Source organism: Galbibacter sp. L-19, assembly GCF_056857615.1.
In genome coordinates this window covers 60,172-117,842 of sequence record NZ_JBSXNL010000067.1, presented here as the reverse complement: position 1 = coordinate 117,842, position 57,671 = coordinate 60,172, and the positions used below count along the sequence as shown (strand labels likewise).

The window sequence follows — 57,671 nt, the reverse complement described above, 5'->3', positions numbered from 1 at the left end:
GGTGTTACTGAAAAAGGATTAAAAGCCGCTATTGAAGAATTGAGAAAAGGAGATAGAGTAACTTCTGCAAGTGCCGAGGATACATATAATTCTTTAAATAAATTTGCAAAAAACCTCAACCAACTTGCCAACGATGGTAAATTGGATCCTGTTATTGGAAGAGACGAGGAAATTCGTCGTGTTTTACAAATTCTTTCACGTAGAACAAAAAATAACCCGATGCTAGTTGGAGAACCTGGAGTTGGTAAAACAGCTATTGCTGAAGGTTTAGCACACAGAATTATTCAAGGCGATGTTCCTGAAAACTTAAAAGACAAGCAAATTTTTTCCTTAGATATGGGAGCGCTTATTGCAGGAGCAAAATACAAGGGGGAGTTTGAAGAACGCTTAAAAGCTGTTATTAAAGAAGTAACTACCTCCGATGGAGATATTGTGCTCTTTATTGATGAAATCCACACTTTAGTAGGCGCTGGTGGCGGACAAGGAGCTATGGATGCGGCAAACATTTTAAAGCCAGCATTAGCAAGAGGAGAGCTCCGAGCTATTGGAGCAACAACATTGGACGAATATCAAAAGTACTTTGAAAAAGACAAAGCCTTGGAGCGTAGATTCCAAAAAGTTATTGTAGACGAGCCAGATACCGAAAGTGCTATTTCTATTTTACGAGGCATTAAGGAAAAGTATGAAACGCATCATAAAGTTAGAATAAAAGACGAAGCTATTATTGCGGCTGTAGAACTTTCTCAACGCTACATTACCAATCGTTTTTTACCAGATAAGGCAATTGACTTAATGGATGAAGCTGCTTCTAAAATTAGGATGGAAATAAATTCAAAACCTGAAGAGCTTGATGTTTTGGATAGAAAAATAATGCAATTAGAAATTGAAATTGCAGCAATTAAGAGAGAAAACGATGAAACTAAATTAAAGTCGCTTAATTCGGATATTGCAAATCTTAAGGAAGAGCGACATGATATTTATGCGAAATGGAAAGGCGAAAAAGATATTGTAGACGCCATTCAGACAACAAAAGAAAACATCGAACAGTTTAAAATAGAAGCTGAGCGTGCCGAACGTGATGGCGATTATGGTAAAGTTGCTGAAATTAGATATGGAAAAATTAAAGAAGCACAAGAGAAACTAGAAACGCTTCAAAAACAATTAGAAGAGCAACAAGCTGGAGGAAGTAATTTAATAAAAGAAGAAGTTACTAATGACGATATTGCTGAAGTAGTTGCAAAATGGACTGGCATTCCTGTTACTAAAATGCTCCAAAGCGAGCGTGAAAAGCTTCTTAATCTTGAAGACGAATTACACCGAAGAGTGGTAGGACAAGAAGAAGCTATAGAATCTGTATCGGATGCTATCAGAAGAAGTCGCGCTGGCTTGCAAGATGCCAACCGCCCAATTGGTTCTTTTCTTTTTCTAGGAACTACTGGGGTTGGTAAAACAGAGCTAGCAAAAGCATTAGCTGATTATCTTTTTGATGATGAAAGCGCTATGACTCGTATTGATATGAGCGAATACCAAGAGCGTCATTCTGTGAGTAGATTAGTTGGAGCGCCTCCAGGATATGTTGGTTACGATGAAGGTGGACAACTTACTGAAGCTGTAAGACGCAGACCCTATTCTGTAGTATTACTAGATGAGATTGAAAAAGCACATCCAGATACCTTTAATATCTTATTACAAGTGTTAGATGAAGGAAGGTTAACAGACAATAAAGGACGTCTTGCGGATTTTAAAAACACTATTATTATAATGACTAGTAATATTGGAAACCATATTATTCAAGAAAAATTTGAAGCTACCGAAGATATAGACAGCGCAACACAAGCTGCTAAAGTTGAAGTACTAGGTTTATTAAAACAAAGTGTAAGACCAGAATTTATAAATCGTATTGACGACATTGTTATGTTTACGCCACTTACAGAAGCAAACATAAAAGATATTGTTAAGTTACAACTTAAAGGAATTACAAAAATGGTAGCTAAACAAAACATCACTATAGATGCAACTGAACAAGCTATAACACATTTAGCAAAAATAGGCTACGATCCACAATATGGAGCTAGACCCGTTAAAAGAGTACTCCAGAAGGAGGTTTTAAACAAACTTTCTAAAGAGATTCTTAGTGGAAAAGTCAATGCCGATAGTATTATTTTGATTGATGAATTTGACGGCGAATTAGTTTTTAGGAATCAATCAGATTTAATAGAAAATTAACAGATAAAAATGTAAGTCTAAAACACTATAACCGACTGAATGTATGTTAGTTGATGTATTATAATATTTAAAGCTAAGTTAAATAGTTCGCAAGAATTATTTAGTTTTAAGTTGGTTGGTTAGTTAAGGCACCCATGATTAAAAATCATGGGTGTTTTTTTTAAAATATCTTTTCTTAACTCATTAACTTTCTACTTTAAAAACTTTTCAACTTTCAACTTTTTATCTTCTGACTCCCAACTGCGGACTTCTTCAATTTCCCTTAGTGAGTAAAACTATAATATAGCCAATAAAACAAAAGATACCTTTCAGTATTATTTTATATATTTGAGTATATCTATAAACTCATGACAACCAAAGCTGAAAAAACGAGTCAATTTATTATAAAAACAGTAGCTCCTATTTTTAACAAGAAAGGCTATACTGCCACAAGTTTAAATGATATTACAAAAGCTACAGGTCTTACAAAAGGAGCTATCTATGGAAACTTTGAGAACAAAGAAACATTAGCACTCCATGCATTTGATTATAATACCGATATGATTCTCTCTAAAATCGAAGCTTATATGGATAAAGGGGAAACTCCTTTAGAACGACTTATATATTTTGTGAGGTTTTATAAAAACTATATTGATTTTACCAACAATTTTGGAGGTTGCCCTATTATAAATACGGGAGTTGACGCAAAAAATATGCATCCTGAACTTTCAGAAAAGGTTCAGGAAACTATCAAAAAAATAGAAGGATATATTAGTACCGAAATTGAAGATGGTAAAAGAATTGGCGAAATTAGAAAAACTATTATTGGAGATGTTTATGGGAAACGCTTTTTCAGTTTAATCCAAGGCGCCGTTTTTATGAGTCAGACTACAGATGATAAATCATACACAACAGATTGCATGAATGTAATATTAGACACCATCAATCAGCGATTTAAGTAGGTAATAGGCTATAGGCTGTAGGCTGAAGGCAAAAAAACTTTTCTAAAAACATCATAACAACATAACTCGATAACTTTTTTACTTTCAACTAAAAACTGCCTCTGCTTACTGAACACTTCCTTTTTTATTGAAAGATTAGGTTGTAACAAAGTTCTAGACAAAAACTGCTTACTTACCTTGGGACTCCCGACTTTGGACTCCTGACTTTTCTACTTTCAGCAATAAAACTACTCCAATTAAAAATATCAATCCTAAAAGGACAATAGAAGTTCTCATACTTCCAGTTATCTGCGCCATAAATCCGTATAAAAACATCCCGATAACAATTCCTATTTTTTCAGCTACATCATAAAAACTAAAGAAAGAAGCTGTGTCTTTTGTTTCTGGTAAAAATTTAGAATAGGTGGAACGAGATAAAGCCTGAATTCCTCCCATTACCAAACCAACAAAAGCAGCAGTTACATAAAATTGCTCTGGAGTAATTACAAAATAAGCGTAGCAACATATAATTACCCATATAATATTAATAGCTATTAATGTTTTTATATTTCCAATTTTTTCAGAAATTCGAGAGGTTAGTAATGCTCCAGCTACAGCAACTAATTGTATTAAAAGAATACTTATAATTAAACCTGTTGTACGCTGACTATCGCTTTCCCACGCCAATTCTTCTTCTGCAAAATAGGAAGCTACTAGCATTACTGTTTGTACCGCCATGCTATATACAAAAAATGCCACTAAATATCTTTTTAATCGGAGGTTATCTCCTAACCTATTCCATACTTTTTTGAGCTCACGAAAGCCATTCAGCAAGACTTTTTTACTAATTTTTCCAGTATTATCATTTCCTTTAGGTAAATAATAAAATGAATACTGACTGAATAAAGCCCACCAAATCCCAACTAATATAAATGATATTTTTGTAGGCTCCCCAGCCCCTTCAAATCCAAACCATTCATATTTCATAATCATGGCTAAATTAAGCAATAACAAAAATACACTACCAATATATCCTAATGAATATCCTTTGGCACTTATTCTATCTTGTTGTTCTGGGAATGCCACATCTGGCAAATAAGAATTATAAAAAACTAAACTCCCCCAAAAACCTATCAACCCAAAAAAATATATAGTTAAGCTTAAATAAATTGCATCAAGGCTAAACCAATACAATCCTATACTTGAAATGGAACCTAAATAGCAGAAAAATTTTAAAAAAACTTTTTTATTACCTACATAATCTGCAATTCCAGACAATAGCGGAGTTAAAAAGGAAACCACCAAAAAGGCAAAAGAAGTGACATACGTTATTAAAGGACCACGAGCAATTTCTCCACCAAAAATTTCAATTTTTTCAATTCCAGCTTCTCTAAAAAGCGCCCCATAAAAGAGCGGAAAAATGGCAGAAGCTATAGTTAAACTATATACTGAATTTGCCCAATCATAAAATGCCCATGCATTTAATAATTTTTTACTTCCTTTTTGTAATGATTTCATTTGTTAATATGTATAGTTTTTCAATAGTCAGATGTAATGCCCTTTAGAATCATATCGGTTGGTTTCCAAATTTGTTAATGGGCATTTCATAGATGGTTTATGAACTAGTTGGTTTAGTAATAGATTAAATAAAAAAGCAAGACATAAAATTGATGTCTTGCTTTCAAATATACTTAATTAATAAACTTGCTACATTAAAAAAAGATTACTTAAACGAAGTAACACCAAATTTAGCCGCTTCTTGCTTCGCTGCAGGCGCTAATTGTTTAAGATTTTGAATTCTACTTTGATTTGATGGGTGCGTGCTCATAATCTCTGATGGCTGCTCCCCTCCTTGAGCACTCATTCGCTCCCAAAGTTTAGCAGCTTCATCTGGATTATAACCAGCAATTGCCATTAAACGCAATCCAATAGCATCGGCTTCTGTTTCGTGACTTCTACTAAAAGGTAGCATAACTCCTACTTGAGACCCAACACCATATGCTTGATTAAATAAATCTATTGTTTGTGCACTGCTACCTCCCATTCCAAGCGCTAAATTTCCTGCAAGCGCTCCATATTGTTGTAATGTAGATGCACTCATACGCTGCGCTCCATGGTTTACTAAGGCGTGTGCCACCTCATGCCCCATTACAACTGCAATACCAGTATCTGTTTGAGTAATCGGAAGAATTCCTGTATAAAAAACTATTTTCCCTCCAGGCATACACCAAGCGTTTACAGTTTCGTCTTGCACTAAATTGTATTCCCAACGGTAATCTTTTAAATAGCCCTCATACCCATTAGCATTAAACCAACGCTCCGCAGCATTTGCAATGCGCTGCCCTACTCGTTTTATAGCTTCGGCATCTGCAGTTCCCGTTACTACTTTATTTTGCTGTAAAAATTGGTCGTATTCCGCAAAAGCTGTCGGGAAAATTTGATCATTTGACTGAAAATTCAAAGTGCTTTTTCCTGTAAAAGGATTTGTTGAACAAGATATTATCAACAAAATAAATACTCCTATTGAAACATATTTTTTCATATTATAATCTATTATTTTTAAAATCAGTTATTATACCTACAAATTGATGTGTATATACAATACGAAAATAATTAAAATATTACAATCCTATTATATGTAGTTCTGTAAATTCTTTTTTAATCGTCATATTAGTATCACCATTTAGAATAATTTCATGGATTGGAATCTCTACATTATCTAGCTGAATAGATTGTACTTTAAATGGCAATCCTATTAAATTTACTTTAAAAGTTTCATAAGATGTTTCATATTTACCTTCTTTAAATTGCTGAATAATAAGTTCATTTTCTTTTCCTGTAAGTCTAAATGTTCTTAGGCTGTATCTTCCTTTCTTATAATCATAACCATCTCCTGCATCTTCAAAAACTTGAGATTCTTCTTTTCCATTTTTATAATACACCTCTAATGTAAGTTCCGTAATTTCTTTTTCGCCTACATATTGCTGAATAGGATATTTTGGAATAATAGCTCCCTCTTTTATAAAAATAGGAATCTTATCGATATCGGCTTCTACCCAACATTCTTTTCCTCCTTTGGTAATTTCTCCTCCCCAGTAATTATACCAATTTCCTCTTGGAATATACATCCGTCTCCCTTTGGAGTTTGGTTCTAAAATAGGGCAAACTAGGATATGGTTTCCGAAGATAAATTCATCATTTCTATAATGCGTATGTAAATCGTCTTGATCATAATACATTAAGGATTTCAACATTGGAATTCCATTTTCTGTATATTCATAAAACATGGTATACAGATATGGAAGTAATTGATATCTAATTTCTATAAACTTTCTAGTAATATTGGTTACTTCCTCATCAAACGACCAAGGTTCTTGATGCCCATGATCTCCGCTAGAATGCACTCTACAAAATGGATGAAACACCCCTAATTGAATCCATCTAGCAAAAAGTTCTCCAGAAGGTTGCTCTGCAAACCCACCAATATCGCTTCCAGTAAAAGACATTCCGCTCATTGCCATTCTTTGCACTTGAACATTTGCTACCCAAAGATGCTCCCAAGTAGCTACATTATCTCCTGTCCATGAAGAAGTATAACGTTGCGCCCCAGAATATGCCGATCTAGTTATTACAAATGGACGTTTAGGAAATGAAAACCTTTTTACTCCTTCATAAGTAGCTCGTACCATTTGCATTCCATAGATATTATGCGCTTTTCTATGACTGCAATGGTGGCCATCGTAATTATGTCGAACATCATCTGGAAAAGTTTTTCCGGGCACTTCCATTACGGCTGGCTCATTCATATCATTCCACACCCCTTTTACTCCAATATCTGCAATTAATTCTTTAAAAAGCCCTGCCCACCATTCTCTTACTTTCGGATTTGTATAATCTGGAAAATTACATTCTCCAGGCCAAACTTTACCTTTCATAAAAGGACCATCTGCTCTTTTGCAGAAATAATCGTTTTCTACAGCTTCATTGTAAACCCAATATTTTTTATCAATTTTAATCCCTGGATCTATAATTACAACAGTTTTAAAACCATCTTCAGCAAGCTCCTCTACCATTCTTTTGGGCTCTGGAAAATACTCTTTATTCCATGTAAAACACCTAAAGCCATCCATATAATCGATGTCTAAATAAATGGCATCACATGGAATACTTAATTCTCTAAATTTGTTTGCTATTTCTTTTACTTTACTCTCTGGATAATAGCTCCATTTACATTGATGAAAACCTAAAACCCACAATGGCGGCAGTTCTGGTTTTCCTGTAAGATCTGTATATCCAACTACCACTTGAGAAATGGAAGGCCCATAGATAAAATAATAATTCATTTCTCCTCCATCTGCCCAAAAACTAGTTATATTTCTTCGTTCGTTACAAAAATCAAAATGAGTTTTAAAGGTATTATCAAAGAAGATTCCATAGGCGGTTTTATGATGCATGCCAATATAGAATGGAACACTTTTGTACAATGGATTTCTATCCTTGCCAAATGCATATTGGTCGGTTGCCCAATTATGAATACGTTTTCCCCGAAGATTTAATTGTGAGGGTTTATCTCCCATTCCATAAAAACTTTCAGACTCCTGTGAAAACTTACTCATTTTTACTATGTTCCCTCCATGTTCATAACTCTCTTCCCAATGGAAGCCAAGTTCATCTTCATTTAAAATATTACCATCTAAATCTAAAATTGCTAGTCTTAAGTCTGATTTAGAAACACGCACCTCTAATTTTGAAGTATACATACTAAAATGCCCATCTAGTTCTTTTATTTCAAGATGATTATACCCATAAGTAGCATCCTCGGAAATAGCATACGAAAAATCGGGCTCAAAATCTTGTTCTACGGCATATCTAAACCGTAATACACTATCTCTTAAAAAAGAAATTTGTAATGCCACATTATTACGTGCATAAAAAGTTATTTTATCAACTTCCTTTTTATGAGATATAATTTGATTGGGAAATAAATTTCCTTTGTATTCTAATTCAGTATTAGTTATCATATCAAAATATGAGCTTTAACTTATAAATTATACTATTTTAAACACTATCACCGCTAGAGGCGACAATGTAATGGCCACAGAAAAATCTTTCCCGTTGTATGGAATTGCTTCTACAGAAATTTCCTCTTTATTTCTAACATCACTTCCATAATACTTTTTTTCATCACTATTAAAAACTTGCTTAAGCGTTCCATCTCTTGGAATACCAATTCGGTAATCCTCTCTAACTACTGGAATAAAATTACAAATCACCACCAAATCGTTTTCTATATAATGACCTTTTCTTACATATGATAAAACAGAATTATCTGCATCTCCATAATTTATCCATTCAAAACCTTCGTTACTAAATTGTTTTTCATGAAGAGCTGGTTCTTCCTTATAAAGTCTATTTAAATCTGCTATAAAAGTTTTTATTCCTTTATGACCTTCATATTGCAACAAATGCCAATCTAAACTTGTTTGAAAATTCCACTCATCAGATTGCGCAAATTCATTTCCCATAAACATTAAATTCGCTCCCGGATGCGTAAACATATATCCATATAGCAACCTAAGGTTTGCAAATCGCTGCCATTCATCGCCAGGCATTCTACCAAAAATAGAGCTTTTCCCGTGTACTACTTCATCATGACTTAAAGGAAGCATAAAGTTTTCTGAAAAAGCATAGGTCATACTAAAAGTAAGATCGTTTTGATGATGCTTTCTATGAACAGGCCCTTTTTTAAAATACTCTAAAGTATCGTGCATCCATCCCATCATCCATTTCATTCCAAAGCCTAAACCACCAAGATATACAGGTTTTGAAACCATTGAAAATGAAGTCGACTCTTCGGCTATGGTCTGTATCCCTTCAAAATTAGCATATACAGCTTCGTTCATTTCTTTAATAAATGAAATTGCTTCCAAATTCTCTCTCCCTCCATATATATTAGGATCCCATTCTCCCTCTTCTCGAGAATAATCTAAATACAACATCGAAGCAACAGCGTCTACCCTAAGTCCGTCAATATGGTATTTATCTAACCAAAAAATAGCATTACTAATTAAGAAAGCACGGACTTCATTTCTACCATAATTAAAAATAAGACTCTTCCAATCTGGATGATATCCTTTTTTTCTATCGGGATGTTCATATAAATGTGATCCATCAAAAAATCCTAATCCATGCGCATCATCTGGAAAATGAGAAGGCACCCAATCTAAAATAACTCCAATTCCTGCTTGATGCAATTTATCTATTAACACCATTAATTCTTCTGGCTCCCCAAAACGAGATGTTGGTGCATAGTAGCCTGTAATTTGATATCCCCAAGAAGGATCATACGGAAACTCCATAACAGGCATAAACTCTACGTGTGTAAAGTGCATTTCTTTAACATAAGAAACAAGTTCTTCTGCCAATTCTAAATAATTAAGAGACCTCCCTGCGTCTTCCAATTTCCTTCTCCAAGACCCCATATGAACTTCATATACCGAAAAAGGTTTATCTAAACTATTAATTTCTTTTCGAATTTCCATCCACTTGGTATCCTTCCATTTATAAGAAGCATCCCAAACAATAGAAGCTGTATTTGGAGATTTCTCACTATAAAAAGCAAATGGATCGGCTTTTTCAGTTTGAATATCTTGATTATTGGATACTATTTTATACTTATACCTTGTACCATGGGTAATGTTTGGTATAAATCCTTCCCAAATCCCCGATTCATCCCAGCGAACAAAAAGCGGATGTTCCTCTTTTTGCCAATAATTAAAATCGCCAATTACAGAAACCGATTTTGCCGTTGGTGCCCATACTGCAAAATAACAGCCCTTTACACCGTCCTTTTCAATAATATGCGCTCCCAACTTTTCATAAAGCCTATAATGATTTCCTGCTTTAAATAAATCGATATCAAAATCTGTGAACAAACTATGTGGAATAACATTCATCATATTTTCCCATAGTTATTAAAAATACAATTTGAATCATTAAAATAAGCTTTTCTCATCTGATAGGATTTAGAATTATTATGCTTCTTAAATGTATAAAAAAAGGATTTAAAATTAATACATTGCAACTTCTAATTCATATTAAATAATGGCTTCTAAGAAAGAAAACTATCAACAATCGGTAAAAATCCCTAAACCAATTACTTTTTCTGCTAAGACATTACAGTTTATTTCTCCTAAGTTGGCTAGTAAATATGTTGCCAAACTTTTTGCAACTCCAATAAAACATCCCACTCCAAAAAGAGAGCATAAAATGGAGCATGAAGCAAAGAAAGAGCGACTTTTAATTCCATCCATAAAAAAAGAAGTAGTTATTTATGAGTATGGAGAAAGTAAAAAGAAAATTCTACTTGTACATGGATGGAGCGGTAGAGGCACACAACTTTCAAAAATAGCCGATGCTTTGCTAAAAATAGGATACAGTACTATAAGTTTTGATGGCCCTGCACATGGGCGCTCTACTGGAAAGACTACCAATATGCTTGAATTTATTGATACCGTTTTTGAAGTAAATAAAAAATATGGTCCATTTGAAGCTGCAATAGGGCATTCTTTAGGGAGTATGACTCTTGTAAACGCTGCTAGTAGAGGCTTTAAAACCAATGCTATGGTTTTAATAGGAAGTGGCGATAAGATAGATGATATAATTTACGATTTTACAAATAAGCTAGGTTTAAAGGAAAAAATTGGAGACTCTATAAAAATTGGGTTTGATAAAATTGCCATGGAAGATGTTAATAATTATTCTGCAAGTATTGCTGCGGAAGATGTTAAAATTCCTGCTTTATTATTTCATGATAAAAATGATTTAGACTCGCCTCTTTCTTCTTCTGAAAATATTCATAAAAAATTAAAAAATTCAGAATTAATAATAACCGAAGGACTCGGACACCGAAAAATACTAGGTGATGATAAAGTTATTTTAAAGCTTATAGATTTTATAAAAGAATATTCATGAAATATAGTAAAGTTAGAGGAAAGATAAAAGACCGCTCCACTACAAGAAAAAAGATTAAGGCTAAACATTAACTATCAAAAAATAAGTAATTTATAAAAATATTGTTATTAAAGCCCATTTTCTGTTTATCCTCTTTAAGAGCAAGAGACTATTTTGAAAACTTCTTGAAAGCTTGATATAACTAAAGCTTAATAAATTCTATCTACTTTTATAGGGCAACAATGTAAAAAAGTAGTAATTTTAAATTTAAAAACTAACAGTAAAAAATATTGGCATAGCATTTGCGTTATTTTAAAAAAACAAAACTATTATGAAAAAAATAATCACACTTTTATTTGTAGCAACATTTGTATTTACTTCTTGCGAAGGACCGGAAGGACCTCCGGGACCTCCAGGATATGATGGAGCTGTTGCGGAATTTTTTGAAACTACAGTAAATTTTAATAGTGCAAACGAATTTTCCCAACTAATTCCTATTCCTGATAATATAGAAATTTCAGATTTTGATGTTCTTCAGGTATATTTATTATGGGGACAAGATAATAATGGAAATGATATTTGGAGAGCACTCCCTCAAACGAGACAATTAGATCAAGGAGATTTAATATATAATTTTGATTATACGATTGCTAATGTAAATTTATTTCTTAGGGCAGACTTCGATTTAAACACATTACTACCTGGAGATACTCAGAATCAGGTTTTTAGAATTGCTATTATTCCATCTTATCAAGCAAAAAATATGGATTTAAGTAATATGGATCAAGTTATGAAAGCTGCCAATATTAAATCCATTCAAAAATTAAACTAAAGTATTTTTAAATACATATATTATTTTAAATAGCCCGATGATAATTTAATCGGGCTATTTTTTATCTCTAATTTTTTCATTCTCAATTATTACATCCATAAAATTATAGAGCGCCTGCATTTCTTCCTTACTTGAATATTTACCAATGCTTCCTATAAAATATAAAGCAACCCAAATAAGTACTAGCACTCCCATAATTAATAATTGCACTTTATAAGGATTGTCTATACTCCAATTACTATATGCCCATACCCCAATTGCTAAAAATAGAGTCCCAACCATAAAATGTAAAAACATAAACATGCTCCAAACTGTAGGATTAGGTCCAAATAATCCATAAAGCAAACAGGAATCCTTTTCTGGTTGCTCATTAATTTCTAGATGTAATTGTGGAGACCAAAAATGTTGTTTGGCTTTTGGGTATTTAATAAACACATGGTCGTCTATACGAGTAACTACAAAATCTATGTTGTCTTTATTAGAATTCTCAAAATCTTTTAAAATTATTTCATTATGAACTGGTAAATTCTTTTTAAACCGAGGTCGTAATACTACCGTATTTGTTGTGGACATAATAATGCAAGGAATTAAAAACTAATCCGACTAAAATTTCGTAATTAACTTAAAAATATACATTCTTTCTTATGAAAAATATAATCTTATCATTTTTTTGTATACTACTCTTTAGTTGTAATACCAAAGCACAAAATAATCAAAAAGAAACTACAGACTCCAAAAAATCTAAATTTCCCATTTCCAAAACGGATGCTGAGTGGAAAAGTGAGTTATCTGAAAGTGAATATTATGTGTTAAGAAAAGCTGGTACAGAACGCCCATTTTCTAGTGATCTTTTAGAAATTAAAGAAGCAGGGACTTATGTTTGTGCTGCCTGTGCTACCCCCTTATTTAGAAGTGAACATAAATTTAAATCGGGAACAGGATGGCCGAGTTTTGATAGAGCTATAGAAGGAAATGTTGGATATGGTGTTGATAATAAAATTGGAGTTCCTAGAGATGAAGAGCATTGTGCAAAATGCGGCGGGCATTTAGGTCATGTTTTTGATGATGGTCCAAGTAACACAACTGGAAAAAGACATTGTGTAAATGGAATCGCTTTAAATTTTATCCCAGATGAGAATTAAGCATATTAATTCAAAATCAAGACTGGTTTAGCGGAAACTGATAATAGTCACAGTCATGTCGACCAACGGGAGGCATCTCATCACTCGAAAAACTTATGAGTTAAATAACCGAGATGTGATTTCTCCTTTCAGTCGAAATGACTAAATTATTTGATTGAAAACTTTGTTTTTGAATTAATATGATACTCTTAGTATTAAATAATAGTTTTGTTTTATATACTGAAACGCTTCAATATAAATCTAAAAAGCTTTGAGAAAAAGAATCCCAAAATTATTCCAATAGACATCCCCGTAATTACATCTAAAGGATAATGTACCCCAATATAAATTCTACTATAAGCTACCGTTATTCCCCAAATAACTAAAAGAAATGGAAGCCATTTATAATTTTTAGAAAGCAGTATAGAAAAGAAAGTAACTACCGCTAAAGAATTTGATGCATGGGCTGAAAAATAGCCAAACTGTCCACCGCAATAGGATTTTACTAAGCGCATATATGGAATAATATTCTCTTCATGACACGGACGTAGTCGCTCAAAACCGTATTTAAAGGCATTTGCCAATTGGTCGGTTACCCCAATCATTAGTGCTACAATAACAAGTAGCACAAGTGTTTTTTTCCATTTTAAAGTACGAATACACAGTATTAGTAAAAAGACATATAACGGAATTGAAGCCCATTTATTTGTCATAAACATCCAAAAAGCATCGTATGATTGGCTTCCTAATCCGTTTAAATATAAAAATAACTGCTGATCGTAATCTATTAAAGTATCCATATATTAAGCTTCATCATATCTACTTACCTCCCGGTCGTAAAATTCATTTGCAGCTTGGATAAGGTTTTCTGCTTCTGTTGCAAGTTCTTTTTCATCTTCAGCAGAAAAATCTTCTAGCCATTCAACTTCATCATTTTCTAAATTAATAATGAATTGAGGATATTCTGTATGAATAATAAAAATTGCATTCGGATAATCTGTGTTATCGCCTAATATAAACTTTGGTAATTCCATTTTATTCTTCGTTGTTAGTTAATAGTTAAAGTTATTCTTAACTGTAATAACTTTTAATTTACTTTTGACACAATTAATTTTTTTGTCAGATAATTAAATCTAAAATACAAAAATATAGCGGCTATAGTAAGTCCAGAAAGTAATCCAATCCAGATTCCCATATTTCCTAAACTTGTTTTAAGTCCCAAAAAATAAGAGATAGGAAAACCAATAATCCAATAGGCTACAAATGTTATAAGTGTTGGAATTTTAACATCCTGCAAACCCCGTAAAGCTCCTAAAAATGTAACTTGAAGTCCGTCGGAAATTTGAAAAAATGCAGCAATTAGTAATAATTGCGACGCTACTAAGATTACCTCGGTGTTATCGGTTAAATTTATCATATCGTTTTGATCTAAATAAATAGTAGGTAACCAATGTCTAAATAAAATGAAGAAAAGTGCAAAAATTACTTCAATTAAAAAAGTCAAGAAAAATACAGATATTGCTATTCTTCGAAGCTCTTTAAAATTCTTTAATCCCTTCTGATTTCCAACTCTTACCATTGCAGCAACACTCAAGCCTACTCCAACCATATACGTCATACTCGAAAGATTGAGCGCTATTTGGTTTGCTGCTTGCGGATTTTTACCTAAAACTCCACTTAGCCATACCGCAGAAGTAAAAATGGCAACTTCAAAAAACATTTGCAAAGCCGATGGAAGTCCTAAGTTTATGATTTTCTTAATCATTTTCTGCTCTATAACCTTCCATTTAAAATTAGTTACATATTGCTTTATTCTACTATTCTTTTTAAAAAGCCACCACAAGAAAATAACCATCATGAATCTTGATACCAAAGTACCAATTGCAGCTCCTATAATTCCAAGCTCTGGAAATCCAAACTTTCCGAAGATAAAAAGGTAATTTAAAACAATATTTACCACATTGGCTACAATGGTTGCATACATTGGATATTTTGTTTCCGACAAACCATCTGAAAATTGTTTCAATGCCTGAAACATAATAAGTGGCACTAATGAAAAAGCCACTAAATCTAAGTAAGGAAGCGCTATTTCAACCACCTCTCTCGGCTGTTCCATTAAGTACATCAAGGGTTTTGCAAATAATAATACTACAAATAAAGCCAATCCAATAATGGTACTTAAAAAGAGTCCGTGTTTTAAAGAAGATCTTCCACTTTCTATATCTCCAGCCCCATCGGCTTCGGCCACTAAAGGAGTAATTGCTGTAGAAAAACCTATTCCTAAAGACATTGCTATAAAAATAAAACTATTCCCTAAGGATACTGCCGCCAATTCTGCGGTTCCTAATTGCCCAACCATTACATTATCTGCAAAAGCCACAAAAGTATGTCCTAACATACCTAAAATAACGGGAAAAGATAATTTTAAATTATATGCAAATTCTTTAGTGTACTGTTCTAAAACCATGAAGTATTTTTGAAAGCGCAAAGATACATTTTACCCTTTTGTTCTCCTAGCCTAAACTTTGGTTTTTGAATGAAGGTCAATCCTGCTCTAAATATTTTAGGACGCTATAAGCGAAGATAAAGTTTTAAGAAGAAAATTATTAAACTGCAAACTCCACACCTCCATTACCTATTGCTTTTTAGCCTCTTCCCAAAAAACATCCATTTCTGCTAAAGTCATATCTCCTAAAGATTTCCCCATGTTTTTAGCTTTAGATTCTAGGTATTGAAAGCGACTAATAAATTTTTTATTGGTTCTTTCTAGCGCATCTTCAGGGTTTATTTTTAAAAAACGAGCATAATTAATCATAGAAAAAAGTACATCTCCAAATTCTGCTTCCATTTTATCTTGGTCGCGTTTATTAACTTCCTCCTGAAATTCTCCTAACTCTTCCTGTAGTTTTTCAAATACCTGCTGTGGTTCTTCCCAATCAAAGCCTACGCCAGCTACTTTATCTTGAATTCTACTAGCTTTAACCAACGCGGGAAGACTTTTAGGAACTCCTTCCAAAACACTTTTTTTCCCTTCTTTAAGCTTTAGTTTTTCCCAATTCTGCTTAACTTCTTCTTCATTAGAAACGTCTACATCTCCATAAATATGTGGATGACGATGAATTAACTTTTCCGAAATTCCATTTGCAACATCCGCAATATCAAAATCGTTGGTTTCACTCCCTATTTTAGAATAAAAAACTATATGAAGTAATAAATCTCCCAACTCTTTTTTCACTTCCTCTAAATTATTATCTAAAATAGCATCTCCAAGTTCATAAGTTTCTTCTATGGTTAAATGTCGGAGTGTTTGTAGGGTTTGCTTTTTATCCCACGGACATTTTTCTCGGAGCTCGTCCATAATAGTTAGGAGTCTATCTATTGCTTCTAATTGTGAAGTTCTACTATTCATAAAAGAATTTTAAATGTAGTGAATAGCATCTAATTAATGAGTTAATGCTATTTTTTTATAATTTTTATAGTGCAAATAACGCTTTTTTGCATCAGAAAAAACAGGAAACTCCTCCCCTTTTTTCTTATTCTCAAGAGCTATTTTATAGGTTACTTTCCACAAAAAAAGCAACTCCTTCCATGCATCAATAAGTTTATAATTAGGATCGTAAATATGTGTTGGCTCCGCTCCTACGCCATTTACTTCAAGAATTTTGAAGTTTTTACCCTGTTTTAAATCTTCAATAGATTTTGTTTTAATGTCAAATCTTCCGTAGTAAAAACCTTCCATTTTTGTATTTAACTCATCAAATGTTTTGAGAAGCGATTCATCTAAAATAGCATTTGCATTAATAAATTTGGTCCCCCTATTATGGTTTCCTATTACTTCTAGAACAATTTCTTCTCCATCTGGAAATATTACATCCCACTGTTTAGAGAACTTTTCTTTTAACTTTTTATAATGAAGAAAAGCACGAGGTTTCTCTTTAATAAGTTCCGATAGTGTATGAGTTCCATCTGATTTAATTGAAAGAAATTCTTTTAAAGTGATGGAAGGGATTACCCCTCTTTCTTCATTCGGATATCGATAATAAAAGATTCCTACCTCTACAGGATAATCAATATACTCTTGAACAAGATACGTAGCCTTTTCAAAATCAATTTTAGAGAGTTCCTCTTCATTTTCACAACGATGAACGGAAAGTCCTCTAAAACCTACATTAGGTTTTACAATGATAGGAAATAGAATTGAGTGTTTGTCTAACAACGTTTTTATAGCACTCAAAGAGCTGTTTTTACTTATTATAAACCCTTTTGGTTTTAAACTCTCAGGAACTAACTTTAGAGTAGTATGTTTTTCGTCACTTAAAATAAAGCCTTCAGTTATTGCAGGATTAACTTTCAAAAAAAAGAATAAACTTCTGGCACGAATTGACAAATAAAAATGCTGAATAAACACAGGTACATATAAAATCCACATGGGCCAATATTCCCATGAACTTAATTTTATATACCATTGTTTTAACTTCATCTTTTAGCTATAAAAGGAATTTTTGTATCCTTAACTATTAAAACGGTTACACAGCAAATTAAAATAATGCAGGCTAAAGAAAATAAAGTTCCGCCATCATTATTAAAATTAATTCCAACAACGGCAAGATGAGAAATAATAGCACCTATCATTAATCCAACACCAATTAATGCTCCAAGGTGTGACGTTTTTCTATAAATCAGAAGAATACCCGTAACCAACTCAATAAAGCCTAGTCCGATTCTACCAACTGGCTCTGCACCAAGCTCCGTAAAAAGTTTAATACTATCTGGATGCGCTGTAAATTTAAAGTACAAACTCTGTAGTAATAGTATGGCAGCAATTAAAGCAGCAACCCTTTCAATATAAAACTTTTTGTTTTTCATTATTTCACTTTTTTAGTAAAAATTAATTTTTCATTTTAAAAACTAACAAATATTTGTAACCTTATATTCATCCTTATCTACATTCTTTTTTTGATAATAAGTCATCTCAGTATTTTCTCCTTTTTTAAGTATTTGTGTAGTGCTTACAGTTTTAACTTCTAGAAAATTCAACACAAATTCAGTATCACTTTTAACTCCATGAAGCGTTAAAATAGCCTCCGAAGAAATAGTATTATTTTTCAAAAAAACATTAAATACAGCTATTTTTTTGTTATGTGTATCTTCATCATATAAAGTGGCAGACGACCATAGATGCGGGATTGTTTTACTTAGAAATTGAATATGTTTTTTATTGCCATCCCAAACTAAAACCTGCAAAAAATCATCAATTAAAATTAAGGTAAAGGGCTCTATATTTTCAAGATTAACGTCTTCTATAAAGGTTTGAAAATTAGTATATTTAAACGCATCAAAAACCATATATCCCCTACTTTTTGCATAGGGAAGTTTTCGTTTATGCTTTTCAAAACCTCCATTTAACAAACAAGCGGCTCTAGATATAGAATCTGTTGCAATCCAACTTCCTCCTTTTTCTTTATCAATTGGTGCTATTAAAGTAACTCCAGTATTAATATCAACACTTTTTGGCGGTAATGTTTCCCTCAATGGGTCTTCATCACGATTTGAAGTTAGGTAAAACCCGTCTTTTGTAGGAATATAACTTACTGTGCACATATATTTTTATTTCTGATGGTTGAAGAAGCTATTCCTACAGAATCATTTAAAGTAATTGAGCTGTCAATTGCATTAATTCCTATTCTTATAATAGCTAAATGATGAACAGTATGTTCTATATTATAGATTAACTCTCTATCTAAACTTGTTTTGACTTCTATTTGTATTGTTTCTTCTGTATGGCAGTAACAACCTTTTAAGCACAACTCTATATTCTCTTGATTCTTTTTTAAATATGTCAGAATCTCATTAATAACTTCAATGCAATACGTTGGCTGGGTTTCCAATTTTACATTACGCTTACGCATATCGTAATTAACAATTCCAGTTTCGATTCCATCAAGTAAACATTGATAAAATTCTAAAATATGCCTTACATGCATTCCTACGGAAGAATTATTTAAGATAATTAAAGGAGTAGAAAATTGTTCGGAAGAAAGAACTTTTATAATCTCTTTAAGCTGATTTAAAGTAGTGTTTGTGGTGTTTTGAATCATAAGTAAATCTATATCAAAATATAAGTAGCTTAAATAATAACTTCCTTACATTATAAATTTACTAAAAAAAGGAAGCCTGCTACAATGAGCAGGCTTCCTTTTTATTAACATTTTATAAAAAATATTCTATTTCTCTTCCTTTTCAGAAGTAACTTCTTCCTCTTTCGTTTCCGTATTCTCTTCTGCTTCAAAAGTAGTAATTCCCTTATCATGAAGTAAGTTATACCATTGTATTACTTTCTTAATATCACTAGGATATACTTTATCTTCATCATAATCTGGAAGTACTTCAAAAAAGTATTCTTCTAGTTTAATTTTAGAATCTTTATGACTAATGCTTGTTTTTCCTCCATTTTCCTTCTCCTTAATTTTATTTAAAACCTCTCGGAGCGGAACTTCTTCTGTAAGTGTATAAATGGCTATTTCAGAAAGTAGGCTAACATTATTTCTTAAACCTACGCTTATTTTTTTTCCATCTAATAAGGATTCAGCAACAAAACCAGATCTAGTTTGTGCTTTTAATTCATAAAGTCCAGGTTTTCCCGAAATAGCTAATATTTTATCTAAGCCCATAAATTTTATTTTTTTGAGATCGCAAATATCTATGCTTTGATTATATTTTCAAAACGTTTAACGTGCTTTTTTAGCATCTGGAAAACGCATTTTGTAATCTATTTTTATTTTCCCTTTGGAGATACTGGTAAGTTTTCCTTTTAAGAGTCTCTTTTTTAATGAGGACAACTTATCTGTAAACAAAACCCCTTCAATATGGTCGTATTCATGCTGAATTACACGAGCTGCTAATCCATCAAATTCTTCAATGTGTTTATTAAAATCGGCATCGTAATATTCAATTTTAATAATAGCATTTCTAGTAACATCTTCTCGAATATCTGGTATGCTTAAACAACCCTCATTAAAGGTCCATTCTTCACCTGTTTCTTCTATAATTGTAGGGTTAATAAATACCTTTTTAAAACCTGTTAATTGTTCCTTTTCTTTTTCCGAAAGCTCATCATCATCTGCAAAAGCGGTGGCATCTATAACAAAAAGACGTATTGGTAATCCTATTTGTGGCGCTGCTAAACCAACTCCATATGCATTGTACATAGTTTCAAACATATTCTCAATAAGAATATCCAGTTTTGGATAATCTTTAGGAATATCTTTTGCTACCTTCCTCAGAACGGGATCACCATATGCTACAATTGGTAATATCATAATAATTATTAAAATTAAGGTTGCAAAAATACAAAGTAATTCTAATAATGCTATGGAAAGTAGCAAAAGATACTTAAATAAGTAAGGAAATAAAGTAAATTCTTACTTTACAATTACCTTTTTTGTTGTTTGAAAATTTACTGATGATACATTCAATATGTACACGCCAGTTCCAATATCTGAAATACTAAAAGCAAAAGATTTACGTTCTGTTTCTATAACTTTTACCATTTTTCCAGTAATATCATAAAAAGTTAATCGTTTCTTCCCTGCCTCTACCATTGAGATATTCAACATATCTTTCTGATTAATAGGGTTGGGATACACTTTTAAAGAATCGTTTTGAACTGAATGATCAGGGTAAAAAGATAACATACTTTCCAAAGACCAAAGAGGGGCTTTTGGAGGAGTGAGAGGGTTCGTGGTTAATGATTTAGTGTGGGGCACAATCATTGTTTCATTGTTTACCGAAAACGGAAAAACAAATTGAATAAATAAGCATAAAAGTAGGGTAATTCTCATTTCATTCACTATATTTTTTAATAATTTATAAATAGCACTATACTATTTAACAAACTAGTTATCAAATACAAAGTTAAAAAAAATCCCATACAAAAATAGGGTGTTCCTACATATAAGTAACTTTTTTTCAATAAAACTGAAAATAATCAACTACCTCGAGGCAAGCCTACGAGGTATTCAAAGGAAAATATTTTAATCCATTTCGACGTAGTACACTTCGATATACTCAGAACAGGCTCTGGGAAATTAAACCCTCAATGAGGGATTCAAAGTATTAAGAAAGAAATAATTATTTGTTATATAAATAAGATTGTAAAATTACTGTAGCGCTTACTTCATCTAACAGCTCTTTACTACGGCGTTGTTTTTTCTTAACCCCGCTATCTATCATGCTTTGAAAAGCTATTTTCGAAGTAAATCGTTCATCAACACGTTCTATAGGGAGTTCCGGAAATGCAGCTTTTAGTTTTTCAATGTAGGTAAGAATTACTTGCTCTACGTCCGAAAAATCGTTATTTAAACGCTTTGGCTGTCCTACAACAATTAATTCTACATTTTCCTTAGCTATGTATTCTTTTAAAAAAGACAAAAGCGTTGTAGTAGCTACTGTAGTAAGCCCAGACGCTATAATTTGGAGCTCATCTGTAACTGCTATTCCTGTTCTTTTCTCTCCAAAATCTATTGCTAATATTCTTCCCATTTTATATACTTTTTCATTAATGTCCGAGTAAAACACAAGACCGCTTCGCTATAAGAAAAAAATAAGCCTTAACTACCACAAAATAAGCAGCTTAAAAAGACTACATTTCAAAAATTCTCTTTTTTATTCATTTTTACTAATAGCAAGGGGTCTATTTTTAAAACTCCAATCAACTACCTCGGGGCAAGTCCGCGAGGTATTCAAAGGAAACAAATTTAACTCATTTCGACGCAGAGTACTTCGGCAAACTCAGTACAAGCTCTGGGGAATTAAACCCTCTATGAGAGATTTAAACCTTGATGTAAGTGGAGTTCAATAAATTCCGTTAACTTTTATCGGACAACAATAATACTTTTTACAAAAGTAAACTTTTTAAAACGTTTATAAGAAATTAACCAACTTCTAAATTATTGTATTATTTTAAACAAAATGTTATAAAATGTTATAGTTGTAAAATAGTAGGTTAAATAAGTTGAACAGTTTTATATTTGTAAAAATTTTAATTTAGATGAACGAGATACGTACAATCATAGAGAATGCCTGGGAGAACAGGGAATTACTTAAAGACGAAAATACTGTAAATACTATTAGAGAAGTTGTTTCTTTATTAGATGAAGGTAAACTTCGGGTAGCTGAGCCTACAGAAAACGGCTGGCAAGTAAACGAATGGGTTAAAAAAGCAGTTGTTTTATACTTCCCAATCCAGAAAATGGAAACTTTAGAAGTTGGACCACTTGAATTTCATGACAAAATTCCATTAAAAAGAAATTATGCTGAAAAAGGAATCCGCGTTGTTCCTGCTGCGGTTGCCAGACATGGAGCTTATATTTCGGCAGGTACTATTTTAATGCCTAGTTATGTAAATATAGGTGCGTATGTTGATGAAGGAACTATGGTAGACACATGGGCTACTGTAGGAAGTTGCGCTCAAATAGGTAAGAATGTTCACCTTAGCGGGGGTGTTGGAATTGGAGGGGTTTTAGAGCCATTACAAGCTGCTCCCGTAATTATAGAAGACAATGCATTTATTGGTTCAAGATGTATTGTTGTTGAAGGAATTCGCGTTGAAAAAGAAGCTGTTTTAGGTGCTAATGTAGTACTAACAGGTTCTACCAAAATAATTGATGTTACCGGAGACGAACCTGTAGAAATCAAAGGATATGTGCCAGCCAGATCGGTGGTTATTCCTGGAAGTTATACCAAAAAATTTCCTGCAGGAGAATTTAATGTTCCTTGTGCTTTAATTATAGGGAAACGTAAGGAAAGTACTAATAAGAAAACATCTTTAAACGATGCACTTCGTGAATATGATGTTGCTGTATAATCCTAAAAAAAAATTATAGTTAATGCTTTCTTGGTATAACCTACCAAAGTATTAGAAGGAAAAACAAATAGTATTTCTATACAAGCATCAAAATACTCAAAACTCGATTATCGAGTAAAATCCGATGGACACTAGTGTCTTTCGGATTTTTTTATTTTGACGGAAGGCAATACCTTTACAAAAAATAGAAATTTGAGCACAAAAGCAAAGTTATCCGCAGTAATTATTACATATAATGAGGTGGATTATATTAAAGATTGTATTGAAAGTATTCTTTTTGCTGATGAAATTATTGTAGTCGATTCCTTTAGTACTGATGGTACTTGGGAATATCTTCAAAATCATCCTAAAATTACTGCCATACAACATCCTTTTGAGAATTTTACCAAGCAGAAATCCTATGCTTTAAGTTGTGCTCAATATAACTGGGTCTATTTTTTTGATGCTGATGAACGTGTAACTCCAAAACTCGAAAAGGAAATAATTCTCACCATAAATAATCCAACTGCTAAAGATGCTTATTGGAATTACAGAACCTTTATGTTTAAAAATAAGCGACTCTATTTTAGTGGTTGGCAAACCGATAAAGTCTACCGCTTATTTAAAAAGAATTCATGCGAATTTATAAATGAAAGGATTGTTCATGAGACCTTAAAAGTTAATGGAACTGAAGGGTTTCTAAAAGAAAAATTAATTCATTACTCTTATAAAAACTATGAAGACTATAAAGGTAAAATGCTCAAATACGGGCAATTAAAAGCCAAAGAGTCTTTTTTAAAAGGAAAAAAATGGAATGTCCTTCAGCAATATTTACGTCCTACTTGGAAATTTTTTAATCATTATATTATTAGACTTGGCATTCTAGATGGTGCTAAAGGAGTTACTATTTGTTATTTAAATGCATTAGGAGTTTATGAACGTTTTAGAGAACTTAAAAAATTGCAAAGCGAATAATATTTTATAAAAATTTCTCCCTATACCAATCTACTTGTTTTTCCAGTCCAACTTCAAAAGAAGTTTCTGGCTCATAACTTAATAATTTTCTGGCTTTATCAATTAGAGCCGTCGTACGTAATTGGTCGCCAGGTCGTGGCGGAGTAATTTTTATTTTTGCTTTAAGTCCTATAATTTTTTCTATCAATTCGATTCCCTGTTGTGTAGTATATTCCACATCCGAGCCTATATTAATTATTTCTCCATTAATTTTACGCTCCTTACCTATTACTGCCGCCATTCCTTTCACAATATCGCCTACATACGTAAAGCTCCGAGAATGCTTTTCGCTCCCCTCAAATAGTGGAAATTCGGTTTGATCGTATATCGATTTTATCAACTTTGTATACAACTTCTCTGGACGTTCTCTAGGTCCATAAACCGAATATAAGCGTAAAGAACAGGCATTTAATTTCCCTGCTCTTTGCTCTCCTAAAGCCAATTGTTCTGCTGCTAATTTGGTAGTTCCATAAAAAGAAACTGGCTTAGGTAAGGCTGTTTCTGGTAGCGTTGCCTCTTTTCCGTAAATAGAAGAAGTTGCTATGTTTACAAACAGTTTGAGATTAGGAGAAGTTTCTTTCACCCAATCTAATAAATTTTGTGTCGCGAAAATATTATTCTGAACATACTCCTCCAAACTTGTTGTAGCAGAAATACCAGGCTGTGCAGCAAAATGAAAAACATAGTCGAAGTCTGTAGGCAGCTTTTCTTTTAAATTGCTGATTATATCAGCTTCAATAAAAGTAACTCCAGCTTTCTCTACATCTGCTAAATTTAATTTCTTCAATGCTGGATTGTAATACGAAGAAAAATTATCGATTCCATATACTTGGTGTCCTTCATTTGCAAAAAATTCTGCTGTGTGAGAACCAATAAACCCAGCTGCTCCAGTTACTAATATTTTCATTCTTTCTTTTTATCTTCTTAGAATTACCATCGCAAAGGTAAAACTTTATTAAAAAGTTATATTCTTCAATGGCAACCAAATTATTTTTTTTCTATCCCAAAATCAGTCCAAATACAATTATGCATCCTAGTATTCTTTCTAATAGCGTCATTTTTAGCTATGCTTTCTTCATTTTTATAACCTCTAGAATGATCCAAATGAATACATGTAGTGCTATAACGTATTTGCTTAGATTTTATACCATTATTACTCATTCTTTCTCCAAGCTCACAATCTTGTCCCCCATATTGCATACGCTCGTCCATTCCATTCACAGCGGTGATGTCTTTTTTCCATCCAGAAGAATTATTTCCATTCCAAGTGGCTTTGGTAGGAGTTATAAAATTTAAAAAGCTGGCTTTAAAATTACTTTGTGTAAGTTTATTCAATTTAAAAGAACTGGGTACTCCATTTTTTTTTAACCACTTCATATCAAAACATCTTCCCGATATAATATCCTCTTTAGTTATAAGTTTTGATGTTGACATTGGTAGTTTAAAATATCCACCAGATAAAAAATAACCTTCTTCTTTTAAAGTATTATGAACTTCTAAAAAGTCTGGTCTTGGAATACAATCACCATCACTCATTACAATATAGGGTGTATTACAAGCTAGAATAGCTTTGTTTAGTATTTTAGACTTCTGAAATCCATTATCTTCTTGCCAAATATGGTTTATTGGATAAAATACTTCTACTTGCATTTTTTGGATGAGTACCTCTGTTTTCGGCCCCGAGCCATCGTCCGCAATAATCATTTCAAAATCTTTAAACTTTTGATTTTGATAACCCCACAATACTTTCTCGAGCCAAGTCTCAGAATTATAGGTACTAATAATTATGGAGATTGATTTGGTATTCATTTTGTTTAATTAAAATACTATGACAAAAAAACTTAAATTTGACCTTTATAGTAAAGCAAAAGTACATAATCTTTTATTTTACTTTATATATAAAATATAAATAACTTTATGTTTAATCACTTTATAATAACGCGTTTTAATCTTAGAAAAGATGATTGGAAAATCTCAAAAAATAACAGTCCTGTTCTTACCAAAAAATGGTTAGAAAACAGATTTGTCCTTTTTGAAAACTTCTGCATTCCTTCTGTAAAATCTCAAACCAATAAAAATTTTAAATGGTTAGTTTTTTTTGATAAAAACACTCCCAATAATTTCAAGAAAAAAATTGAAAGTTATAAATTTGATTTTGAGAATTTCACTCCTGTTTATGTAGATGGAATGTCTAAATTTCTACCTACCATCCAAAAAATTCTTAATGAAAATACGTCAGATTATATTATTACTTCTCGTATTGATAATGATGATAGTATAAGTAAAAATTATATTGAAGAAGTTCAGAAAACATTTAATAAGCAAACTTATACTGGGGTTGATTTCCTGGATGGTTACACACTTCAAATAAGCCCGAATATAAAATTAGGGAAAAGAAAACAAGCTTTTAATCCCTTTATTTCTCTAATCGAAAAAAATGAAAACCCTAAGAGTGTTTGGCATAAAACGCATTCAGGGTGGAAAAAAGAGAAACAAGTAATTAGAGTCCCAAACAAAAGGGTTTGGATGTCTATAATACATTTTGAAAATAAAGTCAATGAATTTGTAGGCTATGGAAAAGTAAACCTTCAAAGATTATTCGATGAATTTCATTTAGACAAAACCATACAAAATCAAATTTTAGAAAATATCATTGATGTTTCAGACTGGAAATTTCAAAGTAAAAAGAATGAAATTTCTTCCCAATGGAGAACATCATATAAAGATATAAAACGAAAGTTAAGCTTATACAAATAATGAATCAAGAAATCCAAAACACCCTTGAAATCCTTAATAAAGGTGGGCTTATACTCTACCCTACCGATACCGTTTGGGGGATTGGTTGCGATGCTACCAATGAAGAGGCTATCAAAAAAGTGTATGAATTAAAAAAAAGAGACGATAGTAAGGCATTAATTTCACTAGTTTCTGATATTAGAATGCTTCAAAAATATGTTTATGAAATCCCTGATGCTGCTTTTGATATTGTTGAATTAGCAGATAGACCCACCACTATTATATATGATAGACCAATTAATGTTGCTAAAAATCTAATTCCTGAAGACAACACACTTGCCATTCGTGTAGCATCAGATGAGTTTTGCCAGAAATTAATTAGGCAATTCAAGCGACCTATTATTTCTACTTCTGCCAACATAAGTGGTATGCCTACACCAAAAAGCTTTTCAGAAATAGCTAAGGAAATTTTAAAAGGTGTTGACTATGTGGTAAATTTGCACCGCGAAAAGACTAACAGTCGCCCTTCTTCTATTATAAAAATAGGAAATGATGCTACTGTTAAGATTATTCGGAAGTAATATAGTAGGCAGTATCAGTTCTAATCTGGTAATTCATAAATTGAAAAGCCACTAATACACAAATTTATAATGAGCACATTAATTTATAAAGATGAAAGTTATAGTATTGTAGGGGTGCTTTTTGAAATTTATAATCAGTTAGGAAGTGGTTTTTCTGAAATTGTATATAAAGATGCATTAGAGTATGAGTTTAAGTCTTTAAATATTCCTTTCGAAAGAGAAAAAGAGTTTAAAGTTTCATATAAAAATATTACTTTACCTCATAAATTCTATGCAGATTTTGTTGTTTTTGATAAAATTATCTTAGAAGTTAAATCATGTGATAATTTGCATGATAAACATTTTGCTCAATGTATAAATTACTTAAAAGTTTCAAAATTAAAATTAGCATTATTGGCTAATTTCCATAAAGATTTATTAGACCACAGGAGAATTATTTACTAATTATAAAATATTAGTGAATTTGTGGCAAAAAAAGAAATGAATGTCAAATAAAAAGATCATTACTGCGATTCAAAATCCAATTTTTGAAATTATCGAAAAAGCATCTGCTTCTTTAAACCTGAAAAGCTATGTTATTGGTGGTTTTGTACGCGATTTTCTACTAGAAAGAGGAATTCCAAAAGATATTGATGTTGTAGCGCTTGGTAGCGGAATTGATTTAGCAAAAGAAGTGGCTTCAAATATAGAAAAGAAGACTAAGATTTCTGTTTTTAAAAACTTCGGAACGGCCATGATTCGTTTTGAAGATTTAGAAGTAGAATTTGTAGGAGCTCGGAAGGAAAGCTACCACTTTGATAGTAGGAAACCAGTTGTTGAAAACGGTACTTTAGAAGACGACCAAAATAGAAGAGATTTCACAATTAATGCGCTGGCTATTTCTTTAAACAAAGAGAGCTATGGAGAACTTCTAGATCCCTTTAATGGGATTTCTGACCTTGAAAATAAAATTATTAGAACCCCATTGGATCCAGATATTACGTATTCTGATGATCCGTTAAGAATGATGCGTGCTATAAGATTTGCCTCACAGCTTGATTTCATTATTGAAAATAAATCGCTTCAAGCAATTAAAAAAAATAGAGAACGAATAAAAATTATCTCAAACGAGCGTATTGTAGATGAACTAAATAAAATATTACTTAGTGAAAAACCTTCTATTGGCTTTTCTCTATTATTCAAAACAGGATTATTACCTATTATTATGCCCGAATTAACAAACCTTCAAGGCATTGAAGAGAAGGAAGGACAAAAGCATAAAGATAATTTCTGGCATACGCTTGAGGTAGTAGATAATATTGCTAAAAACACAGATGACCTTTGGTTGCGATGGGCTGCTTTATTACACGATATCGGAAAAGCACCTACTAAGCGTTTTGATGAAAAAATTGGCTGGACCTTTCACGGACACGAATTTGTAGGCTCTAAAATGGTTTATAAACTATTTAAACGCCTGCATATGCCTCTAAATGATAAAATGAAACTGGTACAAAAGCTCGTTTTAATGAGTTCTCGACCAATTGTATTGGCTCAGGATATAGTAACCGATTCGGCTGTAAGACGATTAATTTTTGATGCTGGAAACCACGTAGAAGATTTAATGACTCTTTGTGAGGCTGATATTACTACTAAAAATCCTAAACGTTTTAAAAAATACAACAACAACTTTAAAATTGTTCGTCAGAAAATAGCTGAAGTTGAAGAAAGAGATCATGTACGAAATTTCCAACCTCCAGTTGATGGTGCAGAAATAATGGAAACTTTTAATATCAAACCTTCAAAAGAAATTGGAATTATAAAAGAGGCTATTAAAGAAGCAATTTTAGAAGGCGAAATTCCGAATGAACATGATGCTGCTTTCGAATTCATGTTAAAAAGAGGAAAAAAACTTGGATTAACACCTGTTGAGAAATAGCAAAGTGGCAAAGTAAATGTATTTAGTTTGTGTAGAAATAAAAACAAAAAACCTTTGAATATTTTTAATCTTTTGAGTCTCTGAACCTCTGAACCTCTGAACCTTTGAACCTCTGAACCTTTTGAAACCTTTGAACCTTTGAACCTTTGAACCTTAAAAAGTGAAAAACAATTTTAGAAAAATAGCAAAAATCACACTTGTATTAGTGTATCTAGTAATTATAGCTGGAGCTGTGGTGCGTATGACAGGTAGTGGTATGGGGTGTCCAGATTGGCCAAAGTGTTTTGGGTATTACATTCCTCCTACTGAAATTTCTCAACTTGAATGGCAGCCTAAAAGAGAATTCAAAAAAGGACAAGTTATTATTATAGATAAAACGTTAAAAGTAGCTAAAGAAGACTTCACTACTGGAAACACCTATACAGAATCTCATTGGGAGACCTATACAAAACATGATTACGCTGTTTTCAATCCGTCGCATACTTGGGTGGAATATATAAACCGATTGTTTGGTGCCTTAGCTGGTTTTGCTACACTTATTTTAGCATTTGCATCGTTTTCATATCGGAAAAAAAATAAATGGATTCCTATTCTAGCATGGCTTACAGTTTTTGGAATGGGCTTCCAAGCTTGGCTTGGTGCTACAGTTGTATATTCAGTTTTAGCGCCAATTAGGATTACATTACATATGGTTATGGCTCTTGTAATTGTTGCTTTTATTCTTATTATTATCTATCAGACTAAAGAAAAAAATAAAACTCTTAAATCAAATAGTCTGTTTTCAAGTATCCTAGTAGCAGCTTTAATCCTTACACTCATACAAATAGTTTTAGGAACACAGGTTCGACAATTTATAGATGAACAAACTGATGTTTATGGAACAATGGCAAAGAATCAATGGTTAGCAAATCCTGAAATCGATTTTTACATCCACCGGTCTTTATCCGTATTAATCTTTTTAGTAAACGTATTTTTATTCCTCAGAAATAAAAAGTTAAACCTTGGATTTTCAAAAGTAAATTGGGTTTTAGCATTTATTATTATAGAAATATTAACAGGAATTGGGATGTTCTACTTCCATTTTCCTTTTGGTAGTCAGGCATTACATTTAGTCATTGCTTCTATTTTATTTGGGATTCAATTTTATTTACTTCTTGAGGCAAAAACAAATAAAAACCAAGTCCCTCAAAGCAAGAACATAAGCTAATTGAACGGTATAAAACAATATATTTTCAACAATAATTGTCTACGGAAATCATGAAGACTTAGTGGAATTCAACACAAAACTTTGTAACTTGCACCACGCTGAAAAAACTAGAATTAATGATTTATAAATTTAGAATTATACTCGACTTAGAGGAAGATGTTTTTCGAGATATTGAAGTTGAAGGAAATAGCACACTTGAAGATTTTCATAATGCAGTTTCTCAAGCTTTTGGTTTTGATGGAACTGAAATGGCGTCATTTTATGTAAGTGATGAAGAATGGAATCAAGGAGAAGAAATCGCCCTTTTTGATATGAGCGACTCTGGAAGTGAGGTAAGACTGATGTCTGAAACTATTATTGAGGATATTTTAAATGAAAACAACAGAAATCTAATATATGTGTACGACTTTTTTAGTATGTGGACATTTTTTGTTGAATTAGCCGAGATAGCCGAGAAAGAAGATGGAGCAATTTATCCTAATCTCCTATATGTACATGGGCAATTACCAGATGCGCCTCCAGTAAAAAAGTTCGAAGCAGAAGACTTATCAGAAGATGAGGACAATATGGACGACGATTACGACTTGGATAATTTAGATGATTTCAATTTTGACGAACATTGGAATTAGTCCTTTTAGAAGGGATTTAAAATAAAAAATACAAAAAGAATACATTAAAAATTTTCTTTTTTCTCAGACTTTTAATCTAACAATTTAACTTTTAACTTATTAAATGATCAATTTATATCTTACACAAATTGAAAGTCTTTCCATTCATAGAATTGGAAATAAAAGTAAAAATGAAGGTACTTTCTTTTCAGAAGAACCTTACCGCTTAAATGACGAAATTACTGGTTTATTAAAAGAATATTTTTTTAAGCCTTTTCGTGAAAAAGAAGAAAATTATTACCGTTTTGACCATGAGGTTGATTTAGAATACAATGAATTATACACTATGGCTACCGAGGTTTTTGAAGATCCAGCCAGTATTCATAAAGTATCAAAAAGTATAGCAACACATTTATACGATCAATCCAACCATCCGCATATAAAAAGCGGAGAAGTATATGTAACGTACCTCTCGGATGTTGTAATTGATAATGAAAAGATTGATGCTATTGGTGTTTTTAAATCAGAGTTAAAACATGATTTTCTAGAGTTTGAAGAAAAAGGAACTAACCTTGAAATATTAATCCGCCATGGTATTAATATTAACAAACTTGACAAAGGGTGTCTTATTATCAATAAAAATAAAGAAGAAGGCTTTAAAATTTTATCTGTAGACAGTAACCGTTACGATACTAAATATTGGCTAGAAAACTTTTTAAATGTTGATGCGCTTACAGATGAAACTTTTTTTACCAAAAAATATCTTAAGTTTTGTCAAGACTTTGCCAAAGATGTTGTTTTACCAGCAGAAGACAAAAAAGAAGAAGTAATGTTTATGAATCGTGCTGTGAATCATTTTGCAAAAAACGATGATTTTGAAGAAACTAGTTTCTTAAACGAAGTAATGGATAATCCAGATTTGATTCCTGAATTTAAAAATTACAAAACAGAAAAAGGTCCAAAATATAGTATTGAAGATGTATCTTCATTTCCTATTGCAAACAAAGCCGTTTCTGATGCTCGTAAAAAAATTAAGAATGTAATTAATTTAGACACTAACATTCAAATAAAAATGGACTTTATCAATCCAGAATCTGCTGAGAAATTTGTAGAAAAAGGATGGGACGAAGAAAAACAAATGTATTACTACCTTGTTTACTTCAATAAAGAACAGAAAAGTTAATATTACAATAGATTACTAAAAAAAACGTTCCTCAATGAGGAACGTTTTTTTTATATTCTTCTTTTTACTTGTATTAGCTATTGGCAAATTCCTTTAAACAAGCAACAACGTAATCTAATTCTTCCTTTGTATTGTATTTAGAAAATGAAAATCTTACAGAAGGTCTTTGAGAATCTTCTTCATTTAAAATTTCAGTAAGCACATGAGAACCTGCAGCGCTTCCACTTTGACAAGCGCTTCCTTTAGAGCATGCAATACCTTTAATATCTAGTTGAAATAAAAGTAAAGCTCCTTTATCGGCACTTAATGGCAAACATGCATTTACTAAAGTATAAGTACTTTTTTCATTATCTGCACAATTTCCATTATACTTAACACCAGGCATTGCATTAGAGAGTTCTTTCATAAAATACTCTTTTAGCTCGGTAACATAAGTACGTTCTTCATCTAAATGATCATAGGCCTGTATAAAAGCTTCCTCTAAACCAACAATATTATGAAAAGGCTCTGTTCCTGCTCTAAATCCTCGTTCCTGAGATCCTCCGTGAATTAATTGTTTTAAGGGTATATTTTTTCTGATAAATGCAAAACCTATTCCTTTGGGTCCATGAAATTTATGAGCCGCTGCCGTTAAAAAGTCGACTTTAGTTTTTTGCACATCCCACTCCCAATGCCCAATAGATTGGACACTATCTGAATGAAATAAAGCATTATACTCTTTACACTTATCTGCAAATACATCAATATCGATCATGTTTCCAATTTCGTTATTTACATGCATTAAACTCACTAATGTCTTTTCAGAATTTTCTTTAAGTAAAGTCTCTAAATCCTCTAAACTTGGCGTTCCACATTCGTTCAATTTTACATACGAAATTTTCACTCCATATTCCTCTTCAAGTTGTTCTACGGTATGTAAAACCGCATGGTGCTCTATTTTAGAGGTTATAATATGTTTTATTTCTAAATCTCGAACAGCACAACGTAAAATCATATTATCAGCTTCCGTACCTCCAGAAGTGAATATAATTTCAGACGGACTCGCATTAAGTCGTTTTGCTATTGTTTTACGTGCTTTTTCTATTTGAGTTTTAGCGGATCTACCAAAACTATGAGTAGAAGACGGATTTCCGTAGAATGTTGCCAATGCTTCCTGCATTTTCTCAATCACTTCCGCTCTCACCTGCGTTGTAGCAGCACTGTCTAAATACACTTTTTGCATGGCGCAAAAGTACTTTTAATTAAAATTATTCGCAATAAATTTCGTTATAACTTTGTATGTTTTACATTTGTTTAAGTTTTAAAATTTTAAGTATGAAAAGAGTCTTCTTTTTTGTTTTTATATCAATAATGCTAAGTAGTTGTGATGATGGGGATTTTATAATCGAACGTCTCGAATTTGACGACACAGAAATTAATAATCCTTGTAGCAATACTACATTATTTAAAATCTCTGAAAACGGAACTGAAGCCCTTATCGTAAAAATAACTTCCAGTACTGTTAATTTCAAAGAAGTAGACACTCTAGAATTCCCAATTAACAATACGTCAAACCAAGTTTTATACAGAATTTTTGATGCTGAAGTTAAAAGTTCATACTTCTGCCAAACTGTACCGCCAACAACACCTCTTGTTACAGAAGAATGGTATGCGCCTAGCGGAACTATAAGAATTGTTACTACCCTTGAAGATGATGATCAAGATGGTGTACCAACCGCTCAAGAAGGAGTAGTTTATAATGAAGATGGCACTGTAAATAAAGAAGCTTCTAGAGATAGTGATGGCGATGGTATCCCAGATTATATAGACCGAGATGATGATAATGATAACGTGTTTACAAAAGACGAAATAGATTTTGACGACTTAAATCAAGTAATATTTACAGATACTGATGGAGATGGTATTCCTAATTATTTAGATAACGATGATGATGATGATGGAATTCTTACAATTGATGAAGATTTAAATGGAGACGGAAATCCAGCAAACGATACTACTGAAATTGAAGGTCAGAAAGTTCCTAATTATCTTACCACAACTGCAGCTACTGCTACTACAGATGTATTTGGATTAAAGAAAAATGAATACCAATCTATTTACAGTAGTGAAATTATGATTATTGATGGTTTCAAATTACAAAATGGAGATGAAGAAATTAAATTTGATGTAGAAGAATATTTATACGGTATCATTGAAACTAAAGTTACCCAAACCGAAAAATAAACCACTCTACACATAAAGTATTATGGTTTGTAACAATCTGAAAAATCTGTTTGCCACGAATTTGTGGTTAGAATTTATAAGCTAGCTTACAAAATAATTATATTTTTTTAACCAATATTAGGCTTAATAAATTTATTTATTTTGATAAATATAAACTTCGGTGGCTCCTAAACCATAGGTTCTATAATCGGCATCGTAATAGGTTATATTGCTATAACGTCCAAATAAATATTCTAACTCTGTACGAAGTACACCTTCTCCTATACCGTGAATAAAAACTATTTTCTGAATTCTATTCTGAATAGCAAATTCCAACTTGTGCTTTGCAGTATCCACTTGAAGGTTTAGCATGTCAAAATTAGTCATTCCCCTTGTGGACTCGGTAAGTTTATGAATATGCAAATCAACTTCCATAGGAGGCATTACCCTTTCCACTTTAACCGATTTCTTAAACTTTTTCTCTCCTTTTTTCTTTTCTTTAACTGCTCGGTAGACGTCAATATTACTAACCTTCAATTCGTTGGAAGCACTAATTTTTACCAACTCATTTTCTTGAAATTCCATCGGGAAACCATCTTCTGTATCAATAAACACAGAGGTTCCTACTAGTTTAGTTACCTTTCCCTTAATAGCATCATCTAAAACCTCAACAGTATCTCCTACTTGAAATTTCATTTTAATTATCTTTTAAATGATCTTCTAAGCTTTTTTCATCTTCCTTTTTATCTTCTTTAGGATTGTCTTTCACCCATAGTTTAGTTGATTGATACAATCCAAACATTAATAGAATAAAGCCTAGTATTTTCAGGTATTTATCATATTCCGATTGATCGTTAAACATAAAAACTAATATGGCGCCAGCCACAATACATAATAGAGAAACTAACTTCATTTCATAATCATTTAATACATTAAGCTACAAAAATAATATATTGAAACAAGTTAGGTTTAATAAGTTTTTAATAAGTTTACAATAGTTTTTAGTATAACACACAATGACCTTTTTATTATTTACCAAAGCAGAAGACTTTATGCTGCCATGCCTGAATAAAAAACTTTTTGGGATGGAATGTTTAGGATGCGGTTTACAACGCTCTGTGGCATTATTGTTTCAAGGAGAGTTTGTAGCAGCTTTTAAAATGTACCCCGCTATATATCCTTTAATAATGTTTATTGGGTTTATAATTGCTTCTACTTTTACAAATATCAAGCTTATAGAAAGGTTAAAATATGGATTTGCAATTATTACTATTTCTACTATAATAATTAGCTATATTATAAAAATAATCAATTAACATTAATTAAATTTTATGGAAAAACAAAGACTAAATCCAACCTTACATTATGTTTTATCAATTTTAGGTTTTTTATGCTGCTGCTTTGCAGGATTAGGGTTTATCCCTGCAGGTATTGCTTTTTTTATGGCAAACAGTAAAATTAAGCAAGCACAATTAAATCCTGAAAATTACGACAATGTAAAAGCTATGCAAACAGCAAAAACTGTGGCTCTTGTTGTTCTTATAATAAACCTTCTATATTTAGCTGTTACTATCTATCGAATAGCTACTATAGGTTGGGATGAAATACAGTTACAACAACAAGAAATATTGGAACAATGGGGAATTGAGCAATAAAATCCTTATTTAATTCCTTATAGAGTATCTAATTCCCCAGAGCCTGTTCTGAGTATATCAAAGGCTCTGCGTTGAAATAAGTTAAAGATGCTTCGTGGACTTGCCCCCGAGGTAATTAATTAGAACTAAAAAATCCCCGCTATCGCGGGGATTTTTTTATACCTTGTTTACACACAACTTTATTTTTCGAACTCTTTCAAAGTTTTTGTAATAATAGAAATACAATCGTGTAATTGCTCTTCTGTCATTACCAAAGGTGGTGCAAAACGAATAATATTACCATGCGTTGGTTTTGCTAAAAGGCCATTTTCTTTTAAGGACATACAAATATCCCATGCGGTAGAACTATCTTCACTATCGTTAATTACAATAGCGTTTAATAATCCTTTTCCTCTAACTAACTTAACAATAGTGCTATTATCAATATATTTTTGAAGTTCACTTCTGAATAACGTTCCTAATGTCTCAGCATTTTTAGCTAGTCCTTCATCTTTCACTACTTCCAGAGCTTCCATAGCTACAACTGCAGCCACAGGATTTCCTCCAAATGTACTTCCGTGCTGACCCGGTTTTATAACACCCATTACGTCATCGTTTGCCAATACAGCACTCACAGGATATACGCCACCACTAATTGCTTTTCCTAGAATAAGCATGTCTGGTTTTACATTTTCATGATCTACCGCCAACAATTTCCCAGTTCTTGCAATTCCAGTCTGAATTTCATCAGCAATAAATAAAACCCCATGCTCTTTACAAAGTGCTTTTGCTTTTGTTAGATACCCTTCAGAAGGAACGTAAACTCCAGCTTCTCCTTGAATTGGTTCTACTAAAAAACCTGCGATGTTAGTATTTTCTTTTAAAGCTTTTTCTAACGCCTCTGTATTATCATAAGGAATTTTAATAAATCCTGGAGTATAAGGCCCAAAATTCTTACGTGCATCTTCATCATTTGAAAAAGATATAATTGTGGTTGTTCTCCCATGAAAATTATTTTCACAAACAATAATCTGAGCCTTCTCTTCCGCTATTCCTTTTTTCTCATATGCCCATTTTCTACATATTTTTATAGCAGTCTCTACAGCTTCCGCACCTGTATTCATAGGTAAAAGCTTATCAAAACCAAAATATGACGTTGCATACTTTTCAAAAACACCCAAAACATCATTATAAAAAGCACGAGAAGTAAGCGTAAGTGTTTTTGCTTGCTCCATCATAGCATTTATAATTCGTGGATGACAATGACCTTGATTTACGGCAGAGTAAGCCGATAGAAAGTCGTAATATTTTTTGTCCTCGGCATCCCACATAAATACCCCTTCTCCTCTGCTTAATACCACAGGAAGCGGATGATAATTGTGTGCGCCATACTTGTTCTCTAATGCAATTGCATCTTGCGAAGTTAATTTTTCCAAAACTGCCATTCTGAAATCGAAATTTAAAAATGTGAAACTATACAATTCCTTCTTACGGAGAGAAATCATCCATGCAGTGGCTGCAAATTACAAAATATTTAAAGGATTCTCAAAAGAGCGCCTCTATTTTACTAGATAATCGATAATCAACTACTTCGAGGCAAGCCTACGAGGTATTCAAAGGAAAAATATTTTAATCCATTTCGACGTAGAACCCTTCGGTAAACTCTGGACAGGCTTTGGGGAATAAAACCCTCAATGAGGGATTTAACTCCATTATAAAGGGCTTAATTTTCAAAATCCTTCTTCGAAATAGTGGAATAATCGAACGTTATTTTTTTAATCTAAATTGTACAGTTAGTAACTAAAATCTATTATCGCCATCTAAAATATCTCCAAGACCTCCAAGTATACTCCCTTCGCCTCTATCTTTCCCGCCTTGTCGGGGCGCTGCAGCAAACACACGACTAGCTAACCTGCTAAAAGGTAAGGATTGAATATACACAACTCCTGGACCTCTAAGACTTGCAAAAAATAAACCTTCTCCTCCAAAAACGGTATTTTTAATTCCTCCTATAAACTCGATATCATAATCTATATCTTTAGTAAAACCTACAATACAACCCGTATCTACTTTCAGAACTTCTCCAGCAGCCAATTCTCTTCTGGCTAGTGTTCCTCCAGCGTGTACAAATGCCATTCCATCTCCTTCTAGCTTTTGCATAATAAAACCTTCTCCTCCAAAGAATCCACGCCCTAGTTTTCGAGAGAATTCAATTCCCACAGAAACACCTTTCGCTGCACATAAAAAAGCATCTTTTTGACAAATAAACTTTCCTCTATATTTAGTTAAATCAATAGGAATTATTTTTCCAGGATAAGGAGAAGCAAAGCTTACTTTTCTTTTTCCTAAATCTGTATTTAAAAAAGCCGTCATAAACAAACTTTCCCCTGTTAACAATCGTTTTCCAGCAGAAAATAACTTTCCTAGAACGCCTCTATCTTGGTTAGAACCGTCTCCAAAAATAGTATCCATTTGGAGTCCGCTGTCCATCATCATAAAACTACCTGCCTCGGCAACTACTGCTTCTTGTGGATCTAGTTCTATTTCCACATATTGCATTTCTTCTCCGTAAATCTGATAATCTATTTCGTGTGCTGTCATAATAAATAAGTTTTTGGTTTATTAATAGGTAGTTCTAAAAGCAATTTTGTTACATCTTAAAAACTATAAATACACTCATAAAAGTTAACTTCTTCACTTTTTACTTTTACTTTTTAACTTTTTAACTCTTAACTCTAACCGTCCATTCAAAATCAAAAGTAGAAACAATATCTCCAGCCTCATCTTTTCCTACAGATTGCATCCAAAAAGTTTGCCCTTCTCCAGTAGCTAAGGTATTTTTTATTGCTTCATCTATTAAATGACCATCATTACATACAAAAGTTATTCTTCCTTTTGCTTTTTTTGAAAAATTAGCTTTGTTATTGGCTACTAGCATTGAAATTTTAGCTTGCTCTTCTTTAATCTTCCCAATTACAATTGCTCCAGTAGCTAATTCTGCTGCCATTCCTTGTACTGCCCAAAACATAGAATTAAAAGGATTCTGATTAATCCATCTGTGTTTTACTGTAGTTGTACATGAGGTATCGTTAATTGCTACTACCCTAACCCCGCAAAACCAAGCAGACGGTAGCTTTACCATTGAAAATTTATTTAATTGTGATGGTGTTAACTTCATTTAAATCTAATTTAGAGTTGTAATTTATTCATTAAAAATCAATTTCCACATAATTTAACATTCTTAAATTTTTGTTAAATATTAGTACTATGTTTTGCATAATACCTTTTTTTAGACATATATTTGTAATAGAAATTAGTAGGTTATATATTTCTTACTAAAATTCATCATCAATCAATCAATCAAAAAAAAACGAACATGGATACATCCATAAGCAAACATCAAAAGAACGTATCGGCAGTTATTCATCTGTCTACCTTCTCAAAGTATTTTATTCCTTTTGGAAATTTTATTATTCCCCTACTTATTTGGACTTCTAATAAAGACAAATGGGAGTTTATAGATGAGAATGGAAAAGAAGCTATAAACTTTCAAATAAGTATTTTGCTTTACAGTATTATATTAGGAATAGTAATGATCCCGATTGCATTATTTACTGCATGGGAGTTTATTGGCTTTACAAATATTTTAGAGCACAATAGTCATAATGTAGATTTTAATTTTGATCATATTTCTAGTTTCGGATGGAACGCTGGGCTCATAAGTATTATTGCAATGCTTGGAATAGGACTCTTACTTATGGATGTGTTTTGTACAATTATTGCAACCATAAGAGCTAATGACGGCTTAGTATATAATTACCCATTAACTATAAAATTTATAAAGTAAGTTTTTTTGTAGACAAGAGACAGGAGATAAGAGACAAGAGATAAGAGACAGAAGACAGGAGACAAGAGACAAGAGACAAGAGACAAGAGACAAGAGACAAGAGACAAGAGACAAGAGATAAGAGATAAGAGACAAGAAACAAGAGACAAGAGACAGAAGACAGGAGACAGAAGACAGGAGACAGAAGACAGAAGACAGGAGACAGGAGACAGGAGACAATAGACAATAGACAAGAGATAAGAGACAAGAGATAAGAGACAAGAAACAGGAGATAAGAGATAAGAGACAGGAGACATGACAAAATCTTTCAATCTTTCAATCTTTCAATCTTTCAATCTTTCAATCTTTCAATCATTCAATCATTCAATCATTCAATCTTTGCCCCTTTGAACCTAAAAAAATAAAAACCTCACATTGTGAGTCATCAATCAAATCAATCAAACCCCACTTTGTGGGCAATCAAAAAACGAACAGTTTAACAAAAAGTATCATGAAACCATGAATATAGAAAACACAAAAGCACAAATGCGAAAAGGGGTTTTGGAATACTGTATTTTATCCATCATAGAAAATGAGGATAAATATGCTTCAGAAATTCTTGAGACCTTAAAAGACGCAAAAATGCTTGTAGTAGAAGGAACTATTTATCCGCTATTAACAAGACTGAAAAACGCAGGGTTATTAAGTTACCGTTGGGAGGAGTCCACATCCGGACCTCCACGTAAGTATTACACCCTAACCGAGAATGGCAAACTATTTTTAAAAGAACTCAACACCACTTGGGACGAACTAAGAAACGCAGTTAACCTGGTAACAAAATAAAAACACTAACTATGAATAAGACTATCAACATAAATTTGGCAAATACCTTCTTCCACATAGATGAAGACGCCTATATAAAATTACAGCGCTATTTGGACGCTATTAAACGCTCCTTTACAGATTCTCAAGGGAAATCTGAAATTATTGCCGATATCGAAGCGCGAATTGCCGAGCTTTTTACTGAAAGATTACTGCACGAAAGACAAGTTATTACTACTAAAGAAGTAGACGAGGTTATTACAATTATGGGACAACCAGAAGACTATTTGGTAGATGAAGAAATTTTTGAAGACGAACCTAAGTCTAGTAAATCGGATACCAGAAAACCTCACAAGCAATTATTTAGAGATACCGACCATAAATATATTGGTGGTGTATGTGCTGGATTGAGTTACTATTTAGGAATTGATGCGCTTTGGGTACGATTGTTATTTATTTTAACAACACTATTATCTGGTTTCGGAATTTTAGTATACATTTTATTTTGGATTTTGGTTCCAGAAGCAGCTACCACAGCTCAAAAAATAGCCATGACGGGAGAGCCTGTTAATATTAGTAACATCGAAAAAAAAATTAAAGAGGGTTTCGATGAAGTTACTGAAAAAGTGAAAAGTGTAGATTACGATAAAATGGGACAATCGGTAAAAAAAAATTCCAAAAATTTTTTTGATTCGATCCTAGCAGTTATTCTATTCCTTTTTAAAGTAGTAGCAAAGCTTATTGGAATTATAGTTTTAATTTTTGCAGCAACTGTTTTAATAAGTTTATTAATAGGTCTCTTTACAGCAGGAACGATTGATTTATGGGGAGCGCAACCATGGAGAGAATTTGTAGACATTACCGTAGATGCTCCAGTGTGGCTTATTTCGCTCCTTTCATTTTTTGCTGTTGGAATACCATTCTTTTTCTTGTTCTATTTAGGACTAAAAATATTGGTAAACAATTTAAAATCTATTGGAAACTTTGCGAAATTTTCTTTACTAGGAATATGGTTACTTTCTGTAATAGGACTTACAATTTTAGGAATCAGAACTGCTACAGATTACTCTTTTGATGCAATGGCAACAGAAACAGAAGTATTAAATATAGTTCAAAAAGATACTTTAGAGATTAGAGTTATGGAAGCTCAAAATCTAAAAAATAGATATTATCACGATTCTGATTTTGATATTGTAGTTGATGGTGATGAAAAAATGATCTACCGAGAAGACATGGAGTTTTTTATAAAACAATCTCCTAATAACGAAACTCGTATTGAAATTGAAAAGAAATCGCAAGGAAGTAACTATAAAGATGCTTTCAAAAGAGCTGAAAATATAGATTATGAGTTTAGTGTAGAAAACAATATTGTATATTTAAATAATTATTTAACAACAGATTACGACAATAAATTTAGAGATCAAGAAATTGAAATTATTATTTATGTTCCTGAAAATACATTTGTAAAGCTTCATAATTCTACTCGTTATCATATGGAAGGAAATATTAAAAACAATCTAAACTACTATAGCAATGATTTAGCAAATCATACTTGGAAAATGGATAATCATGGAGTTTTAAATTGTATGGACTGTCCTGTTGAAGAAAATTTAGAAGATGCTAATGATGATGTAATTGAAGATAGTATTCCTTCAGAAGAAATAGATACTCTTAACTATGAAATTAAAATAGATAGCACTCATATTAACTAAATAAATGCCGCAATGTGGCCAATCAATCAATAAAAAACGAACATTATGAACACATTAATCAAAGTAATTGTTGCCCTAGTAATCTCCATTTTTTTTACTTCCTGTAACTTCAATTTCCAAAACGGAGTTACTGGAAATGGGAATGTGACAAGTCAGGACCGAGAGGTTAACCAAACTTTTGAAACAATTAAAGCTACAGAAGGAATTGATGTTTTTGTAGCCCAAGGAGCAAAAACTTCCATAAAAGTAGAAGCAGATGAAAATGTAATCGACCTTATTGAAACCAAAGTTAACAATGGTAAATTACTTATTGAATGCAGAGAGCAAATAGGAAGAGTTTCCGCTAAAAAAGTATATGTTACCCTCCCAAATATTAGTAATTTAGAAACTACCAGTGGCGCTAACTTAAATAGTATGGGAACCCTAAATGCCAATAATATTACCTTGGAAGCTAGCAGTGGGAGCGATCTTATTGTTGAACTACAAGCCGATGAAGTTACCACAAACGCTAGTAGTGGTGCCGATATTGAACTATACGGAGTAACCAATATTTTAATAGCGCGTGCCAGTAGTGGTAGTGATATTAAAGCTGAAAGATTAAAAGCACATACGGTTGAAGCGCATGCAAGTAGCGGTGCCGATATAGATGTAAATGCTTCTGAAGAAATTGCTATCCACAAAAGTTCTGGTGGTGATGTTGGTTACAAAGGGAATCCTAAAAGAGTGGAAAAAGTAAAAATTGATTAAAAATAATTTTAAACTCAACTAAAGAATTAAATCATTTAAAGCCAACCTAATAACTAGAAGTCAGTTGTAATTTTTTACAGCTGACTTTATTTTTAACTTCAATTTTAGATTGCAAAAAGAAGGATTCGTAAAGCATTTTATATCTTCGTAAAAAATTATTTCAGATGGAAATTTCTTTAAAAAAATATGTTTTAGAACTAGAGCATACCTTTAGTATTTCTAGGGAGTCTCACGATTTTCAAGACAGTTTAGTAGTTGGTTTATCTCTCAACGGAAAAACTGGTTATGGAGAAGCAACAGCCAATCCATATTATAAAATTACGGTAGATTCCATGATGAAGGAAATTAAGGCTATTGAAACTGAAATAAATAATTACAATCTTGAAAAACCAGAAGATTTCCATGCATTTTTAAAAGAAAAAGGGCTTAGCAATTTTGCTATCTGTGCGCTTGATTTAGCGTGTCATGACCTATATGGAAAACTTCTTGGAAAGCCACTTTATAAAATTTGGGGCACTACCCCAGAGAATTACCCTATTACTAATTATACTATTGGTATTGACACCGTAGACAAAATGGTGGCAAAAATGATAGAAAAACCATGGCCTCTTTATAAAGTAAAATTAGGAACAGATAACGATATTGAGATTGTTAAACAGCTCCGAAAAAATACAGACGCTATCTTTAGAATAGATGCTAATAATGCTTGGACTCCAGAACAAACCTTGGAGTTTGCTCCACAACTCAAAGAACTTGGAGTTGAATTTTTAGAGCAACCACTCCCAGCAGATAATCTAGCTGGATACAAAGAAATAGTAGATACTTGTGTATTGCCGATTATAGCTGATGAAAGCTGTATTGTAGAAGAAGATGTTGATAAATGTGCTGGCCATTTTACTGGAATCAATATTAAATTAACCAAGTGTGGGGGACTAACCCCAGCATTGCGAATGATAAAAAGAGCAAGAGAACTCAACTTAAAAGTAATGGTTGGCTGTATGACAGAATCTTCGGTTGGAATTTCTGCTATTGCTCAACTTACCCCCCAATTGGACTATGTAGACATGGATGGAGCCATGCTGCTAAAACATGATATTGCCAAGGGTATTGAGATTTTAGAGGATGGAAAACTTGTTTTCCCAACTCTTGGCGGCTCCGGAGTAACACTTCTTTAAAATGACACATTTTGTTGAAGAATTTCCTGGAAGAATAATTAAAACCGACAAAGGAGAATTTCTTTACTTTGGCGGAACAGCATACCTAGGCTTACAAACCCAGCTTGAGTTTCAAGAGCTTTTTATTGATAATATAAAAAAATATGGAACTAATTACGGGGCGTCTAGAAAGTCCAATATACGCTTTTCCATTTATGAAAAAGTGGAGCAGTATCTTTCAAAGCTGGTTGGCAGTGAAAGTTGTGTAACGCTTTCCTCTGGATATATGGCTTCTCAGTTAGTAAGTCGTTTTTTTACTTCGGAAAAATATACATGCTACCATACCCCTCTTACCCACGCATCTTTATTTCAAGCTGAACAACAGTTCTATGAAAGCTATGGGCAGCTACAAGAAGATTTAAATAAAAATCCTAAAAACACAATTCCAGTAGTGCTTTTAGATTCCATTGATTTTATTGGAAATAATTATCCAGACTTTAATTCGTTAAAAAAAATGGATTTATCCACAACCATTTTAATAGTTGACGATTCTCATGGATTAGGTGTTTTAGGTGCGCAAGGAGAAGGTGTTTTTAAAATACTTAAGCAATTAAATGCAAAAGAACTTATTGTATGTGGTTCACTAGGAAAAGGGTTTGCTATTCAAGCTGGAGTTATATTTGGTTCCTCCAAAAGAATTAAAGCTCTTACAAATACGTCCTTTTTTGGTGGTGCTTCTCCTGCCAGTCCTGCATCTCTTGCTACTCTTTTAGAAGCTGAAGCTATTTATACCATTCAGAGAAAAAAACTCTTTGAAAATAATAATTACCTAAGTAAGAAACTATCAAATTATTCGCTCTTCACCAAAGCAGGAAATCACCCTACTTTCACTTTTATGGATGAAAAGCTTACCGAATATCTATTTAAAAACAACATTTTAGTAACCAGTTTTAACTATCCAGAAAAGAATTCCCCACTAATGAGTAGAATTGTAGTGAGTGCACATCATACCAAGAAAGATTTAGATGTTTTAGTTAAAATTATTGATTCATATATATTGTTGTCCGATAAAAGTTAACGGAATTTATTGGACTCCACTTATATCAAGGTTTAAATCCCTTATAGAGGGTCTAATTCCCCAGAGCCTGTACTGAGTTTGCCGAAGTACTCTGCATCGAAATGAGTTAAATTTGTTTCCTTTGAATACCTTGCGGGCTTGCCCCGAGGTAGCTGATTGGAGTTTTAAAAATAGACCCCTTGCTATTAATAAAAATGAATAAAAAGAAGATTTTAGTAATGTTATTTCTTTAAACTAATCATTTTATGATAGTTAATATTTAGTCTTTGCTCTTTTTTCTTATAGCGAAGCGGTCTTGTATTTTTTCTCGGACAACAATAATTCATATAAATAAAAGAACCACCCTAAAAAGAGTGGTTCTGTATAATTTTATTGAATTAAAACGCTATTTATCCCACCATAATTGGCCGTAAATAGAATCTTCACCTCCAAACTGTCTATCTAAAGCTTCGTTATAATTAACTTCATTATTAAAAGCTTCATTATCTGGATAACTTAAACGAGCTGGTACAGCTGCTCCATTAGGAGAAACCATCATATTTGGAAAACCTGTTCTTCTCCACTCTGCCCATGCCTCATATCCAAACATAAATAAATGTACCCAACGTTGAGTTGCTATCTGCTCAATGCCTATAGCATCATTAAAGGCAATCCCAGGCTCCATCATAAAATCTGCTACTGTATCTGTATTACCTGTCCACTGTAAAATTGAACTTTCAATAGCACTTTCATAAAAAGATGCTGTATCACCTGCAATCCAACCACGTTGAGAAGCTTCTGCCATTGCAAAAAGAACCTGAGCATATGTTACTAAATATACGGGTGCATCTTGCGCATAAATTGCATCTCCCAGTAAAGAATATTCTTGAGTCCCTAAATTTACTTCATCCCCATAAAGCATTCCTACATACTCCCCACTATCTCTAGCTGGATTTCCATAAATTGGTAATCGTGGGTCGTTTACAGGCTTCATTTGATCTACTAATCCTTCAGTAAGAGCCCACCATTCTCTATTTTGATTTACTATTTGCCCATACCAGTAATTCTGATTATTTGCATCAGCTAAATGCTGAAAAAACAAATTATCATCATTAGAGGTAAAAACCCCATCATCAATAGCGCTTACAAACTCTGCTTGTGCAGTTGCAGGATCTACTTCGGATAAACGAAGCGCCATTAACATTCTAACAGTATTAGAAAACTTCTTCCATTTACTAATATCTCCATCATAAATAATATCATTACTTAAATTACCAGTAACAATCATATTTGAAGCTTCTTTCAATTCAGCAAATAAATCTTTGTATATAGATTCTTGAGAATCATAAATAGGAGTAAAATCTTCTTGTCCTTTCAAAGCTTCACTGTATGGAATATCTCCCCATCTGTCTGTTAAATTCCAAAAATAATAAGCCTTTAATATTTTAGCTACTGCTATTTGATTTTCTATAGGACCTTCAGTACCTGTTAAGTTATCAGATGTAATTACGGCCTGTAAATCGGCTAATGGTCCTTGATACCATCCATAGAAACTTGTACTTTGCTGTGGATAAAGAGATGTCCCTACATATTGAGTTTCTGCTAAATATTGTGACATAAACTCTCCTTGAGGGGAAGAACTCAAACCTGGTAACGACAACTCTGCTTGTGCTATTAATTGCATACCAGAAGCCTGACTAGGAACATTCGGATTTGTATTAATATCCTCATCAAAATTACTACAACTCGTTATAAATAAAGCTATAAGTAATGTATTTATATATATGTTTTTCATCTTCCTTTAATTAAAATGTAACATTTAAATTTATACCATAAGATCTAACAGAAGGTAATTGTCCTGATTCGTACCAACTGATAGACTGTGCTCCTGTTGATATTTCTGAAGGATTAATTCCTTTAGGAGCTTCTTGCCAAATCATGATAGGATTTCTAGCTATCAAAGCAAAACTCATTGTTTCAAAAGGAAGTTTATCCATAATATTCTTCCCTAAATTATATTGAACTCTAAGCTCTCTCAATTTCACATAAGAAGCGTCGTACAACCATTCTTCATAAATTCTTCTACCTAATGTATTTCTATAATACGATCTAGCATCTACATACGCTGTAACATCCTCTCCAGTGCTGGCGGAAATTCCTGTTACTTTAACTCCTCCGCCTTGATCTAAAGGATCTCTAACATTCATCCCATTATCATTGGTGGCTACGGTAAGTGCATCTTGACCTGTACGTACTGCTAACATTTTTGATCTACTAAAAAACTGACCTCCACCTTGGAAATCAATCATTCCTGTTACTGTAAATTGACCTATTCTAAAGGTATTCTGAAAACCTCCATTGAAATCTGGTAGAACAGTTCCAAAATTGTGAGTAGCGTCTGTATACAATGGCATGTTATTATCATCTAAAAGAATTTCTCCTGTAGCCTCGTCTCTTTCATAGGCTTGCCCTACTAAACTTCCGAAAGGTTCACCTTCATATGAATTCAAATAGCTAGACACACTTGAATAAGTTGTAGAATCATAAGTATAAACATCTATTCCAGGAGCCAACTCAACAACTTCACTATTGTTCTTATTAATATTAAAAGTAAAGTCCCATGAAAAATCCTCTGAGCGAATTGGTGTTGCATTAATAGACAATTCAAATCCGTCATTCTCAATTAAACCTGCATTAATTATACTTGAGCTATAACCACTTGTTCCTGATACATCTAGATTAAGTATTTGGTTTTTATTTTTTTGCTGATAATATGTAAAATCAAACCCTAAACGATTACTGAAAAAGTTTAACTCTAAACCAGCTTCAAATGAATTAGAAAAAGAAGGTTCTATATTTGGATTATTAAGTTCATCTGGAACATATAAAGTATTAGTTCCGTTATAAACAGTTCCTACTCCATAATTTAAACTTGTTTGATACGGGCTTAAATCTGAACCAGCTTGTGCATAACTAGCTCTAATTTTACCAAATGACAGAGGAGTCCAATCTATAAGCTCACTAAACACAACACTTCCAGAAACAGAAGGATACCAATAAGAGTTGTTATCCTTTGGCAATGCAGAAGAGTTGTCATTTCTTATAGAAGCATCTATAAAATATGTTCCGTCATAACCTAAAGAAACTAAACTATAAAAACTTCTAATCTTCTTTCTTAGTTTGTAAGATTTAGTATCGGGACGATCTATTGAAGCAGCAATATTATAAAACCCAGGAGAAGATAAACCTCCTACTGTACTTTGACTTAAATAACTATAGTCTCTATCATAAATATTTCCTCCTACAGTAGCATCTAAAGAAAATTTATCCCATGTATTTTTATATTGTGCTAAAAGTTCGTAGTTAAATTCTTTGTTTTGATACTTCCCAACCGAATAAGAAGGTAAACGTGTCCCTCCAAAAGCTTGACGCTCTTCTATATTTTGTGTATACATATCCGTACGTATGAATCCGCTAACTTCTAGCTCAGGAATAATTTTATAAGACATCCCTATATCTCCAAAAAATCTATCTCGACTATCATTACTTAAATTTTCATAAGCTTCAAAATATGGATTGTTCCAATACAACGGTTCAAAATCTGATATTTCACCAGTACTTGAATCTGGTCTTCCTAAGTTCCAATGAAGAAAGGTTCCGTCGTTATATTTATAATCTCTTAAACGGTTCATATCTAAATTTCTTTGAAACCATTGAACCATGTATGCACCTCCATATTCAGATCCTTGAGATGGACGCTGCCCTTCATTTCCTGCATAATTAATATTACTAGAAACCACCAAGTTATCGGTAAGGTTTAAACTTGCGCTCAAGCCAACATTATTTCTGTTTAAAGAAGTATTAGGAACCACCCCTTCCACTCTAGTATCATTAGCGCTTAAACGAATAGAAGTATTTTCATTTCCCCCTGTTATTGTAATACTATTATTAAATGTTGTTCCTGTTTTATAATAATCTTCAACATTATTTGGATGCGCAACAAAAGGTGTTAGCTGTCCATATTGAGGGTCTTGAGGATAAAAACTAAATACCTGACGCACTGGAGTTCCATCCATTTTTGGTCCCCAACTTTCATCAACACTCATATCTACGTATGGATCGCCGTTTGGAAGTGTTCGAAATGTCTGACTAGATCCACCTCCATACATGTTTTGTAACGGAATAAAATTATACGCAGATTCCATAGAAAATGACGATGATAACTGCACATCTACTTTTCGAGGTCCTTTTTTACCCTTTTTAGTAGTTATCATTATTACACCAAATTGTCCACGTATTCCATATAATGCAGATGCTGCAGGTCCTTTAAGAACATTTACTTCTGCTATGTCATTAGGATTAATATCTTGCGCTAAATTTCCGTAATCAGCTTGATCACTCCCTGAAAAATTAGCATTAGATATTGGGGTTCCATCAATTACTATAAGTGGTTGATCTCCTCCACTAATAGAATTTACTCCTCTGATTTTAATTTTTTGAGTTCCCCCCATACTAGCTCCAGAAGCACCTGTTACTTGAACCCCTGCAACACGACCTGATAGTGATCCAAGAACATTTTGTTCATTAGTTAAATTAAAATCTTCTCCATCTACTTCTTGAGTAGCATATCCTAAAGATTTTTTATCTCTTGAAATACCTAAAGCTGTTACCACAACTTCATCTAAACTCTGAGCGTCTTCAGTTAAAACAACATCTATTACACTGTCAGAGCCTACGCTTTTTTTTAGCGTTTTCATACCTACATAAGTAAATACTAATACTTGACTAGATGTTGCATTAATTGTGTAATTACCATCAAAATCTGTTGATGTTCCTTTTGCTGTTTGATCAACAACAATGGAAACTCCGGGCAAAGGAGTTCCTTGCGAATCTGTTACTGTACCTGTAATGGTCTGAGAGAATACCATAGTACAACACAATAACAAAGACATGGTTAATAATAGTCTTTTCATGATTGAATATTAAGTTAAATTAGGTTGTTTATCATTAAAAATACATATAAATTTAACACAAGAAAACACTTTTGTTAAACTTAACACAACGTATTATTAAAAATTAGATATTGAGCCAATTTCAAAAAATAATATAAATCCTGCAACAAAAAAGGGATAACTGTATTGCAGTTATCCCTTTTTAAAATCGATATAAATTATATTATTTTGGAGCCAGCCTAATTATTAGCTTCGCTTTTAACTACTAATCTAAAGCCTTCTCCGTGTATATTTAGAATTTCTACTTCGTCATCTTTCTTTAAATATTTACGAAGCTTTGCTATGTAAACATCCATACTACGCGATGTAAAATAATTATCGTCTCTCCATATTTTAGTCAATGCTAATTCTCTTGGCATCAAATCATTTTCATGAAGCGCTAACAAACGTAATAATTCGTTCTCTTTTGGAGAGAGTTTAATTGGCTCCTCTTCCTTATAAGTAAGAAATCTAAGCTTTGAATTTAAATGAAAGTTTCCTATTTCAAATTCAAATTGCTTACTATCTGCCAAAGATTCTGTTGATTTTCTTTGAATGATGGCTTTAATTTTAAACAATAAAACTTCAGAATCAAAAGGCTTGTTTAAGTAGTCATCTGCACCAACCTTATAACCTTTCAATACATCTTCTTTCATTGTTTTGGCAGTTAAAAAGATAATCGGAATGTTTTCATCCTTTTCTCTTATTTCTTTAGCCAAAGTAAATCCATCTTTATAGGGCATCATTACATCTAAAATACATAAATCGTAATGATCTTTTCTGAATTTCTCATACCCTTCCATCCCATTCTTAGCTAAGGTTACATCAAAATCATTCATTGATAAATAATCTTTCAGTACGATACCAAAATTAGGATCATCTTCTACTAATAAAATCTTTTTATTTACTGTTTCCATGTTTTTATATTAAAGGTAACTTCACAAAAAAGGTACTTCCTTTATCTTTTTCACTTTCGGCGTATACTTCGCCTTGATGGTCCTCTACTATACTTTTTACATATGCCAATCCTAAACCATGGCCTTTTATATTGTGTATATTTCCAGTAGATTCTCTATAAAATTTTTCAAATATTCTTTTTAATACTGCTTTACTCATTCCTGCTCCATTGTCTGTTATTTTAATAACAATACTGTTTTTTACAACTTCAGTATAAACATTTATTTCTGGAGCATTTGGAGAATACTTATTAGCATTATCCAAAATGTTAACTAATATATTGGTAAGGTGAAAATCGTTTCCTAAAATTTCATTTCTGGTGGCATCTAAATGTGTTTTTACATACCCTCCACGGTTTTCTACCATCAATTCTACATGTGCTATTGCTTCATCTATAATTTCATGAACATCAACCTTATCTTTACTAATATCAAGCTGATTTTTCTCTAATTTAGATATTCTTAGTACATTTTCAACCTGAGCATGCATTCGCTTATTTTCATCCCTTATCATTTGTAAATACCTTTTTACTTTATCAGTATCGTCAAATGCTTTTGGATTTTTTAATGAATCTAATGCCAAATTAATTGTAGCAATAGGCGTTTTAAACTCATGCGTCATATTATTGATAAAATCTGTTTTAATCTCAGAGATTTGTTTTTGTTTTATCAATTGATACAATGCACTTGAATAGGCTATTAAAATTATCAATGTAAATATTATTGATAATATGGCCATTTCCATTATGGAAGATATCAAGAATTTTTTCTTTTCAGGAAAACTAACTACCAAATCATAATTACTTTTTCCATCGCTATCTATAAATAATGGAGTTTTATATCTAGACTCTGCAAGTTGAATTTTATTACTCGAACGGACTTTTGTTGCCAATCCTTTACTATAAACTCCATATTCAAAGTTCAATTTTATCCCTCTGTCTTTTAGAGCTTGTTGAAGTAATAATTCTATTTCTTGGTTGGTAACCCGTTTATGAATTGGAACACGTTTTGCAGACACCATAAATACATCTTCAAAAAGTGCTTTATCCATAGCTGAAAACCCACCTATTTTTTCAATCCGTTCTACAGGAGAATAAACCTTACCATCAATACCATATTCTTCTTTAAAAATTTGCGTAGTTCTCTTACTCGTATAATTTTTAATTGTTGAAGAATCAGTACTATTATTATCAAAGAACGTGGAAGAGATTCCGTAATCTTCTTCTAAAATTCCGTGAGAGTAAATCAATGTTTCATTACTACTCTTATCCCTTTCAACAAAGAAAAACTCTTTTACATTAGATTCTTTTAACTCTCCTACACTATCTTTTAAGTTAGCATACTCGTCAAAATAATCTCTCATTTCTCTTTTCTGAATTTTGTCTGAAACAGAATGCAATGCCAGAGAAATTGTATTAGAAAATTGTTCTTCCTTATCGTCTACTGCGGTTTTAATCCAGTAACCTTGAACGAATATAATCCCCATCAGGGATAAACTCATCAATATTACCAAAAGTACAAATAAGCGTCTACTCATTTTGTCAAAATTAAGACATTGTAATAAGGTATGTTAAGCATTTAACCTAACGTTAACAAAAATGTTAAAATTTTTGCTTCAAATGCTTTTTTTAAGTATCATTCTGTGTAACTCCTCAACTATTTGGTGGGTATTATCTATAACTATGTTTTCTATAACAAAGTCAGATTTCTTAATTTTTTCTTTATCACTCCATTGATTCTGCATCCTAGCTTCAATGGCTTTACGTGTAGTTTGATCTCTTTTTAACACCCTTTCTATTCTAATTTCTTTTGGAGCTGTAACTGTAATTACTAAATCACATTGTTTATCTCCTCCATTTTCAAAAAGAATAGCTACCTCTTTAATAACATAAGGAGCTTTTTGCTGCTGGTACCATTCTTCAAAATGTTTTCCAACCGCTGGGTGAATTATTGCATTTAATTGTTCTAACTTTTCGGGGTTTTCAAAAACAATTTCAGCCAGATACTTACGATTAGGAAGATTATTTTCGTAAGCATAAGCTCCAAAAATACTAATGATATCTCTTCTAATATCATCATTAGTTTCCATTAGCTTTTTGGCCTCTAAATCTGCAATATAAACTGGCACTCCTAATTCTTTAAAGAATTTAGCTACTGTAGATTTACCGCTTCCAATACCTCCTGTCAAACCTACTATCATAATTTACTGCTTTTTTATGAGGAACTCAACTTTTCTGTCCAATATTTTTACTGAAGAAAGAAACTTTGGCTGCTCAATTAACTGCGGAATTAAGTAGGTGGTTTCCTCCGAAATCTCGTTGTAATTACACACAACTTTGAAAGCGTTTTCATTAATTCGTTTCAATTCTGAAATCGGAGCTTTACAAAGCAATTTAATTTTTTCAGGATATATTCTTAAACTAATGTTTTCTGGTAAATTTTCTACTTGTACTGGAACTAAAATTATTTTTTCTGAATAACGCTCTACTACTCCTTCTACAGAAACTTTTTTAGTTTGAAATTCTATGTTTTCAACAGAATCAGGAATATTTAAAGGTACAGTATAATTAAAATCACTACGTACATTCTTATACTCCATGTCTTCTGTTTCTATAGCTGTAATTGTTTTTACAACATCTTCTGGACCTCTAACCCAAATACTATCGGGAGTTATTTTTAAAGAATCTCTTATCTGATAATCTTCTGCATAAGATATATGAATCTTAGGAATTACCTTGACATATTTTTTTTCGTTAACTCCCAGTTTTAAAATTAAAGAATCCACAGCTATTCTTCTTATATTCACCGATTTATGCTGAATATTAATTACCTCTTCAATAGCATCTGGTAACAAATAATATTTATTTCCTTCCTTTTTAAAATCTGTTAGATTTAAAAAAATATCCCTTCTGAAAATTCGATAATTTAAAATCTTAAATCCTGAGGTTTCAATATTGGTAGTTAAAGAAGTTTTAGGTTTTCCAAGAATTAGTTTATCCTCAGGAATCCCACTATAATTCAACTTAAAGCTTACATGCGAAGTGTAGGTATCTGAAAGGGATATTAGAAACCAAATAAAAAAAGAAATCACAAGAAACATCAAAAAAATTGATGCCTTTGGCTTCTTTAGCACACTTTTAATATATTCTAAAAATTTTCCTGCCATTAACTAAAAAAAAGTTTTGGAAAAATCTGTTCTGGTTTTTTATTGGAAAAGGTAATCAAAATTGTAGATTTCACAAAAGCTAATCCATATCCAAAAAACTGTATAATTACTGCATAAACAGCTAAAAACGCAATTTTAAGACTTTTATTTTTTAAAAGTGCATCAATAAAAATAGCTAGAAAATACAATCCATAGACTTTTAAAAATATAGAAACACCTGCAAACCACATCAATAAAGAGAATGCTAGTCCGAATACAAAAAATGTAGGAAACCAATAGGTTATTTTTTTAGTCTCTGGATGCCATTTATTTAAAATAGGCCTAGTAAGACCAAATTTTTGAACCTGTAGGTAAAACTTCTCCCAAGATATCCTCCGCTTATGATATACAAATGCTTGTGGGATTAAAACAGTTTCAAACCCTGCTTTCCATAATCTTATTGTTAAATCTGGATCTTCTCCTGGGTGAATTTTTCCAAATCCGCCTGTTACTTCAAAAGCCTTTTTGGAAAGTCCCATATTAAAACTTCTAGGCTGAAATTTATTTACCGCTTTTTTTCCGCCACGTATTCCTCCTGTGGTAAGAATGGAAGTCATACTATAATTTATAGCCTTTTGAAGATCGGAAAACGATTTGTGAGCTGCATCTGGACCTCCATAACAATCTACATAGTTTTGAGCTAGTGCATTTTGAGCTTCCTCTAAGTACTGTGGAGGTAAAATACAATCGGAATCTAAAATAATAAAATAGTTTCCTTTTGCTTTTTGCATTCCAAAATTACGAGAATCTCCAGGCCCAGAATTCTCTTTGAAATAATAAGAGATGTTTAGCGTGTCTTTAAAATCATTTACAATTTCTTCGGAAGAAATTGTAGAACCGTCTTCTACAATTACAATTTCAAAAGGGATCTCCCCTGTAAGCAAATTCATACTTACAAGTAACTCTTTAACTTCTTCTGGCCTGTTAAAAACAGGAATTATAAACGAAAAATTAAGCGCCATCTACTTCACTCTTTTTAGAAACAAGAAAGCTGTTTAAAAAGCGATTTATAAAATTCCATTTTCACTTTTCAAACAGCTTAATATATTTTATTAACTAATTATTCTTCAGTCATAAACTTCTCCATCACTTCATTACTAACTCCTGTATTAGAGAAACCCCCGTCGTGAAATAAGTTTTGCATTGTTACCTTTTTAGTAAGATCAGAAAACAAACTAATAGTGTAATCTGCACATTCTTGAGCAGTAGCATTTCCTAAAGGAGACATTTTATCTGCATAAGCAATAAATCCGTCAAAACCTTTTACTCCTTGTCCCGCTGTTGTTGGGGTTGGAGATTGAGAAATAGTATTTACACGTACATTTTTATGTTTTCCATAGAAATATCCAAAACTTCTAGCAATAGACTCTAAGTATGCCTTATTATCTGCCATATCATTGTAGTCTGGGAATACACGTTGTGCAGCCATGTAAGTTAATGCTACAATACTTCCCCATTCGTTCATTGCATCTTTTTGATACAATGTCTGACATACTTTATGGAAAGATAATGCAGAAACATCCCACCCTTTGTCGGTGAAATCGTATTTCTGATCTGTATAATGTCTTCCTTTTCTAACGTTTATAGACATCCCAATTGAATGCAATACAAAGTCGATTTTTCCTCCTAGAATTTCCATTGCTTTTTCAACAAGGTTTTCTAAGTCTTCTACATTAGTTGCATCCGCAGGAATAATTTCAGAACCTGTTTTTTCTGCCAATTCTTTAATTTGTCCCATTCTCATGGCAATTGGCGCATTAGTTAAAACAAATGTAGCTCCTTCTTCGTGCGCTTTAATAGCCGTTTTCCATGCTATTGAATTCTCGTCTAACGCTCCGAAGATTATCCCTTTCTTTCCTTTTAATAAATTATATGACATATCCTTTTGGTTAATTGCTTATTTTCGTTTGAAGCCTCAAAAATATTCAAATTATTTGTAAAAAAGTCTATTTTTTTACTTTGATACTTCTATTAAGTTACAATTACACTTTCTTTAACAATAATTCTTTAGCATGAGCCATTGCAGAACTAGAAACATCCTTCCCTCCTAACATTTCCGCTATTTCTTGAACACGTTCGTCCTCAGTGAGTTGTTTAATCTGAGAAGCTGTAACTCCTCCTTTATCTTCTTTAAATACTTTAAACTGTACATCTCCTTTGGCAGCTACTTGTGGTAAATGGGTTATTGTAAAAACCTGCATCGTTTTACTCATTTCATGCATAATTCCACCCATTTTTGTAGATACTTCTCCAGAAACTCCTGTGTCTATCTCGTCAAACATGATGGTTGGTAATTGCATATACTGCGCTAAAAGAGATTTTATGGCCAACATAATTCTAGACAACTCTCCTCCAGAAGCTACTTTTTTCAATTCGTTAAAACTGCCTCCTTTATTTGCTGAAAACAAAAAGTGAAGTTCGTCTTTTCCGTTCACAAAATACTTGTTGGTGGCAACTAAATCTAGCTTAAACTGTGCATTTGGCATTCCTACTTCCGAAAGCACATTCTCTAAATGAGTTTTTAAAGCAGGAATTGATTTTTCTCTTTGCTGATGAATTTTTGTAGCAAGAGCATCTAGTTCTTCTTCTTGCTTTAATAATTTTAACTGACGCTCTTTTATTTCAGCTTCCAAATTTTCAGTTTTAGAAACTTTTTCGGCTAGCTCTTCTTGCACCTGCAAGAGCTCATTTATTTCTAAAACATTATGCTTTTTCTGAAGACTGTACAAGAGCTGCAACTTAGTATTTACTTCTTCCAACTGCTGTGGATCGGCTTCTAAGTTCTCCTCTATCCGCTGTATTTCCACGTAAATATCGTCCAACTCAATTAAAACAGATTGTACTCTAGTTGATAGTTCTTTGTAGGATTCTCCAAAATGAGAAAGCTTATTAAAAATATTTTTAAGCTCATTTAAACCACTTAAAGTCCCTATCTGCTCTTCTCCTAAAACCTGAAGTGCATGAGAAACATTTTCGGTAATTTCTTCTACATTATTGAGTTTTTCATAAGCAGTTTCCAATTCCTCAAGCATTCCTTCTTTTAAGTTTACCGACTGCAATTCTTGCAATAAAAAAGAATTGTAATCATACTCTTTATCTGCTTCTTGTTGGAAATCGATTAACTTTTTTAATTCCTTTTTTGTATGATGATATTTAGAAAGTTTTTCAGAATAATCATTTAAAACAACACCATTCCCTGCCACAGCATCTACCACTTGAAACTGA

57 protein-coding genes (2 of these 57 only partly in view) are annotated in these 57,671 nt (G+C 32.4%); 23 read left to right on the top strand and 34 right to left on the bottom strand.

Annotated elements, in window-relative coordinates; genetic code table 11:
- On the top strand, positions 1-2,226 hold the 3' portion of the coding sequence (gene clpB, locus AC13CQ_RS13815) for an ATP-dependent chaperone ClpB (RefSeq protein WP_474507725.1). Its footprint begins 381 nt before the window's first position; only the last 2,226 of its 2,607 coding nucleotides appear in the window; the start codon falls outside the window, past its left edge; it ends in the stop codon at positions 2,224-2,226.
- A gap of 347 nt (positions 2,227-2,573) precedes the next feature.
- Positions 2,574-3,167, top strand: coding sequence for a TetR/AcrR family transcriptional regulator (locus tag AC13CQ_RS13810; RefSeq protein ID WP_008614303.1), 594 nt, complete (start codon positions 2,574-2,576; stop codon positions 3,165-3,167).
- Between the two features lie 168 nt (positions 3,168-3,335).
- Here AC13CQ_RS13810 and AC13CQ_RS13805 read toward each other — a convergent pair whose 3' ends face one another.
- The 4 genes from AC13CQ_RS13805 to glgB form a co-directional block, all read right to left on the bottom strand.
- A complete protein-coding gene (locus tag AC13CQ_RS13805; protein WP_474507724.1) occupies positions 3,336-4,664 on the bottom strand; it encodes an MFS transporter in 1,329 nt (442 codons plus the stop codon).
- 205 nt (positions 4,665-4,869) lie between these two features.
- On the bottom strand, positions 4,870-5,688 hold the full coding sequence (locus AC13CQ_RS13800; RefSeq protein WP_335588176.1) for a M48 family metallopeptidase: 819 nt from the start codon (positions 5,686-5,688) through the stop codon (positions 4,870-4,872).
- 79 nt (positions 5,689-5,767) lie between these two features.
- Positions 5,768-8,167 (bottom strand): glycoside hydrolase family 31 protein, encoded by a 2,400-nt coding sequence (locus AC13CQ_RS13795; protein WP_474507723.1) that lies wholly within the window; start codon positions 8,165-8,167, stop codon positions 5,768-5,770.
- Between the two features lie 27 nt (positions 8,168-8,194).
- Positions 8,195-10,105: a 1,4-alpha-glucan branching protein GlgB gene (gene glgB / locus AC13CQ_RS13790; protein WP_474507722.1), complete on the bottom strand. Its 1,911-nt coding sequence runs from the start codon at positions 10,103-10,105 to the stop codon at positions 8,195-8,197.
- A 145-nt stretch (positions 10,106-10,250) separates the two neighbouring features.
- On the opposite strand from glgB, the gene AC13CQ_RS13785 reads away from it, so the two are divergent.
- A complete protein-coding gene (locus AC13CQ_RS13785; RefSeq protein WP_337900484.1) occupies positions 10,251-11,120 on the top strand; it encodes an alpha/beta hydrolase in 870 nt (289 codons plus the stop codon).
- Positions 11,121-11,430: 310 nt separating this feature from the next.
- A complete protein-coding gene (locus AC13CQ_RS13780) occupies positions 11,431-11,931 on the top strand; it encodes a collagen-like protein (RefSeq protein WP_335588180.1) in 501 nt (166 codons plus the stop codon).
- A 54-nt stretch (positions 11,932-11,985) separates the two neighbouring features.
- On the opposite strand, the gene AC13CQ_RS13775 is transcribed toward AC13CQ_RS13780, so the two are convergent.
- A complete protein-coding gene (locus AC13CQ_RS13775; protein ID WP_337900483.1) occupies positions 11,986-12,504 on the bottom strand; it encodes a GTP-binding protein in 519 nt (172 codons plus the stop codon).
- A 71-nt stretch (positions 12,505-12,575) separates the two neighbouring features.
- On the opposite strand from AC13CQ_RS13775, the gene msrB reads away from it, so the two are divergent.
- Positions 12,576-13,073 carry a peptide-methionine (R)-S-oxide reductase MsrB gene (gene msrB, locus AC13CQ_RS13770; RefSeq protein WP_008614280.1) on the top strand — a complete coding sequence of 166 codons (498 nt, stop codon included), beginning with the start codon at positions 12,576-12,578 and terminating at the stop codon, positions 13,071-13,073.
- A gap of 212 nt (positions 13,074-13,285) precedes the next feature.
- On the opposite strand, the gene AC13CQ_RS13765 is transcribed toward msrB, so the two are convergent.
- The 12 genes from AC13CQ_RS13765 to ruvX form a co-directional block, all read right to left on the bottom strand.
- Complete coding sequence (locus tag AC13CQ_RS13765; protein WP_335588182.1) at positions 13,286-13,852, bottom strand: phosphatase PAP2 family protein; 567 nt, start codon at positions 13,850-13,852, stop codon at positions 13,286-13,288.
- 3 nt (positions 13,853-13,855) lie between these two features.
- Complete coding sequence (locus tag AC13CQ_RS13760) at positions 13,856-14,086, bottom strand: hypothetical protein (protein WP_008614275.1); 231 nt, start codon at positions 14,084-14,086, stop codon at positions 13,856-13,858.
- 53 nt (positions 14,087-14,139) lie between these two features.
- Positions 14,140-15,519, bottom strand: coding sequence for an MATE family efflux transporter (locus tag AC13CQ_RS13755; RefSeq protein WP_337900482.1), 1,380 nt, complete (start codon positions 15,517-15,519; stop codon positions 14,140-14,142).
- 168 nt (positions 15,520-15,687) lie between these two features.
- On the bottom strand, positions 15,688-16,461 hold the full coding sequence (gene mazG, locus AC13CQ_RS13750) for a nucleoside triphosphate pyrophosphohydrolase (protein ID WP_008614271.1): 774 nt from the start codon (positions 16,459-16,461) through the stop codon (positions 15,688-15,690).
- 33 nt (positions 16,462-16,494) lie between these two features.
- The gene (locus AC13CQ_RS13745; protein ID WP_008614268.1) at positions 16,495-17,532 is read right to left on the bottom strand and encodes an ATP-grasp domain-containing protein; all 1,038 of its coding nucleotides are present in this window, start codon (positions 17,530-17,532) and stop codon (positions 16,495-16,497) included.
- Positions 17,529-17,918 (bottom strand): DoxX family protein, encoded by a 390-nt coding sequence (locus AC13CQ_RS13740; RefSeq protein ID WP_474507721.1) that lies wholly within the window; start codon positions 17,916-17,918, stop codon positions 17,529-17,531. The genes AC13CQ_RS13745 and AC13CQ_RS13740 overlap by 4 nt, the downstream gene beginning before the upstream one ends.
- A gap of 42 nt (positions 17,919-17,960) precedes the next feature.
- The gene (locus AC13CQ_RS13735) at positions 17,961-18,653 is read right to left on the bottom strand and encodes an NRDE family protein (RefSeq protein ID WP_474507720.1); all 693 of its coding nucleotides are present in this window, start codon (positions 18,651-18,653) and stop codon (positions 17,961-17,963) included.
- Positions 18,641-19,150 carry a hypothetical protein gene (locus AC13CQ_RS13730; RefSeq protein ID WP_337900480.1) on the bottom strand — a complete coding sequence of 170 codons (510 nt, stop codon included), beginning with the start codon at positions 19,148-19,150 and terminating at the stop codon, positions 18,641-18,643. Before AC13CQ_RS13730 ends, AC13CQ_RS13735 begins: the two co-directional genes overlap by 13 nt.
- 126 nt (positions 19,151-19,276) lie before the next feature.
- Entirely contained in the window at positions 19,277-19,723 is a 447-nt protein-coding gene (locus AC13CQ_RS13725; protein WP_008614235.1) for a DUF5606 family protein, read from the bottom strand.
- A 57-nt stretch (positions 19,724-19,780) separates the two neighbouring features.
- Positions 19,781-20,371, bottom strand: a complete 591-nt coding sequence (gene def / locus AC13CQ_RS13720; RefSeq protein ID WP_474507719.1) for a peptide deformylase — start codon at positions 20,369-20,371, stop codon at positions 19,781-19,783.
- Between the two features lie 102 nt (positions 20,372-20,473).
- A complete protein-coding gene (locus AC13CQ_RS13715) occupies positions 20,474-20,893 on the bottom strand; it encodes a T9SS type A sorting domain-containing protein (RefSeq protein ID WP_008614231.1) in 420 nt (139 codons plus the stop codon).
- A 289-nt stretch (positions 20,894-21,182) separates the two neighbouring features.
- Positions 21,183-21,593: a Holliday junction resolvase RuvX gene (gene ruvX, locus AC13CQ_RS13710; RefSeq protein WP_008614229.1), complete on the bottom strand. Its 411-nt coding sequence runs from the start codon at positions 21,591-21,593 to the stop codon at positions 21,183-21,185.
- A gap of 508 nt (positions 21,594-22,101) precedes the next feature.
- Between ruvX and AC13CQ_RS13705 the strand changes: the two genes are divergently transcribed.
- Both AC13CQ_RS13705 and AC13CQ_RS13700 read left to right on the top strand, forming a co-directional pair.
- The gene (locus AC13CQ_RS13705; RefSeq protein WP_008614226.1) at positions 22,102-22,917 is read left to right on the top strand and encodes a 2,3,4,5-tetrahydropyridine-2,6-dicarboxylate N-succinyltransferase; all 816 of its coding nucleotides are present in this window, start codon (positions 22,102-22,104) and stop codon (positions 22,915-22,917) included.
- 192 nt (positions 22,918-23,109) lie between these two features.
- Positions 23,110-23,871: a glycosyltransferase family 2 protein gene (locus AC13CQ_RS13700; RefSeq protein ID WP_337900476.1), complete on the top strand. Its 762-nt coding sequence runs from the start codon at positions 23,110-23,112 to the stop codon at positions 23,869-23,871.
- A gap of 4 nt (positions 23,872-23,875) precedes the next feature.
- Here the strand turns inward: AC13CQ_RS13700 and AC13CQ_RS13695 are convergent, their stop codons facing one another.
- Positions 23,876-24,817 carry an NAD-dependent epimerase/dehydratase family protein gene (locus AC13CQ_RS13695; protein ID WP_337900475.1) on the bottom strand — a complete coding sequence of 314 codons (942 nt, stop codon included), beginning with the start codon at positions 24,815-24,817 and terminating at the stop codon, positions 23,876-23,878.
- A gap of 80 nt (positions 24,818-24,897) precedes the next feature.
- Positions 24,898-25,719 carry a glycosyltransferase family 2 protein gene (locus tag AC13CQ_RS13690; protein ID WP_337900474.1) on the bottom strand — a complete coding sequence of 274 codons (822 nt, stop codon included), beginning with the start codon at positions 25,717-25,719 and terminating at the stop codon, positions 24,898-24,900.
- A gap of 108 nt (positions 25,720-25,827) precedes the next feature.
- On the opposite strand from AC13CQ_RS13690, the gene AC13CQ_RS13685 reads away from it, so the two are divergent.
- The 7 genes from AC13CQ_RS13685 to AC13CQ_RS13655 all read left to right on the top strand — a co-directional run bounded on the left by AC13CQ_RS13685 (position 25,828) and on the right by AC13CQ_RS13655 (position 32,140).
- A complete protein-coding gene (locus AC13CQ_RS13685; protein WP_335588192.1) occupies positions 25,828-26,667 on the top strand; it encodes a glycosyltransferase in 840 nt (279 codons plus the stop codon).
- Entirely contained in the window at positions 26,667-27,227 is a 561-nt protein-coding gene (locus AC13CQ_RS13680) for an L-threonylcarbamoyladenylate synthase (RefSeq protein ID WP_008614207.1), read from the top strand. The genes AC13CQ_RS13685 and AC13CQ_RS13680 overlap by 1 nt, the downstream gene beginning before the upstream one ends.
- A gap of 69 nt (positions 27,228-27,296) precedes the next feature.
- Entirely contained in the window at positions 27,297-27,671 is a 375-nt protein-coding gene (locus AC13CQ_RS13675) for a GxxExxY protein (RefSeq protein WP_335588194.1), read from the top strand.
- Between the two features lie 40 nt (positions 27,672-27,711).
- Entirely contained in the window at positions 27,712-29,142 is a 1,431-nt protein-coding gene (locus AC13CQ_RS13670) for a CCA tRNA nucleotidyltransferase (RefSeq protein ID WP_474507718.1), read from the top strand.
- 160 nt (positions 29,143-29,302) lie between these two features.
- Positions 29,303-30,349, top strand: coding sequence for a COX15/CtaA family protein (locus AC13CQ_RS13665; protein ID WP_474507717.1), 1,047 nt, complete (start codon positions 29,303-29,305; stop codon positions 30,347-30,349).
- A gap of 116 nt (positions 30,350-30,465) precedes the next feature.
- Positions 30,466-30,978: an IS1096 element passenger TnpR family protein gene (locus tag AC13CQ_RS13660; RefSeq protein WP_008614177.1), complete on the top strand. Its 513-nt coding sequence runs from the start codon at positions 30,466-30,468 to the stop codon at positions 30,976-30,978.
- Positions 30,979-31,081: 103 nt separating this feature from the next.
- A complete protein-coding gene (locus AC13CQ_RS13655; RefSeq protein WP_008614176.1) occupies positions 31,082-32,140 on the top strand; it encodes a nucleoid-associated protein in 1,059 nt (352 codons plus the stop codon).
- Positions 32,141-32,213: 73 nt separating this feature from the next.
- Here the strand turns inward: AC13CQ_RS13655 and AC13CQ_RS13650 are convergent, their stop codons facing one another.
- Positions 32,214-33,362, bottom strand: a complete 1,149-nt coding sequence (locus tag AC13CQ_RS13650; protein WP_474507716.1) for a cysteine desulfurase family protein — start codon at positions 33,360-33,362, stop codon at positions 32,214-32,216.
- A gap of 92 nt (positions 33,363-33,454) precedes the next feature.
- On the opposite strand from AC13CQ_RS13650, the gene AC13CQ_RS13645 reads away from it, so the two are divergent.
- The gene (locus AC13CQ_RS13645) at positions 33,455-34,363 is read left to right on the top strand and encodes a hypothetical protein (RefSeq protein ID WP_337900470.1); all 909 of its coding nucleotides are present in this window, start codon (positions 33,455-33,457) and stop codon (positions 34,361-34,363) included.
- 132 nt (positions 34,364-34,495) lie between these two features.
- On the opposite strand, the gene AC13CQ_RS13640 is transcribed toward AC13CQ_RS13645, so the two are convergent.
- Positions 34,496-35,038, bottom strand: a complete 543-nt coding sequence (locus AC13CQ_RS13640; RefSeq protein WP_008614173.1) for a Smr/MutS family protein — start codon at positions 35,036-35,038, stop codon at positions 34,496-34,498.
- A gap of 1 nt (position 35,039) precedes the next feature.
- Positions 35,040-35,255: a hypothetical protein gene (locus AC13CQ_RS13635; protein ID WP_335588199.1), complete on the bottom strand. Its 216-nt coding sequence runs from the start codon at positions 35,253-35,255 to the stop codon at positions 35,040-35,042.
- Between the two features lie 103 nt (positions 35,256-35,358).
- Here AC13CQ_RS13635 and AC13CQ_RS13630 point away from each other — a divergent pair, with 103 nt between their 5' ends.
- Positions 35,359-35,658, top strand: coding sequence for a DUF2752 domain-containing protein (locus AC13CQ_RS13630; RefSeq protein ID WP_008614171.1), 300 nt, complete (start codon positions 35,359-35,361; stop codon positions 35,656-35,658).
- Between the two features lie 15 nt (positions 35,659-35,673).
- Positions 35,674-35,997, top strand: coding sequence for a CCC motif membrane protein (locus tag AC13CQ_RS13625; protein WP_335588200.1), 324 nt, complete (start codon positions 35,674-35,676; stop codon positions 35,995-35,997).
- A 179-nt stretch (positions 35,998-36,176) separates the two neighbouring features.
- Here AC13CQ_RS13625 and rocD read toward each other — a convergent pair whose 3' ends face one another.
- The 3 genes from rocD to AC13CQ_RS13610 all read right to left on the bottom strand — a co-directional run bounded on the left by rocD (position 36,177) and on the right by AC13CQ_RS13610 (position 39,154).
- Entirely contained in the window at positions 36,177-37,421 is a 1,245-nt protein-coding gene (gene rocD / locus AC13CQ_RS13620) for an ornithine--oxo-acid transaminase (protein WP_008614168.1), read from the bottom strand.
- 355 nt (positions 37,422-37,776) lie between these two features.
- A complete protein-coding gene (locus tag AC13CQ_RS13615; protein ID WP_008614167.1) occupies positions 37,777-38,577 on the bottom strand; it encodes a TIGR00266 family protein in 801 nt (266 codons plus the stop codon).
- Positions 38,578-38,698: 121 nt separating this feature from the next.
- Entirely contained in the window at positions 38,699-39,154 is a 456-nt protein-coding gene (locus AC13CQ_RS13610; protein ID WP_008614158.1) for a DUF4442 domain-containing protein, read from the bottom strand.
- A gap of 198 nt (positions 39,155-39,352) precedes the next feature.
- On the opposite strand from AC13CQ_RS13610, the gene AC13CQ_RS13605 reads away from it, so the two are divergent.
- From AC13CQ_RS13605 to AC13CQ_RS13580, 6 genes are all read left to right on the top strand, one after another.
- Positions 39,353-39,823 (top strand): DUF4870 domain-containing protein, encoded by a 471-nt coding sequence (locus tag AC13CQ_RS13605; RefSeq protein ID WP_008614156.1) that lies wholly within the window; start codon positions 39,353-39,355, stop codon positions 39,821-39,823.
- A gap of 498 nt (positions 39,824-40,321) precedes the next feature.
- Positions 40,322-40,645, top strand: coding sequence for a PadR family transcriptional regulator (locus tag AC13CQ_RS13600; RefSeq protein WP_008614155.1), 324 nt, complete (start codon positions 40,322-40,324; stop codon positions 40,643-40,645).
- Positions 40,646-40,656: 11 nt separating this feature from the next.
- The gene (locus tag AC13CQ_RS13595; RefSeq protein ID WP_337900464.1) at positions 40,657-42,336 is read left to right on the top strand and encodes a PspC domain-containing protein; all 1,680 of its coding nucleotides are present in this window, start codon (positions 40,657-40,659) and stop codon (positions 42,334-42,336) included.
- A gap of 45 nt (positions 42,337-42,381) precedes the next feature.
- A complete protein-coding gene (locus tag AC13CQ_RS13590) occupies positions 42,382-43,083 on the top strand; it encodes a head GIN domain-containing protein (protein ID WP_474507030.1) in 702 nt (233 codons plus the stop codon).
- A 164-nt stretch (positions 43,084-43,247) separates the two neighbouring features.
- The gene (locus AC13CQ_RS13585; protein ID WP_008614152.1) at positions 43,248-44,258 is read left to right on the top strand and encodes a dipeptide epimerase; all 1,011 of its coding nucleotides are present in this window, start codon (positions 43,248-43,250) and stop codon (positions 44,256-44,258) included.
- Position 44,259: 1 nt separating this feature from the next.
- Positions 44,260-45,315: a pyridoxal phosphate-dependent aminotransferase family protein gene (locus tag AC13CQ_RS13580; protein WP_474507029.1), complete on the top strand. Its 1,056-nt coding sequence runs from the start codon at positions 44,260-44,262 to the stop codon at positions 45,313-45,315.
- Between the two features lie 385 nt (positions 45,316-45,700).
- Here AC13CQ_RS13580 and AC13CQ_RS13575 read toward each other — a convergent pair whose 3' ends face one another.
- From AC13CQ_RS13575 to recN, 9 genes are all read right to left on the bottom strand, one after another.
- Positions 45,701-47,089, bottom strand: a complete 1,389-nt coding sequence (locus AC13CQ_RS13575; RefSeq protein WP_335588994.1) for a SusD/RagB family nutrient-binding outer membrane lipoprotein — start codon at positions 47,087-47,089, stop codon at positions 45,701-45,703.
- A 10-nt stretch (positions 47,090-47,099) separates the two neighbouring features.
- Positions 47,100-50,267, bottom strand: a complete 3,168-nt coding sequence (locus AC13CQ_RS13570) for a SusC/RagA family TonB-linked outer membrane protein (RefSeq protein ID WP_474507028.1) — start codon at positions 50,265-50,267, stop codon at positions 47,100-47,102.
- A gap of 218 nt (positions 50,268-50,485) precedes the next feature.
- Positions 50,486-51,202 (bottom strand): response regulator transcription factor, encoded by a 717-nt coding sequence (locus AC13CQ_RS13565; RefSeq protein ID WP_008614148.1) that lies wholly within the window; start codon positions 51,200-51,202, stop codon positions 50,486-50,488.
- Between the two features lie 4 nt (positions 51,203-51,206).
- On the bottom strand, positions 51,207-52,778 hold the full coding sequence (locus tag AC13CQ_RS13560; protein WP_008614147.1) for a sensor histidine kinase: 1,572 nt from the start codon (positions 52,776-52,778) through the stop codon (positions 51,207-51,209).
- Between the two features lie 78 nt (positions 52,779-52,856).
- A complete protein-coding gene (gene coaE, locus AC13CQ_RS13555; RefSeq protein WP_337900460.1) occupies positions 52,857-53,441 on the bottom strand; it encodes a dephospho-CoA kinase in 585 nt (194 codons plus the stop codon).
- Between the two features lie 3 nt (positions 53,442-53,444).
- Positions 53,445-54,407 (bottom strand): CdaR family protein, encoded by a 963-nt coding sequence (locus AC13CQ_RS13550; protein ID WP_474507027.1) that lies wholly within the window; start codon positions 54,405-54,407, stop codon positions 53,445-53,447.
- Positions 54,407-55,408, bottom strand: coding sequence for a glycosyltransferase family 2 protein (locus tag AC13CQ_RS13545; RefSeq protein ID WP_474507026.1), 1,002 nt, complete (start codon positions 55,406-55,408; stop codon positions 54,407-54,409). The genes AC13CQ_RS13550 and AC13CQ_RS13545 overlap by 1 nt, the downstream gene beginning before the upstream one ends.
- Before the next feature lie 98 nt (positions 55,409-55,506).
- On the bottom strand, positions 55,507-56,325 hold the full coding sequence (locus tag AC13CQ_RS13540) for an enoyl-ACP reductase FabI (RefSeq protein WP_456867350.1): 819 nt from the start codon (positions 56,323-56,325) through the stop codon (positions 55,507-55,509).
- A gap of 103 nt (positions 56,326-56,428) precedes the next feature.
- Positions 56,429-57,671, bottom strand: partial view of a DNA repair protein RecN gene (gene recN / locus AC13CQ_RS13535; RefSeq protein ID WP_335587703.1) — the 3' portion only. The gene runs 419 nt beyond the window's last position; 1,243 of the gene's 1,662 nt are visible here — the last part of the coding sequence; its start codon lies off the right edge, out of view; it ends in the stop codon at positions 56,429-56,431.

Coding starts and splice junctions, on each gene's coding strand:
- AC13CQ_RS13810 (WP_008614303.1), top strand. CDS start 2,574: ATGACAACCAAAGCTGAAAAAACGAGTCAATTTATTATAAAAACAGTA.
- AC13CQ_RS13805 (WP_474507724.1), bottom strand. CDS start 4,664: ATGAAATCATTACAAAAAGGAAGTAAAAAATTATTAAATGCATGGGCA.
- AC13CQ_RS13800 (WP_335588176.1), bottom strand. CDS start 5,688: ATGAAAAAATATGTTTCAATAGGAGTATTTATTTTGTTGATAATATCT.
- AC13CQ_RS13795 (WP_474507723.1), bottom strand. CDS start 8,167: ATGATAACTAATACTGAATTAGAATACAAAGGAAATTTATTTCCCAAT.
- glgB (WP_474507722.1), bottom strand. CDS start 10,105: ATGATGAATGTTATTCCACATAGTTTGTTCACAGATTTTGATATCGAT.
- AC13CQ_RS13785 (WP_337900484.1), top strand. CDS start 10,251: ATGGCTTCTAAGAAAGAAAACTATCAACAATCGGTAAAAATCCCTAAA.
- AC13CQ_RS13780 (WP_335588180.1), top strand. CDS start 11,431: ATGAAAAAAATAATCACACTTTTATTTGTAGCAACATTTGTATTTACT.
- AC13CQ_RS13775 (WP_337900483.1), bottom strand. CDS start 12,504: ATGTCCACAACAAATACGGTAGTATTACGACCTCGGTTTAAAAAGAAT.
- msrB (WP_008614280.1), top strand. CDS start 12,576: ATGAAAAATATAATCTTATCATTTTTTTGTATACTACTCTTTAGTTGT.
- AC13CQ_RS13765 (WP_335588182.1), bottom strand. CDS start 13,852: ATGGATACTTTAATAGATTACGATCAGCAGTTATTTTTATATTTAAAC.
- AC13CQ_RS13760 (WP_008614275.1), bottom strand. CDS start 14,086: ATGGAATTACCAAAGTTTATATTAGGCGATAACACAGATTATCCGAAT.
- AC13CQ_RS13755 (WP_337900482.1), bottom strand. CDS start 15,519: ATGGTTTTAGAACAGTACACTAAAGAATTTGCATATAATTTAAAATTA.
- mazG (WP_008614271.1), bottom strand. CDS start 16,461: ATGAATAGTAGAACTTCACAATTAGAAGCAATAGATAGACTCCTAACT.
- AC13CQ_RS13745 (WP_008614268.1), bottom strand. CDS start 17,532: ATGAAGTTAAAACAATGGTATATAAAATTAAGTTCATGGGAATATTGG.
- AC13CQ_RS13740 (WP_474507721.1), bottom strand. CDS start 17,918: ATGAAAAACAAAAAGTTTTATATTGAAAGGGTTGCTGCTTTAATTGCT.
- AC13CQ_RS13735 (WP_474507720.1), bottom strand. CDS start 18,653: ATGTGCACAGTAAGTTATATTCCTACAAAAGACGGGTTTTACCTAACT.
- AC13CQ_RS13730 (WP_337900480.1), bottom strand. CDS start 19,150: ATGATTCAAAACACCACAAACACTACTTTAAATCAGCTTAAAGAGATT.
- AC13CQ_RS13725 (WP_008614235.1), bottom strand. CDS start 19,723: ATGGGCTTAGATAAAATATTAGCTATTTCGGGAAAACCTGGACTTTAT.
- def (WP_474507719.1), bottom strand. CDS start 20,371: ATGATATTACCAATTGTAGCATATGGTGATCCCGTTCTGAGGAAGGTA.
- AC13CQ_RS13715 (WP_008614231.1), bottom strand. CDS start 20,893: ATGAGAATTACCCTACTTTTATGCTTATTTATTCAATTTGTTTTTCCG.
- ruvX (WP_008614229.1), bottom strand. CDS start 21,593: ATGGGAAGAATATTAGCAATAGATTTTGGAGAGAAAAGAACAGGAATA.
- AC13CQ_RS13705 (WP_008614226.1), top strand. CDS start 22,102: ATGAACGAGATACGTACAATCATAGAGAATGCCTGGGAGAACAGGGAA.
- AC13CQ_RS13695 (WP_337900475.1), bottom strand. CDS start 24,817: ATGAAAATATTAGTAACTGGAGCAGCTGGGTTTATTGGTTCTCACACA.
- AC13CQ_RS13690 (WP_337900474.1), bottom strand. CDS start 25,719: ATGAATACCAAATCAATCTCCATAATTATTAGTACCTATAATTCTGAG.
- AC13CQ_RS13685 (WP_335588192.1), top strand. CDS start 25,828: ATGTTTAATCACTTTATAATAACGCGTTTTAATCTTAGAAAAGATGAT.
- AC13CQ_RS13680 (WP_008614207.1), top strand. CDS start 26,667: ATGAATCAAGAAATCCAAAACACCCTTGAAATCCTTAATAAAGGTGGG.
- AC13CQ_RS13675 (WP_335588194.1), top strand. CDS start 27,297: ATGAGCACATTAATTTATAAAGATGAAAGTTATAGTATTGTAGGGGTG.
- AC13CQ_RS13670 (WP_474507718.1), top strand. CDS start 27,712: ATGTCAAATAAAAAGATCATTACTGCGATTCAAAATCCAATTTTTGAA.
- AC13CQ_RS13660 (WP_008614177.1), top strand. CDS start 30,466: ATGATTTATAAATTTAGAATTATACTCGACTTAGAGGAAGATGTTTTT.
- AC13CQ_RS13655 (WP_008614176.1), top strand. CDS start 31,082: ATGATCAATTTATATCTTACACAAATTGAAAGTCTTTCCATTCATAGA.
- AC13CQ_RS13650 (WP_474507716.1), bottom strand. CDS start 33,362: ATGCAAAAAGTGTATTTAGACAGTGCTGCTACAACGCAGGTGAGAGCG.
- AC13CQ_RS13645 (WP_337900470.1), top strand. CDS start 33,455: ATGAAAAGAGTCTTCTTTTTTGTTTTTATATCAATAATGCTAAGTAGT.
- AC13CQ_RS13640 (WP_008614173.1), bottom strand. CDS start 35,038: ATGAAATTTCAAGTAGGAGATACTGTTGAGGTTTTAGATGATGCTATT.
- AC13CQ_RS13635 (WP_335588199.1), bottom strand. CDS start 35,255: ATGAAGTTAGTTTCTCTATTATGTATTGTGGCTGGCGCCATATTAGTT.
- AC13CQ_RS13630 (WP_008614171.1), top strand. CDS start 35,359: ATGACCTTTTTATTATTTACCAAAGCAGAAGACTTTATGCTGCCATGC.
- AC13CQ_RS13625 (WP_335588200.1), top strand. CDS start 35,674: ATGGAAAAACAAAGACTAAATCCAACCTTACATTATGTTTTATCAATT.
- rocD (WP_008614168.1), bottom strand. CDS start 37,421: ATGGCAGTTTTGGAAAAATTAACTTCGCAAGATGCAATTGCATTAGAG.
- AC13CQ_RS13615 (WP_008614167.1), bottom strand. CDS start 38,577: ATGACAGCACACGAAATAGATTATCAGATTTACGGAGAAGAAATGCAA.
- AC13CQ_RS13610 (WP_008614158.1), bottom strand. CDS start 39,154: ATGAAGTTAACACCATCACAATTAAATAAATTTTCAATGGTAAAGCTA.
- AC13CQ_RS13605 (WP_008614156.1), top strand. CDS start 39,353: ATGGATACATCCATAAGCAAACATCAAAAGAACGTATCGGCAGTTATT.
- AC13CQ_RS13600 (WP_008614155.1), top strand. CDS start 40,322: ATGAATATAGAAAACACAAAAGCACAAATGCGAAAAGGGGTTTTGGAA.
- AC13CQ_RS13595 (WP_337900464.1), top strand. CDS start 40,657: ATGAATAAGACTATCAACATAAATTTGGCAAATACCTTCTTCCACATA.
- AC13CQ_RS13590 (WP_474507030.1), top strand. CDS start 42,382: ATGAACACATTAATCAAAGTAATTGTTGCCCTAGTAATCTCCATTTTT.
- AC13CQ_RS13585 (WP_008614152.1), top strand. CDS start 43,248: ATGGAAATTTCTTTAAAAAAATATGTTTTAGAACTAGAGCATACCTTT.
- AC13CQ_RS13580 (WP_474507029.1), top strand. CDS start 44,260: ATGACACATTTTGTTGAAGAATTTCCTGGAAGAATAATTAAAACCGAC.
- AC13CQ_RS13575 (WP_335588994.1), bottom strand. CDS start 47,089: ATGAAAAACATATATATAAATACATTACTTATAGCTTTATTTATAACG.
- AC13CQ_RS13570 (WP_474507028.1), bottom strand. CDS start 50,267: ATGAAAAGACTATTATTAACCATGTCTTTGTTATTGTGTTGTACTATG.
- AC13CQ_RS13565 (WP_008614148.1), bottom strand. CDS start 51,202: ATGGAAACAGTAAATAAAAAGATTTTATTAGTAGAAGATGATCCTAAT.
- AC13CQ_RS13560 (WP_008614147.1), bottom strand. CDS start 52,778: ATGAGTAGACGCTTATTTGTACTTTTGGTAATATTGATGAGTTTATCC.
- coaE (WP_337900460.1), bottom strand. CDS start 53,441: ATGATAGTAGGTTTGACAGGAGGTATTGGAAGCGGTAAATCTACAGTA.
- AC13CQ_RS13550 (WP_474507027.1), bottom strand. CDS start 54,407: ATGGCAGGAAAATTTTTAGAATATATTAAAAGTGTGCTAAAGAAGCCA.
- AC13CQ_RS13545 (WP_474507026.1), bottom strand. CDS start 55,408: ATGGCGCTTAATTTTTCGTTTATAATTCCTGTTTTTAACAGGCCAGAA.
- AC13CQ_RS13540 (WP_456867350.1), bottom strand. CDS start 56,325: ATGTCATATAATTTATTAAAAGGAAAGAAAGGGATAATCTTCGGAGCG.